This is a genomic window from Paenibacillus pectinilyticus (assembly GCF_001700435.1).
GTDB lineage: Bacteria > Bacillota > Bacilli > Paenibacillales > NBRC-103111 > Paenibacillus_E > Paenibacillus_E pectinilyticus.
In genome coordinates, this window is record NZ_LYPC01000014.1 from 461,372 (window position 1) to 519,042 (window position 57,671).

Below are 57,671 nucleotides of genomic sequence, written 5' to 3' on the forward strand. Positions count from 1 at the left end.
GGTTTGGATGATTACATGATTTGGGGGGATTATTATTATTTGGAGGCGCTATTGCGGATAGAGCGTTCAATACCAGGTTATTGGTATGAGCGTACGGAGCAGGGTATTGGAAAGTTAATGAAACAATTCGTTTGATAATGGGGCTACAATTTGCGAGTTATTTGGACTTTGCCATAATGAAATGTACCATCAGTAAAGGTTGGACCTGGAATCTCCAGTGTTCAACCTTTTTTCGCGACTTGGCCATAGCATATACTTCTATCGGGTTGTGCGATTGCGGGATTTGAGAAATCTGCATGAAAATGAGATAGTGAATGACATGATTTGAAACGATTTTAAACTGGATTAAATATATATTATACATGTAGGACAACATATAAATTCGGAGGTGCAAGTTTATGCCAAAAGTAAATAATGCTCCATATAAAAATCCTGAACTAACCATCGATGAACGAATTGAGGACTTGATGTCGAGAATGACACTTGAACAGAAGATTGCTCAACTAGGTTGTGTGATGTCTGTCGCTGGAGTATTAGAGCATTTGGAAGTACAACTTGCTAATGGTATAGGAGAAGTGGCAGTACTTGTCGGCGGAAGAACGACGGCAGAAAACGCCGCTTTGGTAGAGAAAATTCAGAAATATTTAGTTGAAGAAACAGATTTAGGTATTCCAGCCCTCATCCATGCAGAAGCGTTATCGGGCGGTATATTCGCAGAAGCGACGAATTATCCGATCGCCATCGGACTAGGTGCGACCTGGGATCCGGAAAAAGTACAGCTTATGGGCGACGTTATTCGTAAGCAGATGACATCCATCGGAATTCGGCAAGCGCTTTCACCGGTAATGGATGTTGCACGTGACCTTCGTTGGGGTCGAATTGGGGAAACGTACGGGGAAGATCCAACCTTAATTTCCAGTTTAAGCGTCGCTTTTGTAAAGGGCATCCAAGGCGATGATCTAAAAGAAGGTGTTGCCGCAACGGCGAAGCATTTCCTTGGTTATAGTATGTCCGAAGGCGCCCTCAACATGGCGAGTCAGCATTTGACGCGTAGAGAAATTCGTGAAGTGCATGCCAAACCATTTGAAGCTACGATTCGTATGGCTGATCTTGCATCTGTGATGAACTCCTATGGTTCACTTGATGGGGAGCCCATTATTTCTTCCAAAGAGATTTTAACAGATTTATTACGAGGCGAAATGGGCTTTAAAGGGGTCACCGTTTCAGACTATATGGCGATCGAAAGATTGACCGAATCTTTTCATACTGCTGAGGATATCACGGATGCAGGCGTACAAGCGTTGCAAGCGGGGATGGATATTGAACTTCCTATGGTTAAGTACTATGGCGCTTCTCTGCGTGAGGCTGTCAAGCAAGATCGCTTGCCCATTTCAGATGTCGATCAATCGGTACGTAGATTGCTGGCATTGAAGTTCCGCCTAGGTTTATTTGAGAAACCTTATCCTGACTATGAAGCAATCCAAGCAAGCTACCACCAACCTGAAGATAATGAGTTATCGGCAAAGCTTGCGAATGAATCTATCGTTCTATTAAAAAATGAGAATCAGATGCTGCCACTTTCCAAAGAAATTAAAAAAGTAGCAGTCATCGGGCCGAACGGTAATTTGTTCCGGAGTAATTATGGCGCATATACCTTTCCTGCAATGGTAGAAATGGGAATGAGAATGATGGCGAATAATGATACTAGCGGTATGGCTGGTGTCGATATTGCTGAGATGAATATAAATGGTGGTTCATTGGATATGCCAATGTTAGAACCGATGCTGCAAGGCATGTACCCGATGTCCGCAACTGTGAAGCAAGCGATTGAAGCGAAGATTCCTGCTGCTCATGTCACCTATACCCAAGGTTGTGGCATCATGGACGCAGATCGTTCAGGCTTTGAGGCAGCCATTGAGCAAGCTTTGGAGGCGGAACTTGTCATCATGGTGATGGGGGCTAAAAGTGGATGGGGACTCGGTTGTTCGATTGGTGAGGGAATTGATAGCTCAGATATTGGCCTTCCTGGGGTGCAAGAAGAGCTGATTAAAGCGGTTCATGCAACCCAAACGCCAATGATTGTTGTTCATATGAGTCCGCGGCCACTGTGCAGTGCATGGGTTACGGAAAACATTCCAGCAATCATTGAAGCTTGGCATCCAGGACAGAGCGGTTCACAAGCTATTGCAAACGTTCTATTTGGTGATTATAATCCAGGTGGAAAGCTCCCGTTTACGAGTATTCGCAGCGCAGGTCAAGGTTCATCCTACTATAGCTATGCAAAAGGCAGCGGTTATGCTAGCCGAGGCTTTGAGATGATGAACAACAAAGATGGATATGTCAATGAAACAGGAAAACCATTATATAATTTTGGACATGGCTTGTCGTATACGGATTTCAGTTATTCGGAGTTTACAACTTCTTCTGAACAAGTAGCAGGTAACGGAAACGTTGAAATCTCTTGCAAGGTTACCAATGTCGGTAATCGCGAGGGTGACGAGGTCGTACAGCTCTATTTCACAGACAAGCTTGCTTCTATGGTGCGTCCTAACAAGGAGCTTGCGGGCTTCAAGCGAATTACGCTGCAGCCTGGGGAAAGCAAGAACGTTACTTTCAATGTACAAATGAGCCAATTAGCATTTCTTAATAAGAAGATGAATTGGATCGTTGAAGCAGGAGATATTGAAGTCATGATCGGTTCAGCTTCCGATGATATTCGTTTACATGGTCAATTCACGATTGTAGACGGGGTTACATTAGCAACTAGCAATCGGGCATTTTTCGCCGAGGCTGTAGTTATGTAAAACTTTAAAGGCTGGATGATGAAAGGAGGGCGGTTTTACCCATGGAAAGCAAATACTCGTATGAAATGATTGAGCATATCAAAGAAGCGCCAATGAAGTGCTTTATCGCTGGGATCGAACATTCCAGTCCGCATTGGCATAATGAATTTGAAGTGCTATTTCTGTTAAAAGGAACACTTGCGGTTACTTCCGATAATAAAAAATATACGATGAAAACGGGAGATATGATTCTTTTTAACAGTAATTCAATTCATTCTATTCATTGCTTGGAGCAGGATAATTACGCGTTAGTTCTGCAAATCAATCCGGCTATTTATCAGTCTGACTATGGGAAAACCGCTTACTTCCGTTTCCATTTAAATTCAGCTGAAACTGAACAATCTCATATAAAAGATTACACACAACTCCAATCTTTACTTGCTCAAATCGGCATGGAAGTGTTCTTGAAAAAGGATGGCTTTCAATATTATATCAAGTCCTTGTTATATCAGCTCGTTGGATACTTGTTCCGACTACGCGCTACGAGCCTGCTCATAAAGCAGAATCGGAGAAGAGCAATCACGATCTTGATCAATTAAGTATGATTATTGCCTATATCAATAATAATCATCAGTTGAAAGTGACATTGGATCATGCCGCGCACAGTCTAAATATGAGTATTTCGTCCCTTTGTCGTTTTTTTCGAGATAAAATGGGGATTTCTTTCGCAGAGTATTTGCACAGCGTTCGTATCAGCCATGCCAAGGAACTGCTTACGGGGACCAAGCAAACGGTTCTGGATATATCGGAGGAATGCGGTTTCATGAGCTTAGCATCCTTCTATCGTTCTTTCCGTAAAGCGACAGGGACGACACCGACAGATTATAGGGAGATGGGAGAAGCAGCATCAAAGCGTAGCCAGTTTCAGATACAAGGCTATTCCATTGTAAATCCTATAATGGGCTATGAACTACTAGCCAACTATATTCCTAAAAGCCATTCAAACGGGAATTGAATAATTAGGTTACAGTGTCGTGAAGCGAACAAGCTTCTTTTTACAAAATTGATAACGCTTTCAATCGGGAGGGTATTATTATGGGAACGAATAATGGGAAAATCAAGCTAGGTGAAAAATTTGCTTATGGGCTTGGAGATGGTGCAAACAGCGTAGTGTGGGCTTCTGTCGGCGCATTCATGTTGTTCTTCTTTACAGATATCGCTCATTTAACAGCAGCTGTGGCGGGTACAATTCTTCTTTGGGCGAGGGTAATCGACGGTTTTATTGACATTCTTGTTGGTACATTAGTAGATCGTACAAAAACACGTTTTGGGAAAGCGCGACCATGGATTTTGTGGATGGCTGTGCCTTTCGGACTTTTCACAATAGCGCTATTTAGTGTACCAGACTTTAGCATGACAGGAAAAATCGTTTACTATTCTATTGCTTATTTTGCAGTAAATATTATTTATTCTTGCATTAACATTCCTTACGGAACCTTGAATTCACTTATTACGCAAGACCAACAAGAAAGACAAGTTCTTAATATTTTCAGAATGTTAACGGCGTTATTAGTGTCTGTCGTTGTTATGGTTGGAACAACAGGTTTTGTTAAAGCTTTTGGAGATGACGGAGGAGCTTGGCAAAAAACATTTATTATTTATTCAGTGATTGCGGTTATCATGTATTTCATTACCTTCTTTGGAACAAAGGAAAGAGTACAAATCGTCACAAAAACGGAGACAGGCATACAGGCTACGACAAAAATGAAAATCGTATCTATGCTTAAAAACAAAAATATGTGGATTGTTTTTGCCTTGTCGATCACACTTTTCCTTACTAACGGTATGAGCGGAATAAACATCTACTACTGTAAATATATTTTTGGCGATGAAACAAAAATGAGTCTCTTGACGCTCGGATCTTTCGCACCTATGTTACTGGTTCTTCTTGTAAGCGCACCAATTATTAAAAAAGTGGGTAAGCGTAACTTTGCATTAGTTGGTTGCTGTATATCCATTGTTGGCTTTGTCATCATGCTGATGGCACCAGAGAACTTCAACGTCGTCCTCATTGGCAGTTTGATTAAAGGGTTAGGTATGGGGACACTAATGGCCACTGCATTCCCAATGGTATTTGACACCATCGAATACGGGGAGTGGAAAACGGGTATTCGGGCAGAAGCTTTAACCTATAGTATGTCTAGCGTTGCTTCAAAGATCGGAACAGCAGGCGGTGTGGCTATTGTTGCTGCATTACTATCTGCTGGGGGTTACGTTGCTGATGCAGCTACGCAAACAGATTCAGCCATTTTCGCTTTCAAAGCAAGTTTTATTTATGTTCAATTTGCGTTATTAATTATCACTACAGCTCTTCTGCTTATTTATAAGCTAGACAAAATTTATCCTACGATGATGAAAGAGTTAGAAGAAAGAAGAAGCGCATAGTTGGACCCGCTCTGGGGTATTCAGAGAACTTAAGGGTAAATGTAAATGATACACCGGTAGTCTAAGACTTTTAAATCAAGTCTTGGTTCGTCGCTGTTTCATTTAGGAGCGGTATATAGAAATGTCCTTATAAACAACTTTTAATACTGGAGGAGCTATCTAGGTCAGATCAAACAAGAAGAGGAGCAAATGGAACCACCATTATTCATTCCACCAGGGTATGGTGATAAGAACATATATTCAATAGATGCCGCGCGGTTGCGGCATTTTTTTTTAACGATATAAGTTCCTGTCTAAAGCCAGTGACAAGAACTTATATCGTTTAATCCGTTTGAGATACGGATTAGCGTATCACTCTAAATGTGAAAGCAAGGAGCCTGTAGAAATGCAGGTTCTTTGTTTTGAGTTCGATATTTAAGACGACAATATCCTTCCTTCCGTGTCCCCTGTGCAGGTTCATACAGACGACTTTAACGGCTTTATAACTATCTAGTGATGGGGAGGGGGGGTTCATTTGAAACACAATTTCACACTCAAAACTTCCTTACGCAGACTCTAATACAAAACTTGCCCTAAATGTTATATCTCCAAAATACAAAGAAATTCAGAAATGCTTATCCCTATTCATAAACATTTGATTGTATACCTTCTATATCGCTTATGACAACTGATTAATTACATACCAGGATACCGTCCACCAAATGCGATTGGACTAACAGCGTCAATACGGTCTAATTCATCCGATGTGAGTTGAATATTTACTGCCCCTACGTTTTCTTCAAGATACTTGCGGCGTTTCGTTCCCGGAATCGGCAACGCTCCTTTTGCTACTGTCCAAGCTATTGCCAGTTGAGCAACCGAGCAGTTCTTCTCTTTTGCGATTTCTGCGAGCTTGTCCACAATATCAACGTTCTTTTGGAAGTTATCTCCTTGGAAACGCGGCAAGCGTTTGCGCATGTCATCGGGTTGGAAATCTTCCGGTTTACGAAGTTCACCAGTAATAAAGCCTCTACTTAGAGGGCTGTAAGCTACAAATGTAATTCCGAGCTCATTGACGACAGGAATAATTTCTTCTTCAACGTCACGGCTCCAAAGGGAGTATTCCGTTTGAAGAGCTGTGATTGGATGTACAGTATGCGCTCGACGAATATTCGATGCATCAGCTTCCGAAAGCCCAAGATAATTCACCTTTCCAGCCTTGACTAGGTCAGCCATCGCGCCGACTGTTTCTTCAATCGGTACATTTGGGTCAACGCGGTGCTGATAGTATAAATCGATATATTCAAGATTAAGACGACGTAGACTCTCGTCGATTGCTTTCTTTACGTAATCAGGATGACCACCGATGAACTGCCAATTCGGTCCAAAAGTGAACTTGGTTGCAACAATCGCTTGCTCTCTCCGTCCCTTGAGCGCTTTACCAAGGAGTTCTTCATTGTGTCCGTTCCCGTACGTATCGGCAGTATCCAACAGTGTTACACCAAGTTCCATCGCTCGATGAATGGTTTTGATGGATTCTTCATCATCAATTACACCATACATTCCCGGCGACATACCCATTAAGCCTAATCCAATCGAAGAAACGTCAATTCCAGTATTACCAAGCTTCCTTGTTTTCATTTGGACTACCTCACTTGAATATAAATTAACCTTCGATGTACATCATATCACACAACAATTACAAGATATACAAAAAATGATTAAACTGTCTATTTTGTAATTTATGTATGACGCTTTGCGAATAACAGGTATAATGGATGCAAGGGGGTATTGATTTGAACTCAGGCAAAAGACACGAGACCCAAGCTAAGCTTGTCATGAAGCTGTTTCCCTACTTGCGAAAGAATGGACTTCAATCCGTTCGCATGGAGGAAATTGCCAAAGTAATGGAGGTTAGCAGGGCGACATTATACAAGTATTTCTCAACGAAAGAAGAAATAATCGGATTCATCGTATCTGGTTTTATTGAATATATGAACGAAATGAGCAACGCCCACTTAGATTCGGAACAAAGCTTCGGCATACGATTTCAGCAAATATTCGAGCAGTCTGTTTCGCTTGTTGAATATTTCACAGAAGTCTTCTTAAATGAACTCGAAATCAGTTTTCCCGATTGGTATGACCGATTTAGAGAAGCCATGAAGCAACGAGAACAGAAGTTATTGGCTTTCTACGAAGAAGGAGTTCATAAAGGAATTTTCAACGAGGTCAATGGCAGACTACTTATCGCACAGGATGAAATTCTTCGCGGCATGTTCAATGTGAAGTACCTTATGATGAATCAATTGACTGTTCAGCAGATTTTGACTGATTATTATTATCTAAAGAAACTTCAGTTGTTTAAGCCAGAAAAGCTTCCGATAATTGACGATGCTGTCATGATACCAAGAATTGAGCATTTGACTCAAAAAATCACTAAGAACCTATATTGATTTGGCGGCTCACCTATGTGTTAGCCTTTTTGTTCCTTCGTTATATTGCCCACTAGCGAGACGTGAAAGTCCAACAGTAAACGTCAATATTACCACTTGAAAAGTATTTAACACAGACTCCTTGATGAGAGCCGAGAGAAGTGAATGAGATGGAGTTGCATATTAGCTATCCATAAATGGACATAGCAACGCTTACCCTGTTTAGGGTAAGCGACAAATCTCAACTCCCGTCGGAGTGACCTCGATTGTTCGTTTCGCTTTCTTCACTTATCATCTATAGGATGGGCGTCATCAGGTCTGCCTTTACGCGCCGGGGAATCACACCCCTTTTGTTGCACATCTCAATTACGACTATTTTGTTTCTCCACGGTTTTCAGTGGCAAAAGAGCCGCATCGCAGGACGGTCGCTGGATAATTATTCCTGGAAAGTTCCCATTGGCAGGCTTCCTACGCTGTCCTAATAATCATAACTGACTTATATAATGGTCACAACATGAAAGCCAATTACTCGAAGAGGTGAGACCATGCAATTCCATTTCGAAGCCATCGAGCAGAGCGGGCAAATTCCGGTCAAGATTTTCACACAGTCTCTCGAACTGTTCCCATACCATTGGCATGAGGAAACTGAGATCTTGTTTATCCTCAAGGGATCGATCGAAATCTTGATCGACAAGCAAGGAACGCTACTGAACGTCGGGGATATCTTTCTTGTAAACCGGAACGAAATTCATTTCGTTCGTTCAATGGACAAGCAGGAACAGGCGCAGTTGCTTATTCTTCAATTCAGCCACGAGCAATTTCAAAAATACGGCGTTGACCAATATGGAATGAACTTTAAGCTTGACTCAAGCACCTCGAAAGGAAAGAAAACGAAGGAATATAATCGGATCCGTTCACTGCTTGCTTCAATGATGAAGATAGTCATCAACCGTGAAGAGCCGCAAAATTTGCTGATCGAACGGCATATGCTCGATCTATACATTATATTGAAGAACCATTTCAGCATGTCGGTAGAGCCTCTTAGCGCGCAAATGAGAGAGGGCGACGAACGCCTTCTCGAAATCCTCAAATATATCAATGCCAATTATAACAATTCGCGCCTGGGCCTCAATAAAATCGCGGAACAGTTCTTTTTGACACCGCAATATTTATCTAAATACTTCAAAACCAACATGGGCGTTTCGCTCAAGAAGTTTATCGAAAACATCCGCTTGAACAAATCATTAAAACCGCTTAGGATGTCGGAAAACAACATTCTTGATGTCGCGCTGCGGCACGGTTTTCCTGATGCGAAGTCGTATTACCGTGTGTTTCGGGAAGTACTGGGCATGACCCCGACGGAGTTCCGCGAGCTTCAGAAGGTCGATGCGAACCCCGAAAAGCCGAAAGATTACTTCAGCATCAGCAGCAAAAACACGTTGGCAGAACTATTCCAATATATCGACTGGAATGAGAAAGAACCGGTGTCTTCAGGACGTAGAAAAGAGAGGTCCGTCACGTGTACCGTTGACGCGGGGGCCTCGAAAGGGAAGCTAAGACAAAGCTGGAAACGCCTTATGACGTTCGGCTATGCGCCGCATGGACTTCGAAAAGATTTCCGCAGACAACTCAGGACGCTGCAACAAGACATCGGATTTGAATACGTCCGGTTTCATGGCATTTTTGCTGATGAGTTACTCGTCTATAACGAAGCTACTTCTGGTAAGCCGTATTATAATTTCAATCACGTCGATACGCTGCTGGACGGTTTGCTTGAGGAAGACGTTAGACCGTTTCTGGAGCTTGGCTTCATGCCTTCGTTGCTTGCTTCCGCGGAAGGGGATATTTTCTGGTGGAAAGCGAATGTAACGCCACCGAAAAGCATGGATCGGTGGCTCGACATGGTCGAAGCTTTCGTTCGACATATAATAAACCGATACGGCATGGCAGAAGTGTCGCGATGGTACTTCGAATTTTGGAACGAGCCGGATGTTGAAGGCGCTTTCTGGAAAGGCACGCGAGAAGAATTTTTCGAACTATTCAAAGCGACTTTTTCGCGCATCAAATCGATTAGTCCGATGCTTAAAGTCGGCGGCTTCGGCAACCTTTGCCTGTTCAGCGGCGATTCCTGGTTGCGGTCGTTTGTTTCATATGCCCGGGAACACGGGATCGAGCTCGATTTCTTTTCTTTTCATGCATATCAATTGGCGATTGCTCCACACGACATAGAGGACGAAAAATTGCAATTAAATGCGATGCAGACCCTTAACTTTCAAGAAGATTTAAGCGAATTGATTTCGGCTAACCCGTACGCTCGTTTGGGCGATGAGGATGTGATCGAGCGGGCCGTAAAACAGACGATTGAATGGGCGGCTGAGCTGCCGATGAAGGAACGAGAGTATTGGATTACTGAATGGAACGGTAACATTGACTGCCGAGATTTGATCCACGACACGTGTTATATGGCCGCTTTTATCGTGAAAACAGCGTTGCAATGCGGATATTTGGTCGAAGGAATGGGCTTTTGGACAGCGACGGACCTGCATGAGGAGTTTCAATTACCGCAGCCGTTGTTTCACGGAGGCTTCGGTTTGCTGACGTATAACGGCATCAAAAAGTCGGGTTTCCACGCGTTCGCATTCCTCGCGAGGCTAGGGGATGAAATCGTGATGCAGCGAGAGGGCATCATCGTGACGCGCCGCGGGGAAGATTATCAAATTCTTTTGTACAATTATTGCCACTACAACGAGTTGTACAATCAATTTGATTATTCGCAGGTTACTTCGAAGAACCGTTATGGTATCTTCAACGATGCGGCTCCGAACCGATTCGGCTTGCGGCTTGAAGAACTTAATGGACATTACCGAATGGAACAAATGCGGGTCAACAGGAAGCATGGCTCGTCCTTTGATGCATGGGTGGAGATGGGCGCGCCGGATGAGTTGACAGTTGAAGGCAGAGCGTATCTCGATCGGATGGCGCAACCGCAATATCGGACCTGGCAAGAGAAGACGCAAGAGGTCATCGAGCTAGATGTCGAGCTTGAATCGCACGAGATCCAGCTGATTCTGGCGACGAAACAGTATTGAAGAAAAGGAACACGCACCCGATGCGTTGTTCCTTTTTTTAATCTATTTTTGCCGTTAGATTTTCTCGAAAACTGAAAAAAGATCACAATTGGAATCTCCAAAGCCTTACATTGGAATGAATGTGAAGCGCTTTCAATGTAAAATTCGAATTGAGAAGTGGAATAGGAAGTTTGTAATGGAGGTAATCACATGGAAACGAATAATGAGAAAATCAAGTTAAGGGAAAAACTTGCTTATGGTTTAGGAGATGGTGCAAACAACATAGTGTGGTCTTCGGTTGGAGCATTCATGTTGTTCTTCTTTACAGATATTGCTGGTTTAACAGCAGTAGCCGCTGGTGCAATTCTACTTTGGGCAAGGGTGCTTGATGGTTTTGTTGATATTTTTGTTGGTACTTTAGTGGATCGTACAAAATCACGTTTTGGGAAAACTCGCCCATGGATTTTGTGGATGGCTGTACCTTTTGGTCTTTTTACAGTCATGCTATACAGTGTACCTGACTTTAGCATGACTGGAAAAATCGTTTACTACTCTATCGCTTATTTTGCCGTAAATATTATTTATTCATGCATTAACATTCCTTATGGAACTCTGAATTCACTCATTACGAAAGACCAACAACAAAGACAAGTACTTAATATTTTCAGAATGTTATCGGCTATGGTATTTGCGGTAGTTGTTATGGTTGGAACAACAGGTTTTGTTAAAGCTTTAGGAGATGACGGCGGGGCTTGGCAAAAAACTTTCATTATCTATGCAATAATTGCAGTTGTTATGTATCTTATTACCTTTTTTGGAACAAAGGAAAGAGTGAAAATCGTACCAAAAACGGAAGTAGGCAAACCAGCTACCACAAAAATGAGAATTGTTTCTATGCTTAAAAACCAATATATGTGGATTGTTTTTGTATTATCTATCACAATGTTCCTTAGTCAAGGTATGAGTGGAATAAACATCTACTACTGCAAATACATTTTTGGCGATGAAACAAAAATGAGTGTACTGACGTTGGCATCTTTCGCACCCATATTACTGGTTCTACTGGTAAGCGCACCATTAGTTAAAAAACTTGGTAAGCGTAACTTTGCATTAGTTGGTTGCTTTATATCCATTGTTGGCTTTGCCATCATGGCGATGGCACCAGAAAACTTTAATTTGATTCTCATTGCAAGTTTGATTAAAGGGTTAGGTATGGGTACTCTAACGGCAACTATATTCCCAATGGTATTTGACACGATTGAATACGGAGAATGGAAAACGGATATTCGTGCAGAAGGCTTAACCTACAGTATGTCAAGTGTTGCTTCAAAACTTGGAACAGCAGGCGGTGCGGCTATTGTTGCTGCATTACTATCTGTTGGGGGTTACGTTGCTGATGCACAAACGCAATCAGACTCAGCCATTTTCGCTTTCAAAGCAAGTTTTATCTACGTTCAATTTGCATTATTAATTTTAACGACAGTTCTTCTGTTTTTTTATAAGCTAGACAAAATTTATCCAACTGTGATGAAAGAGTTAGAAGAAAGAAGAAACGCATAGTTGGACCCGCCACCTCCCCTAGCCAAGAATGAAGTAACAAACTTCAGGAAAAGTGGTGAGGGGAGTTTTAGTTGCAAAGTTTGGATATAAAGCTTAGTGGACTCAAATATATAGAAGAGAAAAACAGGAGGTTTAGATGATGGAAGTGAACTATGGGCCAGATCGATTTTCCATTAACCCATTTTTACCCTGCAATGAGTATATTCCAGACGGAGAACCCTATGTCTTCGGTGATAGAGTCTATGTATACGGCTCACACGATCTCTTTGGAAGTGGGGCGTTCTGCGGCGGTGATTACGTGACGTGGTCAGCACCAGTCGATAATTTAACGGACTGGAGATACGAAGGCGTTATCTACAAGAAAATGCAGGATCCTTATGTGAATAAAATGGTCAATTCGGGTAAAAAGGGTATGATGAAAACCCATATGTTTGCCCCAGATATTGTAGAAATAGAAGGGAAATATTATTTGTACTATGGTATCGGACTTTCTAAGTCTGGTTTCGGTGTTGCGGTTTCGGATTCGCCAGTTGGACCATTCGAATATATCGGACGTGTGCGTTATCCAGAATCAGAAAAGCCAAAAAACTGGAAAGATGGAAGAGACGGAATTGAAGACGGTGATTTCGTTTTTGGTAAAGGTAAAGGCCCGCTTTTGAATATGGCTAACTATCTATATGATCCATCTGTTATTTATGATAATGGAAGATTATACTTGTACTTTGGACTATGTTTCTGCCACGTGGTAGAGTTGGATCCAAACGATATGAGAACGGTCATAAAGAATGAACAAACTGGTCGTTATAGCAGTGAATCTCTTATACCCTCCATGTTCACGCAACGTTCAAAGAGGAAAGATTTTGATCGTATGGGAATGCTCAACGGACCATCAATTAGAAAAATAAATGATGTTTTCTACTTAGTTTATTATGGGACTGGACCCAATAAATGCAATGCCATGTGCTATGCGACTTCCAAGAGTCCATTCGGTCCATTTGAGTATGGAGGCATTCTTGTTTCTTTAGGAAATGCAAGATATAAAGGTCAGAATGCTCCTACTGAATATGTAGGAAATACCCATGGCGGATTGGTGAATCTACATGGTACTTGGTATATCATTTACCACAGGCATACGGGCAACCAAATGGGAGGCAGACAGGCTATGGTAGCTGCGCTTACTATGCGACCTGATGGAAGCTTTGAACACGCAGAGCATCATTCTATGGGCTTTAGCAAATCTGCCTTACCTGCCTATCATCAGTGGCCAGCATTTATGGCGTGCTATCTAACGGATGCACAAGGAAAAGCAAAAGCAAAAACGAACTCTCCGTATATTGTGCAAAGGGAGTTAGCGTTTGGATTCGTAGACGACCATTCAGGCAAAAAGGTTTTCCAAGTCGTTACAAATACGACAAGTGAAAGTGTTGTTGGATATAAATACTTTGACTTCGGTCATGAAGCCCATGAAAATACGAAAGTTATTTTATCCATATTTGCAGAAAGCAATGGCTATGTTGATATTTTCATAGACAGTCCACTTAGCGGTGAGTTAATTGCTCAAGTTCAAGTGTATAGGTCAAGCGAGTATACTGATTTTCTTTCGCCACTAAAGGCAATCACTGGTGTGCACGCCGTTTATTTTGTATTCCATCCAGAAGGCAAGACGTTAGGCGATTTTTCGCACTTTGCATTTGTGTAAAACGGAACATAAACCAAGAAATGAATAGTTGAGGATTCGAGCACTCCACCGCGGGGTGCTTTTTTTATTGATTTAGAGATATTAACATGTTGAACTTCACTAAAAATTGGAATATAAAAAGCTGCATAGGGGAAAAATAACCGAAACATGCCATTCCATGAAGAGAGGGAGCTCAAATGAAAGTCGATCCATCTCTAGACGTAACCGAAAAGTCGCTGCAAAATATGCTTTTCAGTAGCTCTGACTTTAAATCGAGTACATTTCAATCCGGTAACCGCAGTTATCGGCTGTTTTATTTAGATACAATGATTGAACTTGCTGTGGTACAGGAGCACGTCATTCGACCTTTGCTTCAGCAAACGGAAGACCTCAATCTTCGTGAAATTGTGTCTGTATTGGAATGTTCGGAGACGGAGCTGCTGAGCGATGCGGTGAATGCACTTGTGCAAGGTAAAACGGTGCTTCAAATCGATGGAAAAATGAAGCTTTATTTACTTGGAACAGAAGTGAAGAAAGAACGTTCTGTTAACCTGCCCGTGAATGAACGAGTACTGCGCGGATCTAATGAGGCGTTGATTGAAAATGTGCATACCAACATTAATTTGCTGCGCAAAATGATCGTCACACCAGACCTCGTTGTTAAATACTATCTCGTTGGCAGACGATCAAATACGAAAGTCGCCTTACTGTACTTGCAAGAGCTTGCTAACGAAGAAGTTATCCAAGAGTTTGAGCGTAGAATTAGCCTTATCGACATCGATTATGTTGAAGCACCAGGCTTTATTCAAGAACTTATTGAGGATCGGAAATTCTCCTTATTTCCACAATTGATGATTACGGAGAGGCCAGATCGCGTTAGATCCTACTTGATGAATGGAAAAATGGGGATCTTAACCAATGGTTCGCCGGATTGCATTATTCTTCCCGTCTCCTTCTGGGCATTCTTGCAATCCCCTGATGATTATCAAGTAGGTTGGTTACTCGGAAGTGCTTTCAGGTTTCTTCGCATAATAAGCTTTGTAGTTGCAATAAGCTTGCCTGGCGCGTATGTTGCGTTAGTCACATTTGATCCGCGTATGCTTCCGTTTGAAATTGCATTAACACTTCAAAGCTCCATGCAATACGTTGCCATGCCTCCAGTGCTCGAAGCGATATTCATGTTGGTCACGCTCGAAGTATTAAGGGAAGCGACGGTAAGGTTAGCAAGCCCAATTGGGCAAACGATCGGTGTTGTAGGCGGTATCGTCATCGGAACTGTTGTTGTTCAGTCCAATCTGGTTTCCACTATGATGGTCATTATCGTTGCCTTTACGGCTGTCGCGTCCTTCAGTATTCCGTCTTATGAAATGAGCAGTGCTGTGCGATTATTATCATTTCCGTTCATTTTAATGGCTGCAACTTTTGGATTAATTGGCTTGGAATTGTCATACCTGATCGTGTTTACGCACTTAGCGCGTTTAAACACGATGGGGATACCCTACTTTTACAGTGGACTCAACAAAAATACGATTATGGATACCTTATTTCGAGGACCTATTAGAAGCCTAAAAGAACGTACAAAAGAAAGCTTGTCCAAAGATAATTCGAGAATTCGAATTCGAAGGGGTAAACATGAATGATTCACTTAAAGAAGCTTTCTTTAACACAGCTTTTTAATCTCATTATTTTAACGCAAGTGGGTGTATCTATCTTATCAATTCCCTTTGAAGAGTCTAAGCACTCAGGTTATGACTCATGGCTATCTATATGCCTTGGAGGGGTGATTTCACAAGGGATTATTATGATTATGTATTGCCTTAGTACAAGGTATGCAGATCGGGCGTTGCCTCAGTATATGACTAGCATAGTTGGAAAGATAATGGGATCTATTCTGAATATACTCATAGGATTATATTGTGCCGAGTCCAGTCTGATGGTCTTCGTTTCTTATTCTGATGTGTTGAGTAGATGGGTATTGATCAGAACTCCCTGGTTTGTATTAGTTGGAATATCAATCGGAATTGCTGCGTATATTGCGTCTTCTTCACTCCGGTCCATTGCTGTAATTACGCAGTCCATCATGGTTATGTTTTTTATTGCTACGTTCATCATATTTATCAGTGGGTTAGGGAAGGGAGATGTACGTCATTTTTTCCCAATAGGCAGTCATGGGATAGGAGCCATCATGAGGGATGCGCTTCCAGCCTTTTGGGCTTATGCTGGTTATGAGCTCCTTCTGGTTGTCTTTCCAACCTTAAGTTACCGAAAAAAGAAAGACGTCTTTCTTGTAATGACTGCCGCTAATGGATTCACTACCCTTTTTTATATGTTAATCACCTTGATTGTAACGTTTAATTTCAGTGAAAATCAGCTTAAAGTAATTTCTGAGCCTATGGTCTTCATACTACGCCAATTTAAATGGCCTGTCGTGCAAAGTTTAGATATCGTATTCATGACAATTTGGCTATCGGTCACGACTGTAACAGCCTATGTGTATTTGTTTTTAGCAGCTCGATACCTTTCTTTTTCTTTTGGAAAAGAGAGGGGGAACCATGCGGTTATCGTCTGGATATTAGCGATTCTTTGTTTCGGATTAGGTGTATTTGGATCAGACCGCCAAGTTCTCTTTCAATTTTCCAGCTATCATAATTTTGCTACAATTGCCGTTATCGCCATCATACCGTTACTCCTTTTGTTAATTTCGATAACTCGGGGGAAGGTGGGAGCAAGATGAAGAGGGTTGTAGGAAGTATGATGATCTTGTTACTTCTCACTGGCTGCTGGGACCGATTGCCGCTGCGCAATCTCAAAATCGTTGATATAACAGGGATCGACTATGATGAGAAGAGTAGCAAAGTATCGCTGAACTTTGTTGTTACCAAATTAAGTAAAGCCGGGCAAGGGAGCGGTGTGTCTGTTTCGGATGCAACAGAGATTTCAGATTCAAGTGTAATTGAAGCGGTTGGTCAGGGGCTATATAAAGACCAAGGTCCCTTTATTGGGATTAATACAAGACTATTTTTAATGAGCGAAAGTTTTATAATGCATCAACCCGTTCGTGAGCTTGCTTTTTTGCTCGATACGCCATTTACGACAATAAATTCGCCAGTAGTCATTCTGGACGATCAAGACGCATCATTTTTTAAACAGTTTAATGGAACAATGACGGATAAAACGAAAGAACTGAATGAGTTTGTGAAATCTTTAGAAACATATGGTCTCGTTCCCAACGTTACGATGATGGATTTTCTTTTATCGAAGGAAGAGCCATTAAATGATTTCGCATTACCTGTCATTAAACATGTCAATTCTCGGATGGAATTAATTGGCGCTTTATTATTTCGTCAGAGCGATAGCACAGGTATTAAGCTCAATAATGAACAAATTCAAACCTTAATGATGCTCGTAGGGAACGGCAATGTTAGGCAGAAATTAAAGGGGTTTTCAACAAAATTCAATTATGGGCGGGTTGCAAAGACGGGACACATGGATGACAAGGATTACGCTTTTTTTATCAAGAAAATAAACAGCAAAATCACCGCACGTCAACAGTTGAGTGAACTTCCGACTATTACGATTAAGGTAAGAATGAATATAATTGCAACTGAACTTGGTGAAGAGGTTACTGGTCTTAAAACTGCATATGTAAATGAAATGGAAAAAGCACTAAGTAATCATTTAAACGAAAAGGCAGCCAAGACGATTAAAAAATTACAAGAGGCGAATTCGGATGTTCTAGGTATCGGAAAAGAGTTAAAAGCATTTCATCCAGCCCTATGGAAAACGTTGGAGTGGCGAAAGGATTATCCTCGATTGGTGATCGAGCCACAATTTGAAGTTAGGATTTTGAATACTGAGATTGAGAGATAAATTAGCTAGCCCAACGATCGTATATGAACTAAAAGCTACAGTATTGCAAAGTACAAACAAAAGGACGCGTGCTCCTATCGGAGTTCGCGTCCTTTTACTTAGTACAAAGGGTATTTTACACGGAGATCCTCACGTAACAGGACATTGGAATCCTCCCGAATATAGTGACATACATAAGAGCGGCGCCATCGGTCCTTACTGCGGTTCTTGGTGGAGGAGTGAATCAGCAGCTCGCTGAAAAATAAAATGTCGCCCTTTTCCATGATAACTGGAATCTGAGTGCTCGTATCGATACCCTCGGTTTCCTCGGTCCATTGTTCGTGTTCTTCGAGATTTTTGACGGCGCCATGCGGCAACAGGCCAAGTTTATGCGTACCTGGCATTACCCATAAGCAGCCATTCTCTATGTCCACTTGCTCTTCCATTGCCGTCCATGCTGCAATCATGGTCATGGGGTCATTCTTAATATAATAGTAGTCCTGATGCGACGCTTGTCCAGGCGATCCTGGTTCTTTATAAAAGTACATGCTTTGAACGCATACTGCTTCCTTCCCCATCAGTTGGGCTAATACGCCTCGGACCATTGTGTGTTTCATTAATTGACGTGAAAAGCTGTCGTGTTTATGAGGATTGAACAAGCGAACCGAGAACTTTTTGCTTTCGTCACAGGCGGCCCATGGGGGAATGGATTCCTGGTGGCGGATGTCAAAAATGTGTCCGTTAAAGGCATCTACCAAATCTTCACTCATTCCTTTTTTGAACAAGAAGTAGCCATTTTGTTTGAAAAAGTCGATTTGATCTTGTGTAAGCGGTGTTAAAGGTAATGAAATAGTCTTATTCATCAGGTAGACCTCCTGTGATTTAATTGCCTTCTCTCACTATTAGCATACGATGAACAGGATTTATCGACAATGGCTGTGATTTGCATAAATGTATCTGAAATTGATAATTAGTTCAATTGTGTGTAAACTATTTGGCAAAGGGGGAGGATTCTTATAGAAGCGGGAAGCAAGATCGTTTTATTAGATACAATAAAGTCTGTAACAGCAGGATCCATTGTATATCCACCGGGAGGCCGATTTGGTCCCCGCATCCAGCAGGATATTCAGCTTGTTATGCTATATTCTGGAGAAATGGATGTAACCATCGGTGATCGTAAACTACATGTGAAGCCTGGAAATGTCATTATGTTAATGCCTGGGCATGAGGAGTATTTTACATTTTCTAAAAAAGAGGATACGTGGCATCGATGGATCGGTGTTCATGTGCCAATGTTGGAGAGAGAAATCTTTGAGCAGCTTTCCTTACTGCCTGAGTGTCTCCCCTTGAGTGAGAATATGAATCGACTATTGGATCTAATGCTGCGGATTCAGCAGTATACAAGTGTTACCGACCCTTTACTGATCAGCTTGGCTCATGCAGCTCTGCAGCTGTATCCATCAGAATCCAAACAATTGATGCAGAAGCAAGAAAAGCATCCAGCTGTTTATGCAGCAATCGCCTGGATATCTGGGCATTTCGCAAATGAGTTTACACTGAATGACTTGGCAGCGGTGGTAGGTGTATCTACAGAGCACTTAGTTCGTTTGTTCAGACAACACGAGAATACGACTCCCATGCAGTACGTATGGCGTTATCGCGTGAGTCAAGCCGTGGGGCTGCTGACCAATACGGGGCTCAGCATCACCGAGATTGCAAATCGCTGCGGATTCAAAACATCGAATCACTTTGCACGATTAGTCAAAAAGACGACCGGGCACACAGCGTCGGAGCTTAGGCAACTTTCGTGGGACGGACTTCGAGACAAGTTATGAGAATATGAATAAGCGGGAGAAATGACACTCAGACGGTGTTGTTTCTCTTTTTTTAAATTTTGGATAGTTTTCTTTAAATCGTATAGTCGTTAATACAAGAAAATGGAATTGAATAGTAGTGTGATGGGGTGCAAGGCGAGATAATCAATTTGCGCAGCCTATATGTACTGTACATTTTTGTGGAGTGAACGGAAACTGGGATCAGTTATCCTAGGGGAAATCATATATGCATGAGGTGGAAGCTATGTCATTTGAAATTTTTCCTAAATGGGATGAAATGTTGAGTCATTGCGACTTAATTTGGAATCAACTGCCCAAGTCGTGGGGAGAAGGAGCTCTCACAGGAAACGGTCTGCTCGGAGCTAATATCTATTCGCGGTCGGGTAGGGGGATTTCCTGGCATATCGGGAGAACGGATGTCTATCAAAAGGTCGAAGATCGGGGGACGAACGGTAAGTATCGCTTGCCTATCGGCAGACTTGATCTTAAGACCAAAGGGAAAATCAAGGACTGTTCAATGAGACTGAATCTCTATGATGCAGAGGTCACATGTAAGCTTACGACGGAGTGCGGTGAAATTGAATGGAGAACCTTTACGCATGCGGAGCAGATGGTTCAAGTGATTGAATGGCGTGCCAGCGAAGAGGAGCAGGAACTACAGTGGGAGTGGGTGCCCGATGAAGCCATTAATCCTCGCATCCTCTTCCATTCAACGCCTGAAGGGGGTTACTACCCTTGTCCTGAACCCGTCATTAATCCACATATACAGTATGAACAAAACCAGCGTGGCATTGATGTATGGTTTCAAGCTCTTGCTGAGGGGGGCGGTTATGCCACAGGCATCCGAAATGTGAGTGATATTGGGGCAGGAACGATATATGTGAGCGTTGGGCTATCAGATTCGAAAGACACAGCCATTCTGGAAACTGTAGATGCGATTCACGCTTCGGAGAAGCAAGGTATGCAGCTTTTGCTGGAATCGCATCAAGATTGGTGGCATCGTTATTATCCAGCAAGCTATCTTAAAGTGCCTGATCAACGCATAAACGCTTTTTATTGGATGCAAATGTATGTATTAGCTTCGGCTACGCGCGCTGATAGGCCCGCCCTTGATCTAATGGGCCCGTGGTTTGAAGTGACACCTTGGCCGGCTATTTGGTGGAATTTGAATATCCAGTTAAGCTATTCGCCAATTTATACGGCTAATCGATTGGAGCTAGGCGAATCTTTATGCCGGTTATTGGATCATGCCCAGGAGGCGTTGATCAATAACGTGCCGGCTTCCTATCGGTATGACGCCGCTGCAATTGGCCGTGTTAGCAGCTTTGACTGTGTTAGTCCTGTAACAGACGAGCACGGAAATTTACTTTGGACTGTTTTTTATTACTGGGAGCAATACCGTTATTCGATGGACGACGAAATGCTTCGTGAGCACGTTTATCCGTTGCTTAGACGTTCAGTGCAATACTACATACATCTGCTGACCGAAGGAGAAGATGGACGATACCATCTGCCGGTCTCGGTGTCGCCTGAGTATGCCATACCAGCAGCAAACACAAATTATGATTTATCCCTGCTTCGCTGGGGGTGCGAGACGCTGCTGGCTTCCTGTAAGAGACTTGACATCCAAGATGAAGGGATAGAACGTTGGCGCGATGTGTTGAACCGTCTTGTCGACTACCCCGTCGACGAGACAGGGTATATGATCGGTACGGATGTCCCTCTACTTGAATCGCACCGGCATTACTCCCATTTAATGATGATATATCCGCTTAGTTTGGTTCATTATGAGCAGGAAGAGAACAGAGCTTTAATTGAGCATTCCCTAGAACATTGGTTGAGTCTTCCAGAGTTATTCGCTGGCTTTTCGTGGACGGGAGCGGCTTCGCTTTATGCGGCAATAGGCAAGGGTAATCGGAGCTTGCACTACCTAAGGCAGTTATTAGATCGTGAATTACAGTTTAATACACTGTATAAAGAGAAGGGGCCTTGCCTAGAGACGCCATTATCAGGGGCTGCTTCCTTGCAGGAGATGCTCTTACAGAGTTGGGGAGACACGATTCGCGTCTTTCCTGCTGTGCCGGACGAGTGGCCAGATATCGTTTTCCATCAAATGCGAGCGGAAGGTGCGTTTCTTGTCAGCGCAGTACGTGAGCAAGGTGCTACACGCTTCATTCGCATTCGCAGTCTGGCTGGAGAACCATGTAATCTGCTTACAGATATGAAGCTGCCATTGCAAGCTGCTCTTCTTGATGAAAATGCCAACTTAGAGCCGAAAAATGATCGAATTATTAGCCTTTTAGAAACTGAAGGAAACTATACACGGATAGAACTTGATATTAAGAAAGGGGAAGAACTCGTCATATGGTGACACAATTGGAACGTTTTGAATGGTGTGAACATTGGTGGGAACAAGCTGATAACCAAGATCTGAAGAGAGTTTTAGTAATAGGAGATTCGATTACTAAGGGGTATCGGCCTTATGTGAATGAGCTTCTCCACAACCAAGCATATGTTGACATGGTGGCCACTTCAAAAGCCATGGATAATCCGTCTTTACTGAAAGAGATTGACTATATGATTCAACATCGGGAAGACTTTCATTACGACGTTATCCATATGAATAATGGCTTACATGGGTGGCATTTATCCACTAGCCAATATGAAGAAAATTATAACAAATTGATTCGTCATGTCCTCGAGACCGCGCAATCCTCAAAAATCATTATTGTGAATTCGACTCCAATGACAGTAGTAGGAAACCCAACAGGGATTGATCCGCAATTAAATGGGAAGGTCGAGGACAGAAATAAGGCTGTTAAGCGAATTGCCGAACAATATAACCTTTCTCTAAACGATTTATATACACCGATGTACGGAAGAAGTGAATACCGTGTGGCAGATGGGTACCATTACAACGAGGAGGGGAGGAGGGCCCAAGCTGAGATTGTAGCAAAAGCAATAAAAGATTGTTTATCGTAATCCGACTTTGCTGGAGAAATAACACTTAGAACGTGTTATTTCTCTTTTTTTGCGATTAGGGGAAAGTATTCTTTAAAACGCATCTTGTTCAGTCTACGAATAACTAACTAGTTAGTTATGGCAGAAAACTATAAAATATGACTATGAGCTCTGACACTTACTTCTTGTTGAATTTATCTATAAATCTTCTGGGGGCTATTTCCATAATCTCAGAGAAGACTCTCGTAAAATAATGAACGTTTTCAAAACCTGTTTCCTCCGAGATTTGTTTAATCGATTTTTTCGTCGAAGTAAGCAAGATGGAAGCTTGTCTTATTCGTTCCTTTCGAACATAACTCGTAAACGATTGTCCTAGTTCTTCTTTAAATATACGTGAAAAATGGCGTCCTGATAGATGCAAAAAATGGGCCACTTCAACTAACGATAAGCTTGGGTTTCCAAGGTTATCCCGTATATATAATTTGGATTGGGAAATGACCATTCCAGCTCCAAGCCTTTCTCTCTTTCGTTTCTTTGAATCTTGTTGTTCGATGTTGTCAGAGAAAATGTGAGCAAACGAGGCTAACAATGCACATGAAAGTGCTAGTACACTCTCTTGAACAAGTGCGCCTTCTTGAAAGGATTGCTGCAGCAGCGCTTCCCAAATGCGGATGGCAGGTAAGTTAGAGCCATCAGGAATGTAGAAGTTATGTGTTTTTTCCAGTCTACTGAACATCTCCACTGTCGCGGAGGATGACGCATTGGCTACGATTTCAAATGCGACAAAAATAAAAAATAATGAGCTTGCGGTATGTATGTTGTGTTTTATATAAGGCCTAGTTAAAAACATACTGTTCTTTTGTAGCGGATAGTCGACGCCAGATTCCGTATAAATCGCATGGCCATCAAGTACATAACAAATTTCAAAGAACGAATGTTGATGCATGGGTGGATGGACATGATCGCGTGTCCCTCCCCAGTAATGGACGCGAAATACGGCGTCTTTACTATGTAATGTATGAGCAATCAAATTTAAATTTACTGTTCCGTCGACGTAAATAGACTGAGGTATTGTCATCTTTCACAAATCATCCTAATCAAGTTATGTCCTTAAATTATAAAAAAATAGACAGCATATTGCAAATACATTTGGTGTTCTGAAACTTAAGATTATAAATATGAAAGCGATGTCTATCAAATTGGAATTTGAGAACATAACAAGTCATTGGAGGAGAAGAAAATGTCAAAAATCAAAGAAATTCTCGTATATCACCACAGTCACTTGGATATCGGCTATACCCATACACAGCCTATGCTTATGGAGCTGCAAAACACATATATCGATCAGGTTCTTGATCTTTGTGAGCAAACCCAGCACGATGCAGAAGAAAATAGATTCTACTGGACTTGCGAAGCTACCTTGCCAGTAATGAAATGGTTGGAAACAGCGAGCAGCGGCCAAGTGGAACGATTCAGCAAGTTCCTTAACAATGGTCAAATTTGTATCGCTGCATTAAGCATGCACACAAGTCCGTTATGTAACGCGGAGCAATTGGCGCGATTGCTTTATCCAATTAAGGAGCTGCGAGACAAATTTCATGTGCCGATCCGTACGGCGATTAATCATGATATTAACGGTCAGCCTTGGACGATTGCACAGGCCATGCTGGATGCAGGAGTCGAACTGTATACAACAGGAATTAACATCCATTTAGGCGGTCTTCCTTTAGAGAGGCCAAGAGCATTCAAGTGGGTTGCGCCTGACGGCCGAGAATTACTTACATTTAATGGCGAGCATTACTCACTGTTTACGCAATGGTGTCAATTGGAAGAGGAAAGCACCGAGCTTATGAAAAAGGGACTTGATCGATACATGGATCGGATTGAACGCGATGGTTACCCTTATGATTTCATCTATTTATCGGCAACGAATGTACCGCATTACGATAATACGCCTCCGGACCAAATATTGCTCGCCATGATTCGCAAATGGAATGCGGAAGGGCATGAGCAGCGAATGAGAATGGTGACGCCTGAAATGCTGCTGCAAAAGCTAAAAGAGCAGCCGTCAGAAACGATTCAAACTTATCGGGGTGATTGGACGGATTTCTGGAATTTCGGAGCCGCAAGTTCCGCTGAGGAAACCAGATTAAATCGTCGAAGCAAAGTTAGCTTGAAGAATGCTGAGTTCCTTTCGGCTGTGCAAAATAACAACTTCTCAGGCAATCGTCATCTTTTTCAAGAGGCATGGGATCAAGCGCAACTGTATGATGAGCATACCTGGGGAGCTAACATTTCCACTACACATCCTGACGAAATGTTTACGAAAATTCAATGGATGCACAAGGCGCATTTTGCTTATAAGGCAAATAGTTTGTCAGGTTACGTGCTAAATCAGCAGTTGGAGGAGCTTGCAGGCAATCCGCTCCAGTCTGGACCGCCTCAGGGAGTCATGTTAGTGAATCCGACACACGTCGAGCAGCTATGCGACCTGCATATTCCAGATTATTATCTTCATGGAGGAAGACATACTTCAGCCGCAAGATTCTCTTATATCCAGAATAATTACGATATCAATTGGAAGACGCCTTCGTATGGTTTGATTAAGATGCCTCCATTCAGTTATAAGGTGCTTCCGTTGACCACACCCATTGCTGTGGAGGAGGCTGCAAGCCATATCGATATAACGGATAGCTCCATTGATACACCGTATTATCGCATTACTTTTGATAAAGAAATCGGCAGAATCCACGAGTTGATAAATAAGTCAACCGGCTGGCAAATGATCGATCAGAGCAGCGAATGGACATTGTTCCAATTCGTTCATGAGTCTCCTGATCCTTTGAGAAATAAGCTGGATCGAACAACCATTCACGATCGCGTGCTGGATGATTGCAATAACAATATTAGCTGTTGGAATAATGAATGGAAAGCGATGCGAAGAGGAGCCGATCAATTAATTTCTTTCCAGGTTGATAGGCATTCCTCCGGCGTTACCTTGACTATGGTGTGGACAGCTCCTGGAGTTAAGCGTTTAGAGCAAAGGATGACCTTCTTTGTGGGCCGTCCGGATATTGAATTGTCCGCTGCGATTGATAAGCTGGATATCCGTGAGCCTGAATCCATCTATTTTGCGTTCCCTCTTCAATTAAAGGAGAACTGGAAATCGGTATTTGACAGTGCGGGCACCTTCGCAGCCTTAGACGAAGATCAGCTTCCAACGGTTTGTAAAGAGTGGGTCACCGTTGATCAAACCGTTTCCTTATATGATGACAAGCACGGCATCACGTTGGCTTGTCCGGATGCGCCATTAGTGCAGATTGGTGATTTCCATTTCGGTAAAGAACAAAAATCGATCCAGCGGAATGAGAATCCAATTCTTTTAGCATGGCCTCTCAACAATTACTGGGATACCAACTTTAGAGCGAGTCAGCCTGGTCTCATCGAAGTGAGATACGTGTTATCGACATTCCATACATTTGAAGCTGAAGAAGCGATGAAGAAAGGGGTAGAGGCGTCCCAACCGGTGCAAATTTTCCCAGTCATGCATGGCTCGGCTGAAAAAGAAGGTCAACTTTTAGAAGTAACGGGTAGCGGCGTTGTACCAACTTATATTAAACCGGCAATGGATGATGACGGATTCATCATTCGTTTGAGAAACTTGAAAGACGCTCCAACCGAAGCTACAGTGAAAATTCCGGGATTTGAGATTTCTCGGGCGTTTAAGACTAATATTTTGGAAGAAAATGAACAAGAGCTTGCAATTACTAACGGTGGATTGGATGTAATGATCGGTGCGAGGCAGTGGTTCCACATTCGTGTTATTAAGGTCTTTGAGTGATAGAAATCATGAACAAACAGGAGAAATGACACGTAGACGGTGTTATTTCTCTTTTTTGCTGAAAAATCGCGGATTAGATGTGGTCATTAATTTCACATACAATTGTGTAAAAATGAAGCCAACGTCTAAACTTTATAACATATAGACTCTAATGAATATTATATGGTTTGAAAAGCATTATTCATAATGATTTAGCTAGTTTACAATTGTACCTGAAGTTTAGTAGATTGCGTAATTAATCATCATCCCTATAAAATTGTTGAAGTTAGTCTCAATTGTCACAAAAATTTTATCTTTATTTACTAAAATGGACATGGTAGTGTAGAAAATGATTAAGGAATGAATAATGAAACTCAACAATTCTGCCTTGCATGCTGGCGGATTAGTACATGATGGGTTAAGGGGAGAATTCATGACATGTTCAAGTGGAGTATCAGCCGGACGTTCGTTAACATCGTAGTATTGCTTTCACTGCTGCTCCTAGTCGTGCTTGGGGGGTTCTCAATTACTGCATTCAAAAGTTTTGAAGGCATCGTTACACAGCGGACCTATGAAGAGAACAGCAAGGAGCTGCGCATTATCAGTAATACCATCAAACGAATGAATGAAGATGTGAAGGCGTTTACATTCCGCCAGCTAGACGATCCTGCTCTTGCACCATTATTTGAGAAGAAAAAACTTGATTATTTCGAAATGTTTGGGTATATGGATTTAATCAGCAAATCCTTTGAAATCAATCCTATCTTTCACTCGGATACGCTCTACAGCGGAACCACCGGAAATTACTATTCAACGCTTAGTTCAATGGTACAAAAGGATTCTTTCTTTGTGAACGCGATTCAAAACTTCAGGAACACGCCAGTCTTGAAACCGATACCCAGAGTGCTTCCTCAGGAGGCTTATAACACTAGCGCCACCGTGTTTACGTATTTTTATTTTCAAACCGATAGTGACAACAAATTATCCAAAGCACTCGGCGTAAATATTGACGCAGCTTGGTTATGCGACACCTTAAGCAAGTTTAAGGGTCAGAATAATAAAGCTTACATTATTGATAAAACGAGCCGAACACTCATTGATGATTCCAAGCAGATTCACAATCTGGATGTGCTCAACCCCGAGCTTGTTCACAAAATTATGGAGACGAATCAAGAAGCAGGCAGCTTTGAGACCGGCGCGAACAAAGATCAAAAAATCATTACCTATCTCTGGATGCCCGAAACCAACTGGGTGCTTGTGGTGGAAGAATCCAATGAGTTTCTGTACCAATCCCTGCATTTCGTACGCAAAGTCGTGCTGCAGATTACGCTGGGGATAGCGCTTTTTGCCCTTGCCGCAGCAGGGTTCATCGCGTATCGCATCTACCTCCCCTTCGGCCGAGTTTTTCGAGAAGTTATCGGGCCTAGGGGTAAAGATCAGAACAAGGGGCCGCTCGTCGACGAGGTTAAGCTTCTTTCGGACGTATTTCAAAAAAATAAAGGATTGCTGAGCGACTATAACAGCTATAAACAGTCAGCGGACACGATTCTGTTGGAAAACTACATTAAAGCGGTGTTGATGGAGAATAACTCCATTGCTAATCAATTGACCGGCGAATTTTCTTCCGTGTTCGGCAATATGCTCGATCGCGAAATGATGCTGATTCTGCTGAAGATTGATCGGCGGGAGCAGTTCGATACGATGGATGCCGATCGGAAAAAGGCTTATCGGTTCATTATGATGAATGTAGCCGAGGAGGTTCTTGATTCGGGCCAAACGGCAAAGGCCATCTATATCGGGGAAGGGCAGTTTATTTTGCTTGTCTTCCTTCCAGATGGAAAGCACGATATCGAGTGGGACGAGAAAATTAAATTGCTGCAAAACACAGTGAAAGAGTTTACAGGCATTACCCTATCCGCCTTCCTCGGCGGGTATGTGCAAGGTGTCGAAGCGCTCATTCACTCGTACCGTACGGCGTCACTTTTGCTGAAATACAGCGTAATCTATAGCCGCGAAGCGATTCTTCATCCTGCTGTTTTGGATCTTCATGAGCAAATGACGGTTACCTATGACGAGAAGCTGGAAGAACGAATCCTGGAGTCGATTCGCGCAGGAGACGGGGATGAAGCCAAATCACTGTTCGATCAGTTCATTGAAGTGTCGTCCAAAGGAGACATCGAAAGCTTTATGCTGTCCATGACCCGCTTTTCCTTGGCGCTGGGCAAGGCGTTTGACATTTTGAACAAAACAAGAATTGAGAAAATTCCAATCTCCATGAAGGATTTCTACATGCGGATGGCTGCCTTTGAATCCATTGATGATCTCAAGAGCAAATTTTATGAGGATATTATGAAAATTGCGGATCAAAAGCCGCTTGTGGAGACGCGTCACGATGCTTTGGTTGAATCGATTAAACGCTATGTTCAGGATCATTTTACGGAAGATTTGAGCTTGAAAGGCATCGCGGTAGAATTCAAGCTTTCCCAAGGATATCTGGGCACGATCTTTAAGGAATCGGTCGGTTGGTCTGTTATGGACTTTATTCATAATGTTCGGCTGGACAAATCAGCCGAACTGCTCCTTGCGACAGAGCTCAGTATCACCGAGATTATGGAGAGAACCGGATTCAACAATGAAAGCAGCTTCTATAAACTGTTTAAACGAAGGTTCGGCACCACGCCTAAAGCCTATCGCGTAGACATAGAAATCATGAACAAACTGGAGAAATGACACTCAAAAGGTGTTGTTTTTCTTTTTTTTGTGGAAATGGACAGTTTTCTTGAAATCGTACAGTCTTAAAAATAACAATATGGAATTGAACAGTAGTAGGATTGAGCACCAGACGAGATAATCAATTTGCAGAACTACAGCATAGAAGACGAGGAGGAGGTGTAACAAATGAAAACAACCGCAATATCCAAAGCGGTGCCGAACGTGAGAAAGGTGTCTCGCAAAAGTGTCCTTCGAAAAAACGTAGACTTTACGTTGTTGGCGCTTCCGGCATTGGTAATTCTACTTGTATTTAATTTTGTACCGATGCCTGGCGCTGTACTCGCTTTCAAAAACTACAATTTTATCGATGGTATCTTTGGCAGCCCCTGGGTAGGACTTAAAAACTTTACGTTTATTTTTTCAACGTCTGATGCCTTGCTAGCACTCAAAAACACGCTTGTCTACAACGCCGTTTTTATTATTACGGGAATTGGCGGAAGTGTCCTGCTGGCGATTCTGTTAAATGAAGTAGTTAGCAGGAAATTATTGAAACTGTATCAAACCGCCATATTTTTGCCGTATTTTCTTTCTTGGACGATTGTTACTTATATTGTGGTTGCCCTGCTGGATAACAGCAAAGGGCTAGTGAACATCATTTTGCATAAGTTGGGATTTGCCGGTGTGGAATGGTATTTCGAACCGCAATACTGGTTCTGGATTCATACTATTTTACACTTTTGGAAAACGATGGGATATGCAGTGCTGCTGAATTACGCTTACATCTTATCTATAGATCCCGCGTATTATGAAGCGGCGTCCATCGACGGAGCGAGCAGGTTTCAGATGGCGATGAAAATTACAGTTCCTGCTTTGCGGCCCATTATTCTGATCAATTTCCTAGGTGCGTTGGGTCGAATTTTCAATGCGGATTTCGGGCAGTTCTTCCTGGTACCATTGGAATCGCCGTCGCTGCTGAATGTCTCGTCAGTTCTGGATACCTATGTATACAGTGCGTTGCGCGGGGCGGCAGATTTAGGAATGGGCGCTGCAGCAGGTTTATTTCAATCGATAGCCGGATTCGCACTTGTATTAGGCGCCAACTTTTTCATCCGGTACAGATATGGCCGGGATAGGGCCATGTTCTAGAAGGGGGAAAGCATCATGATAGCTGCAAAAAAGCGGGGACTACGCCTGAATAACTGGATTACACACATCGTATTTACACTACTGGCGTTAAGCTGTATTATACCGATGCTGCTGGTGGTGATAATTTCCATCAGTGATTCGAAAAGTATCGTGGAGCACGGGTATAGTCTGTTCCCAAGCTTATGGAGTTCAGCCGCGTTTCGATTTATTTTCCAATCTCCTAAGCTTATTCTTACCTCCTATGGCACGACGTTGTTCGTTACGGTTGTCGGAACTGTTGTAGGATTGCTGTTAACGGCGATGATCGCTTATGCACTTTCCCGTAAGGAGTATAAATTCGCTGGCGTAATCGGCTTTCTGGTATTCTTCTCGATGCTGTTCAATGCGGGATTGATTCCAAGCTATATTGTTTATACTAAATATTATTTTCTTAAGGACACCTACTGGATTCTCATTCTTCCGGGTCTCATCTCCGCATGGAATATCATCCTGTTGCGTACATTTTTCTTCGATTTGCCGCAAGAGGTGCTAGAGTCGGCGAGTATCGACGGATGCAGTGAAATGCGCATTTTCTGGCAAATCGTTCTCCCGATGTCCAAGCCGGCGCTTGCAACAATTGGCCTGATGATGACGCTTGGCTACTGGAACGAGTGGACACGTTCGATGATCTACATTGATACGGAGAGCAAATTTATGCTGCAGTTTTTGCTGTATAAAATTTTGCAAAATGCCGACATCATGATGAAAGACGCACAAAATGGGTTAAGCCTCGGGGCTCAAGATTTCCCTTCCGACAGCGCGAAAATGGCGATGGCCGTCATTGCAGCGGGTCCGATGATGTTCGTATTTCCTTTTTTTCAAAAATATTTTGTCAGAGGCATAACAGCTGGAGCAGTCAAAGGGTAATATCAACGTTTGGATCTCGAAACTCAAAATCATATAAAACAGGGGAGTTGTTCAGAGTGAAAATGTTTAAAACACTGACGATGATGACAGTAGTAATGGTAGCGGCAACAAGCTTGGTGGGTTGTGCAAAGGATAGTACGAGTGAAGCGACGACTAAGCCGTCTTCGTCTACTAAAGTCGCAGCGACGCCGACAGCAGCAACGCTAGCGCCAGTTAAGCTCAAATGGGTGCTCCGCATTCCGGTGCAAAAAGAAGGCGAAGCGGTGTTGACTGAGGTTAACAAGATTTTGAAAGAAAAGATCAATGCTACGCTTGATATTCAATTTATTGAGGCTGCAGCTTATGCAGAGAAGACGAAGTTGATGATTGCTGCGGGCGAGGATTTCGATATCATGTTCACTGCCGCAGGCTACAATTTTTATGATAACGTTGCCAAAGGTGCCTTCGTTCCGATGGACGAATTGCTGACGAAATATGCGCCGAAAGCCTATGCCCAAATTCCACCTAGCTTCTGGAACGCGATGAAAGTCAACAATAAAGTGTACGGATTCCCTAACTATCAAATCGCAGCTCGTCAGTCCGCCTTTAATTTTAGAAAAGATATCGTTGATAAATATAGCATCGACGTCAACGCGATGAAGAAAATGGAAGATCTGGAGCCAGCTTTCGCCAAAATGAAGGCCGGAGAAAGCGCAGATAAGTTCATTTTTAACCCAGGCAATGCTCTCGCCACTCTTGATGTCATGAATTATATGAAATTGGAAACGTTAGGCTCAGACGGATCACCAGGAGCGATTGAAGCAGTTGGCTCCGATTATAAAGTCATCAATCAATTCGAACATCCGGCGTTCGTGAACTTCGTGAAATTGATGAAAAACTGGTCAGAGAAAGGCTATATCAATAAAGATTTGGCTTTGGTGAAAGACCCAACTGAGCTTTTGAAAAGCGGCAAAATTCTTTCTTCCGGTCTGGGTACGTATAAACCTGGCGTAGAAGCTGAAACGAAAGCTCGCTACAATTACGACGCTGCATTTGGGACTATGACGGATCCTTTAGTTACCACGGGCTCCGTAACTGGCACGATGCAGGCGATCAGCCGCACGTCCAAAAATCCGGAGCGGGCTATGATGTTCCTGGAGTTAATGAACACTGACAAGCAACTGTACAACATGGTCCTTTATGGACTTGAAGGCAAGAACTACAAGAAAACAGGAGATAATTCAATCGAATTGATTCCGGATTCCGGATACGCGACGAACGTTGCCTGGATGCTTGGGGACCAGTTGAACGCTTACTTGCTGCCAGGTGTTGCTACGGATATTCCACAGAAGACAGATCAACTAAACAAAAGCGCGAAGGCTTCCCGAATTATGGGCTTCTCCTTCGATGCGGAGCCAGTCAAAGCAGAGCTTGCACAGGCTAAAACCGTTACGGATAAATATCTTCTTGGCTTGGCTTACGGCATGATGGATGTAGACAGTACACTGGCTACGATGAATAAAGAGTTGAAAGCGGCAGGTATGGATAAAATCATCGCTGAGAAGCAGAAGCAATTGGATGCTTGGGTAGCGGCAAATAAGAAGTAAGCGAACAGTTTAATTTATAAAAACAAGTAAGCGGCCTTTGTCCTGAATTCCATTTGGACGGAGGCCGTTTACAAAATGACTTCGATTCCCTTTGTTTTGTTCGAATCGATTGTTTACCATTCATTTTCGGACTTTTGAAAAACGAATATGACGCCATTACTTTGAGAGCAACGCTAAAGTAGGATTGATATAAAACCGGAGTCAGACTACCATTCAACACGTGAATCACATGATTTTCGACCTATCTTGTAATCGTTTACATTTTTTGGTTTATTAATTTTATGTATGAGGAGATATGAGTATGGTATTTAATGGCAGAAAGACTCGGAATAATGTTGTTACAAAATGCCTAGCACTTGTGGTAGCATTTTGCCTTGCTGTTATGGGTGTTCCGGCAGGGAATGTTTTATTAAAGACTGTCAACGCTGCGACAATGGCTTCAATCTACGTTTCGACAAATGGTAATGATGCTAATCCTGGCACAGTTTCACAACCACTTAAAACGATTGAAGCTGCACGTAATATGGTGGCAACAATGAACTCAAACATGACTGGTGATATTAATGTATTTATAGCATCTGGTACATATTATCAGTCACAAACTTTAAATTTTACACAAACTGATTCTGCTACAAATGGCTTCAAGATTATTTACAAATCGTATGATGGCCCTGTTGAGATTACTGGCGCAAAACAATTAACAGGCTGGTCGTTATACGACACATCAAAAAATATCTACTCTGCACCATACGGTAGCACAATAGATACTCGTGAATTGTACATAAACGATAAGCCTGGCGTTCGCGCTCGCACGGCTGCTACTCCTGCAGTAGGTGGACCTTTCCCTGAACTTGGTGGTTTAAGCTTTGGCGGTTATGCAACCACAAATTCGCCAACTGACCTGACTACAGTTGGGCTTACTGTAGCTAATAACAATACAATAGCAACATGGAAAAACATTAGCGATGTTGAGTTAGTAGCTCACAGTTCTTGGACTATGCCACGTGCAGGCATACAAAGCGTATCCATTTCTGGTAGCACTACAAATATTAAGATGAAACAGCCAAACTGGTATGTTGTAACTGCCTTGAGAGGTGCTGCTACTAAAATAGCCAATGTCAATCAGATTGAATGGATTGAAAACGCATACGAATTGCTTGACACACCTGGAGAGTGGTATTTAGATAAGACAGGCGCTATCAACGGAACGCCTAACACCTTCTACTACATCCCAAGAGCAGGCGAGGATATGGCAACTGCCAAAGTTGAAGTGCCGACTATTGAAAAATTAATGACAATTAAGGGTAATATTCCGAATACTGCTGATTTTACATCTGCTGTAAACGCAGTAACGGGTTTAACTTTCGAAGGTCTTAATTTTAGCGGAGCTACATGGTTGTTCCCAAATACAAACGGCGGGTGGAGTGATACACAAAACAACAATAACCGTAGCGGAACAAATTATACAAACAACGATAGTACACCGGACGGTGCTATTACACTCTTTGAAACAAATAACATTAATTTCATTAAAAACAAATTCTACAAGTTTGGTGGCACTGCTCTATACTTAGAAAGTGCAAACTCATACGTTAATATCATCGGTAACCTATTCTGTGACATTGCGTCGCAGGCTATTAACATCGGCGATGTTACTTATGGTAATGCAAATGCCTTCGTACTTCCAAACGCAGGCTCTGTTGGTTCAGTTCCAGGCAATCCTGGCTATTCTGATGAGTCTAATTGGGATATGAGATTTCTTCAACATGACATTAAAGTTCAGAACAATACAATTCATGATATTGCCTTTGGATACCTTGCATCTGCTGCTATTGGTGCTGGTACGATAACAAATAGTGACTTCTCTCATAACGAAATATATAATATTCCATATTCTGGATTTCACATCGGGTATGGTTTATATGCCATGGTACCTCAGACTTCGGTTAATGGTAACAACACTTTCCAATATAACTACTTACATCAAGTAGTAACTAAGTTGGAAGATGGCGGTGCGATTTATTTCTCTGGCTCAATAGGACCAGTAAACGGATCTGAGGGTTTTAAAGTTAAAACAACAGTAAGCAATAACTATATTTACGACCAACCTCTTTTATATGGCTCGCTTTATTTTGATGAAGGTGTTAGTAATATTGATTGCTATAACAATGTTGTAAGCAAATCAAAGCAAGTTATTATAACTAAAAATATAACGAATAAAATTCATAACAACTACTATGATAACTACTATAACAACACTACTAACTTCATAAGCTTAACAAACCCAGGGACAATAGGTAGTCCTACTCAAGATATAGGAATTACAGCTGGCACTCCAACTAATATCGAAGGAACACTTGTTCCGGGATTTAATGGAACAGCCGTTTTCCCTCAAGTGGCTTTGGCAATCCAAAATATGTCAGGTGTTCAAGCAGACTATAGATGGGCTGATACAACAGTTATGAATCCAACTGTTATTACTGATAAGAGCACACTTAACGCAAAAATATTAACGGCAAGTTCAAAAGTTCAATCAGATTACACAGCTGCAACGTGGACAACATTCTCACAAGCGCTTGCAACCGCAAAAAGCACAGCATCAAACACGAATGCAACGCAAGCTGATATTGACTTAGCTACTTCTAACTTAGACAATGCGATAACTGCGCTTGTGGTATTTTCTGGACCAGCGGATAAAACTGCGCTTAAATCGCAAATAGCAACAGCCAAAGCGTTTATTTCAACTCACTGGGCTGGTGACTACACCGCATCTTCTTGGGCAAGCCTTACAACTGCGCTTAAAGTAGCAAATATTGTAGACAATAGCGCAACCTCAGTACAAGCAGATGTTATAAACGCGACAAAAAGCCTTACAGATGCTCAAGCAGGGCTTGTAGTTTCTTCTGCATACCCTGTATATCAAACAACCTTTAATGACGCTTCATGGACTAAAAATACGGCATTTACTGTAGGTCAAACTGGTCTGCCAGATGGTGCAATTATTACTGCTAAGGATGCAAATGACACTATTAAAGTCATTCAAGACCCAGTTTTGGGTGGAAGCAATTATTGCCTGCAACTACTTAAAGGCTCAACATTAACCAATGGTAGCCACGATACATTACAGTTTGTATTTCCAAATGGCACTGTTACAGGAAGCTCAATTACAATAAGTTATTCGGTAATGGCAAAAGATTTGGGTGCGACATTTAACATGGGCATGGCTGCGTTCTTTAACACAACTCAGTTGATTAATAGTAACCTATTGAATGTGTCGCCTTTTTCAAGTCAATATGCTTATTATGCAAATAACGCTAGCACTCAAACTAACACAAACTTTGCATATAGCAAATCTGCAACTGCTTGGGACAATGTTAAGCTTGTTATGCGCACTGCAGGTAATGGTACTTTTGATACATATATTAATGGCACGAAAGTTGTCGATAATGTAGCTTATTACACAAATTCAACTGCAGGCTCTGTTGATAGAATACAGTTCTTATTAAATAAGGCAACTAATAAGCAGAACTCTGCCATATACTTTAAAGATTTGGTAGTTTCAACATCTAATGTACCAACAGCAGATATTGCAGCATTTACAAGCACAATTAACACATACGCAAGTAAATATGTTTCAGCTGACTATTCTGCAACTTCTTGGGCAGCATACCAAAACGCTCTAGACAATGCTAATACTGATAAAGGCGTTGCTGGACTAAAACAAGACCAAGCAAATATTGACATACAAAATATTCAAGCTGCAGAGGCGTTGCTTGTTCCAAAGGCAACTTCAACAGTTGTTACTAATTATTTAACAGATTCAGCAAGTTACCCTTCAGCTAATTATTCGCCTGTAAGCTACGCACCATTGCAGGCGGCAATAGACCAGTTGAATGCTGTAAATACAACTTATGACCAAACAGCAGCAGACACAGCAGTAGCGGCATATGTTGCGGCAAAGCAAAACCTATTTGCATCACCTAATCTGACAAATCTCAATACGGCGATTAACAATGCAAATGCTTTGTCAGCTGCTACATATACTGCGGCAACATGGCAAAATCTACAAAACGCTGTTGCTGCTGGTACTGCTGTGAAAAATAGCGCAGTAGCAACTCAAGCTTTAATTGATACTGCAACAAGTAACATTACAAATGCTCAAGCAGCACTTATTACTGCTGCAGCTTCATTAGGTGATGCGATTGCATCAGCTGCAGTAATTGTGAACACTAACTACACACCATATAGCTGGAGCGAATTCCAAAATGCTTTGACAATAGCCAGAGTAGCTAATGCAGATACAAATGCATCGACCATAACTACCAATTTTGCTGCTGCAGAGCTCGCAAGAACACAAAATGCTCTTGTGACAAATCCTGCTGGTAAAACGTGGAATGTAACGTACATCATAAATAACAGTACAATAGATGCTCAAGGTTATATTTATGCATATCCAAACATTCTAACAAAAGTTGTAGATAATACAGTAATAGGAACATTGCCAACTATGGCAGGTCCTTATAATGGAACTTTTGCAGGCTGGAACACCAAGTTAGACGGTTCTGGAGCAACTGTAGATGCTAGCACTGTTGTTACGGGTGACATGTACGTATATGCACGGTGGACTAATTTTACAATAAAGCTAGACCCAAATGCCGGTACGCTTAATGGTTCTACATCGGTACAAAGTTTCACAGTTGCTGAATCAGGTAAGCCATGGGCAATGTCTATTCCAACAAAGGCAAGTAACGTATTCGTGGGTTGGAATCCAATAGTAAGCAATTCAAATCCTACTATTGTATCACGTGTATTTGACCAAACTGTTCCTGTGCTTCCAACAGTGCAATCGTATAAAGCGCAATGGAAAGCAGGAATAACTTATAATGCCAATGGAGGTACCCTTGACCCAATTACACCAAAATCAAATGTTGCCGTAGGCACAGCGATTGGTCTAATTTGGTTCCCTCTTAACCCAACGTCTCCTGCAGGTCAAGTATTCACTGGCTGGAACACAGCGGCTGGCGGAACTGGAACACAATTCTATTTCGGTACAGCCAGCACAACGTACAACATGAATCTATATGCTCAATATGCACCAGCTAGCGCTGTTACATTTGATCCTAATGGCGGTGCACTCACTGGAATAGACACAACTGCCAACAGACTTGGCAAAACATCTATTTTAGGAATAACTACGCCATACCAAATCAAAACTAAAACAGGTGTAGGCTTAATGGGTGCTTTCGGCTCAGCAGGTATGTATTCAAGTATGCTTACAAACCCAATAAGACCTGGGTATGAATTCGCAAAATGGACTACAGACTTCGACGGTACAATTCCGTTTGACCCGACAATTGCTATTAATGCCGACACAACTGTCTACGCACAGTGGAATAAATTGAATGTTGTTACGGTTAACGCAAACGGTGGAACATATACTGGACGTAATAAAATTGCGATAGCTAATAACACTTCATTTGGAACTTCACTACCACCAATCCCAATTAAAGATGGAAGCACCTTCCTTAGTTGGAACACACAAGCAAATGGCAGCGGCACAACAGTAACAGCTTCAACGCCAATTACAGCAGATACAACGTTAAATGCAATATGGTCAAGCCAAACATTTAATACTTTAACAGCAGATGGTTTAGCTAATACTACAGATACGACAACATTAACAATAGGACTAAGTGTAGATGTTGACTTAACTGCAAATGATGTTACTGTAACAGGTGCTACGAAAGGCACTCTAACAGACAACAATGACGGAACGTACACATTAGCAATATCTAACATAACTGTTCCAGAAGGTGGAAATGTAAATGTATCACTTTCAAAACCTGGCTATGCATTTACACCAGCAAGCAAAGATGTAGTCGTACACAGAGCGTCAACTGTTTATACGATCACGTCTAGTGCTGGAAACAACGGTTCGATCAGCCCAAGCGACAGCGTCGCGGTGAACGAAGGAACAGATAAGACGTTCACGATCACGCCGAACAACGGTTATATGATCGACACGTTCAAGGTAGACGGAACGGATTCGACGGTAACGAACAATACGTACACGTTCACCAACGTAACAAGCGATCACACGATCAATGTCACGTTTAAGCAAGTACCGCCGACCATTTACACGATTACAGCAACAGCAGGCAGCAACGGTTCGATTAGTCCGAGCGGCAGCTTTGTTATGGCAGAAGGAACAGGTAAGACATTCACGATCACGCCGAACAACGGTTATATGATCGACACGTTCAAGGTAGACGGAACGGATTCGACGGTAACGAACAATACGTACACGTTCACCAACGTAACAAGCGATCACACGATCAATGTCACGTTTAAGCAAGTACAGCAGACTATTCACACAATTACAGCAACAGCAGGCAGCAACGGCTCGATTAGTCCAAGCAGCAGCGTTACTGTAATAGAAGGAGCGGATCAGACGTTCACGATTACGGTGGACAGTGGATATATAGTCGACACATTCACGGTTGACGGTACAGATGCGACGTTAACGAATAATACGTACACGTTCTCTAACGTAACAAGCAATCATACCATTCAAGTTACATTCAAGCCGTTGCCTCCAAACGTTTACTCAGTCACAACAACATCAAGTGATGGCGGTACAATTAGCGGCAACACAGCTGTGACACAAGGCTCTGATGCAATCTTTACATTCACACCAGACAGCGGTTACTTGTTTAACAACTTAACTGTAGACGGTGTAAGTGAAACGGTAACAGATAATACGTATACGTTCACTAATGTAACCAGCAATCACACGATTCATGTAACGTTCTCGCCAGTACCGCCGACGGTCTACACGATTATGGCAACAGCAGGCAGCAATGGTTCGATTAGCCCAAGTGGCAGCGTAACTGTGACAGAAAGAACGGCTAAGTCGTTTACGATTACTGCGAACAGCGGATATATGGTTGACACGTTCACGGTAGACGGTGCGGATGCGACGTTAACGAACAATACGTACACGTTCTCTAGCGTAACGAGCGCTCACACGATCAATGTTACGTTTAAACAAATCCCGATTGTTCCGGCACCACCAGTAGAGCAGAAACAAGATGAACCTAAAAAAGAAGATCCTAAGAAAGTTATCGTATCTAAAGACGAATTGAAGAAATCCCCGGATGCTGACAAAGTCGTCATTGAAGTTTCTAAAGATGTGAAGGAAATTGTACTTCCATCTAATACGGCTGAATTGCTGGGTCAGAATCAATTGTCGATTTCTTCAGATCAACTTACGATGAATGTTCCGTCTGATCTCCTCAAGCAGCTGGCTGATAAGGCTGCGGATCAGAAGGATAGTAAAATTGTTGTCAAAGTAGAACCATTGAATGAGGTTGAAGCTCAAGATTTACTTGCGAAGGGCAAGATTTCCAAGCAAGATCTAGTGAAAACTGGCGGTCAAGTGTTTGATTTGAAATTGTTGCTTGTCTCACAAGACGGGGCTGAAACGAACTTAACCAAATTCAATAAACCAATTACGATTCGCTTGAAAGTAAGCCCTACAGCTAAACCGAATTTAAGTGGAATTTACTACATTGGCGATAACGGCGAACTTGAATTTATTGGAGGAAAGTATGAAAATGGCGAGTTTGTTGCTGAGATTCATCATTTCAGTAAATACGCGGTACTCGAGTTCACGAAATCGTTCACTGACGTTGCTTCCACGCATTGGGCTTACGGTGCGATTCAAGAAATGGCGTCCAAACATGTTGTAAACGGCACATCGGAAACAACATTCGAACCAGGCCGTGAAATTACACGTGCGGAGTTCACAACGATGCTCGTTAATGCATTGAACCTGAAGGATGCAAGCGTGATGACGTTTGCTGATGTATCAAGCCAAGCTTGGTATGCAGATGCTGTCTCCAAAGCAGTACAAGCAGGTATTGTAGCTGGCAAAGATGCGCGTACCTTCGATCCGAACAGTTCGATCAGCCGTGAAGAAATGGTAACGATGATGATGCGAGCTTACGCTTTGCTGCATGCGGATAAAGTAGTTGCATCTGGAGCGCTACTATTCAAGGATGTAGATAAAGTTGCTTCATGGTCACTGGCATCTGTTCAAGCTGCAGCATCTCTGCAGTTAATCAACGGGCGTACAGCAGACGAGTTTGATCCGCAAGGCATCTCGACACGTGCAGAAGCAGTAACGGTTTTGAAGCGTTTGTTGCAATAATAAAAGAATACTAAGCAGTGTGGTAGACTTCGCAGTCTGCTACACTGCTTTTTTTATACTTGGGAATGTAGTTTCACTTTTTTTGTGAATATAGACACTTTTCTTTAAATCGTACAGTCATTAAAACAAGAAAATGGAATTGAACAGTGGTGAGATTGGGGACTAGACGAGATAATGAGTTTGCAGAGTTAAGCGGCCATTGTCCTGAAAATGTGGAATAGTAAGAGGATTTATAAACAGGAGAGGAGAGTCCTAAAGATGAACATCCTAACAGATCAGGTTTGGCGGGAAATGTGGGAGCAGTATGGCAGTAAGCTGAAAGTAGAAGACGGTCTAGTGAACACTGGTAAGCCGGGACATACGGCTGAAGCTTCCAAGGCACAAGAAGCGCATTGTGGAAGAACAACTGCAGCTTATTATGTTGTTGGTATAGCTTTAGGCGAGCTGGATGAGGAGCAAGGCTTGCACATCCTCGAGTCGCTTGCAGCCTTGCAGTTTACCGACAAGCAGGATCCGCAGTATGGAGGCTTTCGCTGGTATCGGGAAGAGACAAGGGTCAATGATTCCAATGCAGCGTTCTTTATTCTCATGCCGCTTGTCGTGCTAAGACTTTACTTGGAAGATCGTGTGCCTGCAGCTCATCGAGAGCTTCTAGATCAAATGATGGATCACGGTGCAGCTTGGTTCGAGCATGAGCTAAAGGAGCCGATCTTCTATTACACGAACAAAATCGTGAGCGACGGCGCGCTGTTGCTGGCGATTGCGCGAATTCGTCGCTTACCACATTGTGCTCAAGCAGGTATAGCTTTCTTCGAGCAATGGCTCGAGTACACGCAGCAAAGAGGCTGGGGCTGGGGAGAGAACATCAGCCTAATTTATATTCAGATCACTATGAATGCATTGCGCATTACAAGTGTTTCCTTGCAAGCTGATAATCCCGAATTGCAGGAGAGAATTCAATCCATAATGGAAGTCTTAGTGAATTATGTTCGTTTCCATGATGGCTTCGAATTTGTTCCTGCGATCCGCAGCTATAATACGCAAGGCGAACTGCATCCGAGCAGCCTGATGTGGAGGATCGCAGGGTTGGGAGTGCCATCCTCAGTGGAAGCGGAGACAGGTGGAAGTCTATGGAACGGTCTGTCTTATCTGTTGTTTGAGGAGGAACTGCAAAAGGAGAGCGAGGTCTCGAAGCTGCCAATCCCACGAAGCCATGCAGAACGAATCATGGATTCGAGTTGTGCAAACACCTGGATCGGTGTTACTGGGCGACTTGGTAGTATTGATCGGTTCCCGGTCATCGCCGGATCCTATCAATGGTCAACTTGGGGCCTAGCTTGGCAATCGTATCCGGTATCGCTGGCGGTGGAAGGTCACCAGGTTTCTTATCTGCGCTGGTATGCGCATGATGGTGAACGTGTAAGAACGCACCCAGCGTCTTACCAGAAAGCATATTTAGGTCCAGCGCTATTCAAGGAAACGTGGTACCCGGATACACAGCTCAGATCGGCTCAGCAGAACCACGCGGTATTAGTTGTGCGCAGTATGAGCCGAGTTCATAACGAAGCAAGCGAGCTTACCGATGAGTGGGTTGTGAATCGCTGGTCAGGGGAAGTGCGCACAGTTGCTGGAGCAGATGGACGCCAATGGACCATACTCCAATATCCGCATTCGGCCGTACTGATCACACCGCTGCAGGGCATTGCATTTGGTGAGGCTGCTCGCCAAGTACCTGTGATTCATCTCGTTTTGGACGGAGACACGCTCCGATTAAGGCAGATATTATATGCAGGTGAAACGAAACTGATACAGCAGGCAAGGTTGGAAGCTGGCTGGGCGATTTATTATGCAGAAGGCATCAGTAGTGTAAGTAAAGCAACGGCAGTTGCAGCGCGATTAAGCCTTGTAGAGGCTTCTTATAAAGATGGAGAAGTTCCACGAGAAAGTTACATGGAAATCAGAAGTGCTACGTTGTTTGAAGGAGACACGAAGCTGGCAGAGCTTGTAGTCGATCCCCATAAAATAGAAAGCGGTGAAGCGTAATGCATACAACTATCGATCTTAACAAAATGGAAACCCACGCAATCATTGAAAAAGTCATTGGGCAGCTCAAGCATTTGCAAGGCGGCGCTGTAGAAGAAACGTGCCCGATCGGTATTATTTCCATGGAGAACTGGGAGTGGCCGCAAGGTGTAGGTTTATTCTCCCTTTACTTATATTACCGCAAGACAGCTAGACAGGACATCAAGCAGTATTTGATCGACTGGTTTGATCGTAGAATTGCCGAGGGGCTTCCTTCCAAAAATGTAAATACCATGTGTCCGATGCTGACACTAAGCTTCCTCGCCGAAGAAACGGGCCGTGAAGATTACATGGCACTTTGCCGTGAATGGGCTGAATATGCGGTAAAGGAAATGCCAAGAACGGAAGAAGGCGGTATCCAGCACGTTGTTTCGGGACATTTAAATGAAGGCGAAGTGTGGGATGACACGTTATACATGACCGTGCTGTTCGTTTGCCGCATGGGTCTGATACTGAATGAGCAATCTTTTATCGACGAAAGTGTGTATCAATTCCTGATGCATCTCAAATATTTGACCGACCGCCGTACAGGACTGCTATTCCACGGCTGGACCTTTAACGGCCGTCATCACTTTGCCGAAGCGCTGTGGGCGCGCGGAAATTCCTGGTACACGGCAGGGCTCGTTGATTATTTGGAAATGATCGAGCTTCCAAAACCGGTTGAACGTCTGCTGCTCTCCGCGCTGGAGCAGCAAGCGGCGAAGCTTGCAGAGCTGCAAGCCGCAAACGGCATGTGGCATACGCTGCTGGACGATCCGAATTCCTATACGGAAACATCGGCCACGGCTGCTTTTGCTTATGGCATCCTTAAGGCGGTAAGAAAAGGTTACCTGCCTGAGTCTTACAGAGAAGTCGGCTCCAAAGCGTATGCCGCTGTCGTATCTCAGATTGATGCGGAAGGCGTTGTGAACGGCGTTTCCTACGGCACAGGAATGGGGCGCACGCTTCAGGAATATCGCGACATCCCGATTTGCCCGATGCCGTATGGTCAATCCATGACACTACTCATGCTGACTGAGGGATTGGAACACTAAAGTAGAAGATCATCGCACTTTCGGCTGTTGATGGATAAAGGAAGGTGTACACATGGAGAAGGTCTATTTTGACTTGCAAGGACAAAAGGAGAGAGCAGACCAGATTCTCGGCCTGCTCGTCCGCTACCACTTGCACGATTTCAATGCCGAAGGCCAGTATACGGGCATGGAGCCAATCGGTGGAATCAGGGAAAAATTATGGTTTGCGTACGCATTTCTGGCTGAGGGATCGGAGCGCGCTTGCCTGATCGGTAACGCCATTATTGCGTTAAGCCACTATCAACACTGTCATTTTTCTCCTAAGATCGCGATACAAATTATTATGAAATGCGATGAGATGCTAACCGACGCAGCAAGAAAAAGGCTGTACGCATATGTGGAGGAATCCATCGACGAATGCGCCTTGGAAGAGATGGACTTTGTTGGCGTCAATGACAATTTTCCTTGTATGAGTACCTTCACGACGTTGCTCGGCGGCAAGCTTCTCTCGCGACCTGATATGATCGAAATTGGTATCAAACGTTTGCATCAATTAAAACAAATGCTTACTCGCAGGGGCTTTGTCAGCGAATTTAACAGCCCTACCTATACGGTGATTCAGCTTGAAACATTGGCGGATATAGCAAATTTAGTGGACGATGCGGAGTTGAGAGAAATTGCCTTGCAATGCGAGGAACGCATTTGGGCGGATCAATTCGCCCGTTGGCATCCCGCTACGTCTCAAATAGCAGGACCCTATTCTCGTGCTTATACGGCCGATTCCACAGGACATACGCAGCAAGCAGCGATTTATACGGTACTTGGAGATCTAATGGCTGTCAATCCTTACAATACATTGTTTGCTTCCATAGATGGCGTGGAGGGATTCGAGATCCATCACAATATGGTGTTTCAACATATGGCTGTTGCGAGTTTTGTAAATACGATCTTCCATTGCCCGAAAGAGATTGTTGAGCATGCGTTGAACAAGACTTATCCATATGAAGTTACGGGCACAATGGAATTCTCTTCCTCTTCGGATGAGCACGCATGGGAATCTCCTCAGGATCCAGTATTAGCAGATGACATGGTCGAGTATCCAGCAGGTGTTGGCAGCAATACGACCTATATGACGGAAGACTACGCGCTGGGTACATCGACGCATGAGTTTCATAACGGGGTACAGACCGACTCTTTCCACTTACTGCTGCGCCGTAATCCGCATGCACAGCCTTCGTTGCGCAATGCCCGAGCAGTATACGCCAAGTTTACCGTAAATGAGAAAAAGCCCGGCCAGACGAATACGTATGAACGGATGACGTGCACTTCGCCGGAGTTTTCATTGTGGGATGAAGGAAGGAAGCTGGCTTTCCAGCACAAACAGACAGCTATGGTGCTATATAAGCCGAAGCGGTTTGGCCGATTGCAGGTGACGAGCCTAAAGCTGACCATCCTGATGCCATGCCCATACAGCGAGCCTGACGAAATTTGGCTGGGGGATCGGAAGCTGGAAGATTTGACGGGAGAAAGTCATGATCCTTGTCCGGTCTACGTCAAAGACGGAGCCGTTTATATGGCGTTTCATCCGCTGCTGCTTACCAATCATGGCAGACAGGCCGCTGTCCGAGTCGAAAGAGTGAATGGTTATCTGACGTTGTCCTTCTACAACTATGAAGGTGAGGCCCGGGATTTCGATCCGAAAACATTTGTATTAACAGGTAACGGTTTCGTCGTTCAGGTTTCGAGTGAAGATGAGTCTGAGGGCTTTGAAGCGTTTCGTGAGAGGGCAAGTCAAGTGCAGATTGAAGATAAAAACTTATCAAGCCCGCATTCCCGCCGTACCGTGCTGAGACGTACGCGGTTTCAGTCAGAAGGTGTAGCACTCGCTTGTGAATATAGCCCGATCAGCGAAGGAATTCGCTATATGGAGGTGAATGGGCAGGCGCTTACGAATGAGAAGCTTGCCATTACTGGGTATGATGTGAGCCGACTGCCTTTTATGTAACTGGTTGAAAAATTCATAGAACAAAGGAGTTTTGTTCATGCATGCTTTGAAGACGATTGCTAATCTTGAAGCTGGCAAAAGCCAATGTATCATTACTTATGGAACGAGCTTGACCGATGGAGCAGCTTGGGTGGAGGATATGAATACTCAGCTACAGGAGCGATATCCTGGACTTACTACCGTCATCAACAGCGCGAAAGCCGCCATGTGGTCACAGTGGGCGATTGACAACTTATCAGAAAAAGTACTCGCTCATAAGCCTGATTTGGTTTTTATCGAGTTTGCCATTAACGACGCTTATTTGCCGTATGAAACGACTATTGATCAATGCAGAAGTCGTTTGGTATCGATGATTGATCAGATTGTTGAATGTAATCCTGCTTGCGAGATCGTACTTATGACCATGAATCCTCCTGTAGGGGGTTCGCTAGAATTAAGACCTGCTTTTAATAATTATTACGATGTATACCGCTTGGTTGCCAAAGAAAGAGAGCTGCACTTAATCGATCATTTTGAACAATGGAATGCGATTTTACAGCACAATCTAGAGCAGTTTCGGCAGTGGGTACCGGATACCATTCATCCAATTCCTGAGGGTAGCCTTGCCGTGACGGCAAAAGGGGTCCGTGAATTGTTATTCAAGTAGTATTTTTTAGCGGAAAATACTTGAATTTATCTACGGGAGTGGTTATGATATAACTGAAATCTGAAATTTCAGATTGCCCTACTTATTGTGAAAGGGGGAGCGTATGTACGAATTAGAGCATACTGAACTTTCAGAGAAAGTATATCATTTACTTAAGAAAAAGATTTTAAACCGTGAGTTTGTTGGTGGGCAAAGATTAGATATGAACGACCTATCGCAAAAAATGAACATCAGTCGAACACCACTGAAGGATGCGGTCAATCGTCTGGTCCTTGAAGGTCTGATGGAAGTAAAGCCCCGGTCTGGGACATTTGTCGCGAGTTTAAACATATCGGATATTGAAGAGGTTTCTGATATTCGCTTAATGATTGAGATGTGGTGCGTGTCTCATCTTACGGAGTTGAAAGCGCAGAAACTTGCTGGAACACTTGAGGAAATCCTTGAAAGTTGTAAAGAGACATTGACTGTAGAGCCTTTTCCATTTGAAAATTTTCTTGAATTGGATGTTAGATTCCATCATGAAATTGTTCAGGCTGCGGACAATCAGCGAATGCTGGAGCAGTATAGGTCAATTAACAGTTTTCTGCATGCTGCAAGGATCTATTTCTTTCAGAGCTATGAACGTTCTTATTCGGGGCATGACGAACACATTGCGATTGTCCAAGCAATAAAGCGTTACGATTTACAAGATGCCTGTGCAAAGCTTGAAGAGCACATTCGAAATAGTAAGATCAATATGATTGATCACTTAAGTGAAAATGGAGGGGGCTTATAACGAGTTCCCTTTCTATTTTAACTAAAACTGAAATTTCACATTTCACATTTCAACTAAATTTAATGGAGGAGATAAAAACATGAACAATACTAAAGCGAATACCATTGCAGGATACGATTTCGATTTTTTGGAGCAAAAATTATACTCAGCGGTTATTGGCGACATTTTGGATGATTTAGGCTATCGCAATCAAACCTTCGGTGCAGGACTACGCTTGATTGATCCTAATCTGAAAATAAGCGGACGTTCTTTCACCGCACAAGCCACCAAAGTATTTAACATTCCAGCGGAGCCTTACAAATTGCAAATGGAAGCTATCGACGCTGTTTCACCGGGGGAAGTGTTTGTCGTTTCAACAGGGGCACCTGATGAGGCTGCTTTCTGGGGCGAATTAATCTCAACAGCATGCCGAGCACGCGGAGGCAGAGGGGCTATTATTGATGGTTTAAATCGTGATACGGCTAAAATTTTGGAGATGAAATTCCCTTTGGCGGCAAGAGGTCAGGTACCAACAGATTCGAAGGGGCGGGTTAATCTAATCCATTACCAAGAACCGATTGTGATCGACGGGGTACGCATTCATCCTGGGGATTATGTGTTTGCGGATATCGACGGTATTGTGTTTATTCCTCAAGCTATCGAGGAGGAAGTGATTGTGAAATCACTGGAAAAGGTCGAAGGTGAGAATTTGGTAAGGAAAGCCTTACAGGACGGCATGCTATGTACGGAAGCTTTTAAGACCTTTGGGATTCTTTAAAGGACTAATTTAATTCATTTTAAAAAGAGGGGCGTTCTCATGAAGCTAGGTCTTGGTTTATATCGCGATCGATTGACGAAAGATAATTTTCAATTTGCCAAGCAGGCTGGTTGTACGCATATCGTTGCTCATTTGGTGGATTACTACAATGGTGTTGAAGGTTTGCCATCTACGGATAAAGACCGTAACATGGGAATTGCAAGAACCAACGACGATGTATGGTCATACGAAAGCCTGATCGCCTTAAAGAAATCGATGAATGAAGAAGGATTGGAATTCGAGGCGATCGAAAATTTCAGTCCTGCGGATTGGTACGATATCCTTATGGATGGCCCGACGCGAAATGCTCAGATTGAAAACTTGAAGATGATCATTCGCAATGTAGGAAGAGCTGGCATTCCTATCATTGGTTACAATTTCAGTATCGCTGGTGTTTGGGGACATGTGAACCGTCCAGTGGCACGCGGGGGAGCCGTAACTGCAACTTTCAACCTCCAAGAAGGGCCAGAGGAAACGCCGATTCCGAACGGGCAGATTTGGAATATGACGTATGATTTTAACGCACCGAAAGGTTGCATACCTCCAATTTCCTCGGCTGAGCTTTGGGAGAGATTAGAGCGATTTCTTAAAGAGCTCATTCCCGTAGCAGAAGAAGCCGGCGTAAGATTGGCCGCTCATCCAGATGATCCTCCGATGCCGACGATCCGCGGATATGGTCGGTTGGTGAATCAGCCTCATTTGTATCAAAAGCTGCTTGATATCGCTCCAAGCCATAGCAATGCTCTGGAATTCTGTATGGGGACCATACAGGAAATGACTGATGGTAATGTCTATGAAGCGATCGACCAGTACAGCAAGCAAAATGCGATCGGATACGTGCATTTCCGCAATGTAATCGGCAAAGTGCCGAATTATCAGGAAGTGTTCGTGGATGAGGGCGATATCGATATGATCAAGGCGCTGCGTATTTTTAAGAGAAATAAGTTTGATGGTGTTTTCATTCCAGATCATACGCCGCAGATGACGTGTAAAGCACCATGGCATGCAGGTATGGCGTATGCATTAGGCTATATGAAGGCAGCCCTTTCTATCGTAAATAACGAATAATAGTTTGGAGGAAATCGCATGTTTACGGATCTGAGTGGAAAAGTAGCGGTGATAACGGGTGCTTCCAAAGGGATCGGACGCGGGATTGCAGTTCGCTTTGGACAAGAAAAGATGAAGGTTGTCGTTAACTATCATCACGATTCGGAGAAAGCCAAGGCCGTGGTGGAAGAAGTGAAGATGGCCGGTGGAGAGGGAATTGCTGTTCGTGCGGATGTAAGCAAAGAGGATGATATCAAACGACTCATTGACACGGCCGTAGAGACATTCGGAAGCCTTGACGTTCTAGTTAATAATGCAGGCATTCAAACGACTTGCCCATCCCACGAGTTAAGTTTGGAAGATTGGCACAAAGTCATGGATACCAACCTAACGGGCGCTTTCGTTGGGTGTCGTGAAGCGATCAAGTACATGCTGGCACATAACATTCAAGGGAATATCATTAATGTGTCGAGTGTTCATCAAAAGATTCCAAAGCCTTTCCACGTTCATTACGCTTCTAGCAAAGGTGGGTTAAGACTGTTGACCGAGACGCTTGCACTTGAATATGCCCCTCACGGCATTCGTGTCAATACGATCGCGCCAGGCGCCATTGCTACGCCTATGAATGAACATATTCTGTCCGACCCCGAGCAAAATGATGTTGTACGTTCACTCATTCCAATGAACCGTATTGGTGAACCGAAGCAAATTGCATCAGCTGCTGCGTGGTTAGCTTCAGAGGAAGCAAGTTATGTCACTGGCGTTACACTATTTGTCGATGGTGGCATGACGCTGTATCCATTTTTCTTGAAGGGGTAAGCGTAAGGGGGAAGCACGTTGCCTAGTTATAGATCTCAACGAAATTATGGATGTCGGGTTCATGATCAATACCGTTATTTCGACATGCGAACCGTTGTTTTGGAAAATGAATTGGTGAGGATATCCATTTTGGTGGATAAAGGCACGGAGATATTCGAGTTTCTATATAAGCCTAAGGATCTCGATTTTATGTGGCTAACCGAAAATGGTGTGCAAAATCCAAGTGCGTATTTGCCGACATCGCCTGATCCGATTTCTACCTTTATTGACTATTATCCAGGCGGATGGCAGGAGGTTTTTCCAAATGGAGGACCGACTAGCACGTATCTTGGCGCACAGTTTGGACAGCATGGGGAAGTGGCCCACATGCCGTGGGAATATAACATCATGGAAGATACGCCTGCGCGTATATCTGTTCAATTCTGCGTCAAGACCAAGAAGCTTCCTTGTCAGATAATCAAAACCCTAACTTTAGAGAGTGGATCTTCTTCTCTCCTAATTGAGGAGCAGCTAGAAAATTTCAGCGACGTTCCGTTGCGATACATGTGGGGGCAGCACATTGCTTTCGGCAAACCGTTCCTAGTACCAGGGTGCAGGATCAAGGTTCCAAACGATGTGAGAGTCATAACGGATTCACGAGGAGGAGCGACATATGAATGGCCGTATGTTGCAGCATCGTCGGGGGAGCGGATCGATATCTCCGAACTTCCAGCTAAAGGAACGCCTTCGGAGATGATGTACCTGACAGGCTTTGGAGAAAAAGCATGGTACAAGCTTGAGAACAATGATCTCGGCATGGGCATGCACGTCGAATGGGACGGAACTGAGATGCCGTACTTATGGTACTGGCAGGAGTATGGGGCAACCGAAGGGTATCCTTGGTTTGGACGGCATTACAATATTGGTTTGGAGCCGTTCTCTAGCTACCCGACGCTTGGGCTTGAAGAGGCCATCCGTAACGATAGTGCAGGATCGATTGGCCCTAGAGAAATGAAGACATTTCGATTGAAAGCATCACCTTATCAGATGGTAAAAATAGGTATGTAACTAACCCCCTTCACGTGAAGGGGGCTATTTCTTTTGTGTGTGATGTCCTGAAATTCCCAGGCGTAGTCCCCGTTATTCGCTTAAATGCATTTGAAAAATGAGGAACGTCAGTGAATCCACAAAAATGCGTAATATCCTCCATTGTGTAGTCCCCTTGCTTGAGCAGCTCTTGGGCATGCTGAATACGTAAATGTAAAAAATATTGATGCGGGGAAACACCGAATTTATTTTTGAATAGGGCGGAAAACCGGGAAGGAGAAAGACGAGCCCTTTTCGCCATATCTTGAAGTGATAACGGTTCGGAAAGATGAATCGAAAAGTACGATGTGATCCAGTTCAATGACTGGGGTCTTACCGACTTATCTTCTTGCTGAAGATCACTAAATTCTTTCAGCAGTCCAAGAATCATTTCCTCGAGCAAATGATTAGCTTCTAGTTGGCTGATGACATCTCCGTTTTGCCAAAGTCCAATCATTTTTAACAAGGATTCTTTATAGCTGGAATTGTGTTGGAATCGGAACTTAACAGGAATCGAGATATTCGCAAAGTCGTTCAGACGCGGTTGTACAAGATGCTGGTATTCAGTTAGATCAATCAGTCCTGGCTTCGTTGCAAAACTATGCTCCCGCTGCGCATGATAGAACAGATCGAAATGAGCGAAAGGTGTAATCGTACGAGTGATTCCTTTTAATGAACAGGGAAGATTAGGTTGAATGAGACAGAAATCGCCTTCCACACATGTATAAGTCACACCGTCTATTTCAAATTCGCAGGTACCTTCCTGAATATAAATCAGCAAATAATCTAGAAGTTTGCGGTTGGGAACCGTCCACCCAGGCTGCCTGATCGCATAGTCGGATTCTCGGATATAAGGGACGATCGGTTGATTTTTGATCACTTCAAGAAACGATTGATTCATGGAGAAGCTCCTTTTTTACCAGTGGATATAATAAGATTTTACAAGAAAACAGTAAGGTTTCACAATGCCTTTTTAAGATGATTCTTATATAGTTAAGTTAATTCTGAAAGACAAGAAATGGAGGATTAACGATGACTAGAGTCAATATTAACAATTTAGGTTTAATCCCGCTTGCAGGTGTTTGCAGTTATGAAGACGCTTGCAAAATCGGTTACGATATCGATCATAACGTGAATTTACTTAGGAGATACTTGTATTCCGAATCGCAGTTAACGAAAATTTTCGCAGCACATATCTCGAATACCCCCGAATGGGAAGTCAAGGGTGCTTTTGGATTGCACATTTGGTTAGACGCTGAGCATAGTGCCGCACTTCGGAAAAGGGTGACGGAGATGAGGGAACCGCCCTTGCATTTGGATAAAGTTCCTGATGCGCAGCTCGAGGCATTCTTTGGTGAAGTGATACGCGCAGAAACTACGTTGGAGCTATTGGTGGGCATTTATCGTGTTGCCAAACGGGAATTCGTCCGTTCTTTGAAAAAACATCTATTAGAAACCAATCCGCTAGTTGACCAGCCAACATGTCGTGCCTTGAAATTGATTTTAGTGGAAGAAGAAGAGATGATTTCATGGGGAGAAGCGGCTATTGAAGCCCTAATCCGAACAGAGGAAGATCAGCAAGCCGCCTTAGCATGGCAAAAACATCTCGAATCATTCCTTTATGCGGCAGGAGGTATTTCAGGGGACTTGGCTAAGCCAACAGAATGGCAATTAGCAGTTCCTCGTTCAGATGGGCAGCCATTTGAAATGAAGGTGGAGCCTCGTCGTGATGCGAGATTTTCAGATAGCTATAATTCAACAGCTAATTTCGACCACTATTATTTTGATGAAAATCGTCCTGCTGACGAAAGAACGTATGCACTCCTCTTTAAACGTCTCCGTGAGATGGATGTGCCTGAGTGGATGGGGCCCATTATTTATAAAACGACTGGAAAGCCATGGGATTACTATCAAGATTTGAGTAGGCAGTTATGGGACGAGGCTCGTCATTCGATGATGGGTGAAGTGGGTCTGTATCAGGATGCTGTTGCGTTTTACAAGTATCCCGTAGAATTTCTAACAACAATGGCATTGAATAAGACAGCAACGCCACTCGAGGCGCATCTTGTGCTTTGGTACATTGAGCAAGGGTTAATGCCGAAAGATACCGGGAAGCATTTTGAATGGGCTGTCGCCAAAGAATCGGATAACGAACTAGCCAAAACGTTCCAGGATTACGACTGGGCTGATGAAGTCTTGCATGCGCAAATCGGCAGGAAATGGTTAGTTTCTGAATTTAAGGATATGGGAGAACTTAAACAGCAAGCGGAAAGCGTCATGAATCGGAACTTAGCCGAGAAAGTCAGATTGAGCCAGAGATCCGAGCAGCAGGAATGGTGGCCAGATTTTCTAGCTGAAATTCGTGCAGGAAAAGAAAGAACACGTGGAGGAGTGACAGCATCATGAATTTAACGGATAAAGTATGTGTGGTTACAGGAGCTGCAAGAGGGATTGGCTACTCGTTAGCGAAACAACTTCTTGCTGCAGGCGCTAAAGTGATGCTTAGTGATGCCGACGAGAAGGCTTTAGAGGAAGCTGTGAAAAGCCTTGCTTCGGATCGTGTTATCGGAATTCGGACAGATGTTCGTTCTGAGGTGGATATTGCGGCATTAACAGCGGAGGCAGAATCTCGACTTGGACCGATTGCTGTTTGGATCAATAATGCAGGCGTTGCTAGGCATAAGCTGATTACTGAATATACGGAAGCGGATATCGATTGGATGATGGACGTAAATTATAAGGGCACCATTCTTGGCTGCAAGTATGCACTTCGTTCCATGCAAGAGCAGCGTGCAGGCCATATTATCAATATCATTTCAACAGCTGGCTTAACTGGAGTGCCTACGGAATCCGTCTATTGCGGTACGAAATTTGCTGTAAGAGGATTTACGCAAGCCCTTCAAGAGGAAGCAGCGCAATTCAATGTTCGTGTTTCTGGGATTTATCCAGGTGGAGTAAACACAGGGTTCTGGGATATCGCGCGCGAGCAAAAATCTCCTGTCGAGAAATATTTGACACCTGACGATGTGGCAAATGCTATTGTCTCCGTCATTCAAATGGACGATAACTGTGTGACGCATGAGATTGTGCTTCGCTCGATGAGAGACGCGAATTTTACGTTGCAGGAATTTGAACAATGAGACTAAGGCTGCATTCGGATATGATTCAATCTGAGGCGTTAGGTTCACGTCGCGTCTATCGTCTCTTACTGCCAGAACCGCGTCCAGTCGGTCGACTGCCCTTATTGATTTTGCTGCATGGCGTACACGGTTCTGAAATTGATTGGACGGAACAAGGTCAAGTCATGCAATCGATGCAGGCATTGCTGGATGAGCAGAAAATGGGTCCGATGGCGGTTCTTATGCCGTCGGATGGATTGACCGCCATCGGAACGGGGTATCTGAATTGGGATAGCGGTGGACCACATCTCTATGAAGATTATTTGTTGGAAGACTTGATTCCGCATATTGAAGAGAAGTGGAACGTAGGCGGAACAAAGGAAACACGTGCGATTAGTGGTTTATCTATGGGGGGATATGCTTCTATTCGGTTGGCGTTCGCGCACCCAGCGCGATTTGCTTCGGCCTCCAGCTTAAGCGGATTCTTCGATATCCAGGAGCTTGGTGAACTGATTGGTTCTGAAGATTTTTCTCGCATTTTTCAATCGGATGGGAATAGAACGGAGGAAGTATCACCCTTAACCATGTCCATTCCTCCCGGTAAGGACCTTCCTAAGCTTAAATGGGATTGCGGTGTAGAAGATCGTTATATTCAAATGAATCGTCAGTTGCATGAACGGTTGGAGGGGGATAGCGTTTCGCATTCCTATGAGGAATATCCAGGCGCACATACGTGGGATTATTGGCGTGAGCATATGAAAGAACATTTGATTTTTCATTTCAATATGATGAAAGAGTCCTCTTCTTGAGGTCTCTTTATTTGTTATATAATTGCGAAAACGCGCAAAATTAAAGTTTCGGGAGAACTCCATGGCAGCTAAATCGGATTACAAAAAGATGAGTCGTATCCTAAATGAAACCGCAGTTAATTTGCAGGGGGAAGATTTAGGCTTCAAGGTGCATTATTGGGGAGCCGTGCCGGAGCATTTTGATAATCCCTTACATCGGCATTCCTTCTTTGAAGTTTGCTATGTATTGGCGGGTGAGGGGTTCTACTTGGAGTCGGGCGAAACGTATCCGTTACAGGTAGGGACATTATTTTGTTCATTGCCTGGGAAATGGCATCAAATAAAAAGTGAGAAAGGCATCGAACTATACTATGTTGCATTCGAAGTAGACGATTCTTGTTCGACCGAAACAAGCTTACATCGCTATCTGCACATGATGAATGGTAATAAAATTATCGTGCCAATGGCTGACGATACCGTATCTGCGCAGACTTGGCGCATGCTATTCGCGATTTGTATGCAGGATCGTGCCATGACGAAAGAGCTGATTCGCTGTTATGCCTATGCGTTGCTTGTTTCTTTCTGCAGTGAATTTGTAGAGGGGAGTGTGACGGATGAAGCTCCAGAGCACCAACAAATTTCATCCTACTATTTACAAAGAGCAAAGCTATTTATCGATGATAATCTTTCTTCATCGCTAAGTATCCAGCAGTTGTCGGCTTATCTGAACATAACGGAGAGACACTTATCGCGCTTGTTTGCCAAGCAAATTGGGCAATCATTCTCCCATTATGTGCAAGAACGCAGGGTGAGGAAGTCCATGGAACTTCTGCGAGAAACGGACTGGACTTTAAGCCATATCGCGCAGGAAACAGGCTTTGAATCCGTGCACTATTATACAAGGGTTTTTAATCGAAAAATCGGCGTGCCCCCTGGCAAGTTTCGCAAATCCCAATTGTCGGAGCTACCAATCAGTTGATTGTGTTATTATGATATGAGGTAGTGAAGCACACGCCGTCTGTTACCGGTTCATAGAACCGTGCAGGCGGCTATTTTATTTCTAGGAGGCAGATGAAGATAGAGTCAATAAAGGAGCTGTTGAATTCGGACGAGTCATTCACGCATGCTTACACAAGGTTTATGGAAGAGCAAGTCAAGGGGAGCAAGGGAGAGAGGAGAAGAAGGCTGCTTAGTGAGAAGCGGTACGCGGAAACTCTGTTCTTAAAGGATGTATGGTGGCCAGCATTCGGTAACTTTCGACTTTTATTCGCTGAGTTTGAGCTTCGGGACTTTAAGGATGGCTGGCGGTTCTTGGATTTTGCATTCATCATCAACGTTACGCGCGTGTGCATCGAGATTGACCCGTATGGAACACATTTTCGCAACATTGATCGTAAGCAATACGATGACAATTTACATCGGCATAACGACCTCGTCTTGGACGATTGGAAAGTTTTACGGTTTTCGTTGGATGATATTAAGTACAATCCCCGCAAATGTCAACAGACGATCATGCAAGCAGCAGCGAAATGGGGTTTGGATGATACGAAACATCTACTCCAATTAATTCCTACCGAATATGCTGTTTGGAAATGGGTTGAAAACCAAGACGACCTGGTCACGCCAATATCAGTAGCTAAGGCGCTCCGAATTAACCGAGAAACATCCACTAAATATCTTAAATCACTTGTTCTCAAAGGATTAATTCTTCCTGCATCCAGAGAAGGAAAGAAGATTATGCGATATCGGGCAAAATCTTCGGGAAGAACCAACGGTTAGCTGGGTTAACCGCGGATATGGTGATTGACGCTGGATTTACCAGCATTGGAAAGAGATGTGTAACTAGACCGCCGTCTGACGCTGGATATTCCAGCGTCTGAATGTGTGGTGCAAGTAACGCACCTTCTAACGCTGGATATCCCAGCTTCTGTAAGTGTGGAGCAACAAACGCCCAATCTGACGCTGGATATCCCAGCGTCTGAATGTGTGGTGCAAGTAACGCCTCATCTGACGCTGGATATCCCAGCTTCAGTATGCGTGGTGCAACTAACGCACCATCTGACGCTGGGTAATCCAGCCTCTGTAAGTGTGGTGCTAGTAACGCACCATCTGACGCTGGATATCCCAGCGTCTGTAAGTGTGGCGCAACAAACGCACCATCTAACGCTGGATATACCAGCGTCTGAATGTGTGGTGCAAGTACCGCCCCATCTAACGCTGGATATTCCAGCGTCTGTAAGTGTGGAGCAACAAACGCCCCATCTGACGCTGGATATCCCAGCTTCTGAATGTATGGAGCAAGTAACGCCCCATCTGACGCTGGATATCCCAGCTTCTGAATGCGTGGTGCAAGTAACGCCCCATCTGAAGCTGGATATCCCAGCTTCAGTATATGTGGTGCAACAAACGCCCCATCTGACGCTGGATAAACCAGCTTCTGTAAGTGTGGTGCTAGTAACGCACCATCTGACGCTGGATATTCCAGCGTCTGTAAGTGTGGAGCAACAAACGCCCCATCTAACGCTGGATATCCCAGCTTCTGTA

40 protein-coding genes (2 of these 40 running past the window's edge) are annotated in these 57,671 nt (G+C 43.4%); 35 read left to right on the forward strand and 5 right to left on the reverse strand.

Annotated features, from left to right (window positions below; all coding sequences use genetic code 11):
• The 5 genes from A8709_RS09370 to A8709_RS09390 form a co-directional block, all read left to right on the forward strand.
• On the forward strand, nt 1-135 hold the 3' portion of the coding sequence (locus tag A8709_RS09370) for a glycoside hydrolase family 88 protein (RefSeq protein ID WP_065852095.1). Its footprint begins 1,029 nt before the window's first position; 135 of the gene's 1,164 nt are visible here — the last part of the coding sequence; its start codon lies off the left edge, out of view; the stop codon is at nt 133-135.
• 263 nt (nt 136-398) lie between these two features.
• On the forward strand, nt 399-2,804 hold the full coding sequence (locus A8709_RS09375; RefSeq protein WP_065852096.1) for a glycoside hydrolase family 3 N-terminal domain-containing protein: 2,406 nt from the start codon (nt 399-401) through the stop codon (nt 2,802-2,804).
• Between the two features lie 41 nt (nt 2,805-2,845).
• Nucleotides 2,846-3,382: a cupin domain-containing protein gene (locus A8709_RS09380; RefSeq protein WP_065852097.1), complete on the forward strand. Its 537-nt coding sequence runs from the start codon at nt 2,846-2,848 to the stop codon at nt 3,380-3,382.
• Nucleotides 3,383-3,384: 2 nt separating this feature from the next.
• Nucleotides 3,385-3,798, forward strand: coding sequence for a helix-turn-helix domain-containing protein (locus A8709_RS09385; protein WP_065852098.1), 414 nt, complete (start codon nt 3,385-3,387; stop codon nt 3,796-3,798).
• A gap of 80 nt (nt 3,799-3,878) precedes the next feature.
• Nucleotides 3,879-5,228 carry an MFS transporter gene (locus A8709_RS09390; protein WP_065852099.1) on the forward strand — a complete coding sequence of 450 codons (1,350 nt, stop codon included), beginning with the start codon at nt 3,879-3,881 and terminating at the stop codon, nt 5,226-5,228.
• Nucleotides 5,229-5,903: 675 nt separating this feature from the next.
• Here the strand turns inward: A8709_RS09390 and A8709_RS09395 are convergent.
• A complete protein-coding gene (locus A8709_RS09395; protein ID WP_065852100.1) occupies nt 5,904-6,848 on the reverse strand; it encodes an aldo/keto reductase in 945 nt (314 codons plus the stop codon).
• Nucleotides 6,849-7,003: 155 nt separating this feature from the next.
• Between A8709_RS09395 and A8709_RS09400 the strand changes: the two genes are divergently transcribed.
• The 7 genes from A8709_RS09400 to A8709_RS09430 all read left to right on the forward strand — a co-directional run bounded on the left by A8709_RS09400 (nt 7,004) and on the right by A8709_RS09430 (nt 17,815).
• Nucleotides 7,004-7,660 carry a TetR/AcrR family transcriptional regulator gene (locus A8709_RS09400; protein ID WP_244163139.1) on the forward strand — a complete coding sequence of 219 codons (657 nt, stop codon included), beginning with the start codon at nt 7,004-7,006 and terminating at the stop codon, nt 7,658-7,660.
• A 524-nt stretch (nt 7,661-8,184) separates the two neighbouring features.
• Nucleotides 8,185-10,728 (forward strand): GH39 family glycosyl hydrolase, encoded by a 2,544-nt coding sequence (locus A8709_RS09405; RefSeq protein WP_065852102.1) that lies wholly within the window; start codon nt 8,185-8,187, stop codon nt 10,726-10,728.
• A gap of 189 nt (nt 10,729-10,917) precedes the next feature.
• Complete coding sequence (locus tag A8709_RS09410) at nt 10,918-12,267, forward strand: MFS transporter (RefSeq protein WP_065852103.1); 1,350 nt, start codon at nt 10,918-10,920, stop codon at nt 12,265-12,267.
• A 139-nt stretch (nt 12,268-12,406) separates the two neighbouring features.
• Complete coding sequence (locus tag A8709_RS09415; protein WP_065852104.1) at nt 12,407-13,966, forward strand: family 43 glycosylhydrolase; 1,560 nt, start codon at nt 12,407-12,409, stop codon at nt 13,964-13,966.
• A gap of 176 nt (nt 13,967-14,142) precedes the next feature.
• Entirely contained in the window at nt 14,143-15,585 is a 1,443-nt protein-coding gene (locus A8709_RS09420) for a spore germination protein (protein ID WP_065852105.1), read from the forward strand.
• Nucleotides 15,582-16,679 (forward strand): GerAB/ArcD/ProY family transporter, encoded by a 1,098-nt coding sequence (locus tag A8709_RS09425; RefSeq protein ID WP_065852106.1) that lies wholly within the window; start codon nt 15,582-15,584, stop codon nt 16,677-16,679. The genes A8709_RS09420 and A8709_RS09425 overlap by 4 nt, the downstream gene beginning before the upstream one ends.
• A complete protein-coding gene (locus A8709_RS09430; RefSeq protein ID WP_065852107.1) occupies nt 16,676-17,815 on the forward strand; it encodes a Ger(x)C family spore germination C-terminal domain-containing protein in 1,140 nt (379 codons plus the stop codon). The genes A8709_RS09425 and A8709_RS09430 overlap by 4 nt, the downstream gene beginning before the upstream one ends.
• A gap of 98 nt (nt 17,816-17,913) precedes the next feature.
• On the opposite strand, the gene A8709_RS09435 is transcribed toward A8709_RS09430, so the two are convergent.
• Nucleotides 17,914-18,657 (reverse strand): phytanoyl-CoA dioxygenase family protein, encoded by a 744-nt coding sequence (locus tag A8709_RS09435; RefSeq protein WP_065852108.1) that lies wholly within the window; start codon nt 18,655-18,657, stop codon nt 17,914-17,916.
• A gap of 213 nt (nt 18,658-18,870) precedes the next feature.
• Between A8709_RS09435 and A8709_RS09440 the strand changes: the two genes are divergently transcribed.
• The 3 genes from A8709_RS09440 (at nt 18,871) to A8709_RS09450 (ending at nt 22,611) form a co-directional block, all read left to right on the forward strand.
• Complete coding sequence (locus A8709_RS09440; protein WP_279615857.1) at nt 18,871-19,629, forward strand: helix-turn-helix domain-containing protein; 759 nt, start codon at nt 18,871-18,873, stop codon at nt 19,627-19,629.
• Between the two features lie 244 nt (nt 19,630-19,873).
• Nucleotides 19,874-22,000: a glycosyl hydrolase family 95 catalytic domain-containing protein gene (locus A8709_RS09445; protein WP_141692473.1), complete on the forward strand. Its 2,127-nt coding sequence runs from the start codon at nt 19,874-19,876 to the stop codon at nt 21,998-22,000.
• A complete protein-coding gene (locus A8709_RS09450) occupies nt 21,994-22,611 on the forward strand; it encodes an SGNH/GDSL hydrolase family protein (RefSeq protein WP_065852111.1) in 618 nt (205 codons plus the stop codon). Before A8709_RS09445 ends, A8709_RS09450 begins: the two co-directional genes overlap by 7 nt.
• Nucleotides 22,612-22,768: 157 nt before the next feature.
• Here the strand turns inward: A8709_RS09450 and A8709_RS09455 are convergent, their stop codons facing one another.
• Entirely contained in the window at nt 22,769-23,668 is a 900-nt protein-coding gene (locus tag A8709_RS09455) for a helix-turn-helix transcriptional regulator (RefSeq protein WP_065852112.1), read from the reverse strand.
• 162 nt (nt 23,669-23,830) lie between these two features.
• Between A8709_RS09455 and A8709_RS09460 the strand changes: the two genes are divergently transcribed.
• The 15 genes from A8709_RS09460 (at nt 23,831) to A8709_RS09530 (ending at nt 51,202) form a co-directional block, all read left to right on the forward strand.
• The gene (locus tag A8709_RS09460; RefSeq protein WP_065852113.1) at nt 23,831-26,431 is read left to right on the forward strand and encodes a glycoside hydrolase family 38 N-terminal domain-containing protein; all 2,601 of its coding nucleotides are present in this window, start codon (nt 23,831-23,833) and stop codon (nt 26,429-26,431) included.
• Nucleotides 26,432-26,848: 417 nt separating this feature from the next.
• Nucleotides 26,849-29,140, forward strand: coding sequence for a helix-turn-helix domain-containing protein (locus A8709_RS09465; RefSeq protein ID WP_065852114.1), 2,292 nt, complete (start codon nt 26,849-26,851; stop codon nt 29,138-29,140).
• Nucleotides 29,141-29,308: 168 nt separating this feature from the next.
• Nucleotides 29,309-30,268 (forward strand): ABC transporter permease, encoded by a 960-nt coding sequence (locus A8709_RS09470; RefSeq protein WP_084224785.1) that lies wholly within the window; start codon nt 29,309-29,311, stop codon nt 30,266-30,268.
• A gap of 15 nt (nt 30,269-30,283) precedes the next feature.
• The gene (locus A8709_RS09475; protein ID WP_065852115.1) at nt 30,284-31,174 is read left to right on the forward strand and encodes a carbohydrate ABC transporter permease; all 891 of its coding nucleotides are present in this window, start codon (nt 30,284-30,286) and stop codon (nt 31,172-31,174) included.
• Between the two features lie 62 nt (nt 31,175-31,236).
• Nucleotides 31,237-32,760, forward strand: coding sequence for an ABC transporter substrate-binding protein (locus A8709_RS09480; RefSeq protein ID WP_244163163.1), 1,524 nt, complete (start codon nt 31,237-31,239; stop codon nt 32,758-32,760).
• Between the two features lie 301 nt (nt 32,761-33,061).
• Nucleotides 33,062-40,972 (forward strand): S-layer homology domain-containing protein, encoded by a 7,911-nt coding sequence (locus A8709_RS09485; RefSeq protein ID WP_065852117.1) that lies wholly within the window; start codon nt 33,062-33,064, stop codon nt 40,970-40,972.
• 258 nt (nt 40,973-41,230) lie between these two features.
• Nucleotides 41,231-43,015, forward strand: coding sequence for a hypothetical protein (locus A8709_RS09490; protein WP_065852118.1), 1,785 nt, complete (start codon nt 41,231-41,233; stop codon nt 43,013-43,015).
• Nucleotides 43,015-44,088 carry a beta-galactosidase BglB gene (gene bglB, locus A8709_RS09495; protein WP_244163141.1) on the forward strand — a complete coding sequence of 358 codons (1,074 nt, stop codon included), beginning with the start codon at nt 43,015-43,017 and terminating at the stop codon, nt 44,086-44,088. Before A8709_RS09490 ends, bglB begins: the two co-directional genes overlap by 1 nt.
• Before the next feature lie 52 nt (nt 44,089-44,140).
• Complete coding sequence (locus A8709_RS09500; RefSeq protein WP_065852119.1) at nt 44,141-46,072, forward strand: hypothetical protein; 1,932 nt, start codon at nt 44,141-44,143, stop codon at nt 46,070-46,072.
• A gap of 37 nt (nt 46,073-46,109) precedes the next feature.
• Nucleotides 46,110-46,718: an SGNH/GDSL hydrolase family protein gene (locus tag A8709_RS09505; RefSeq protein ID WP_065852120.1), complete on the forward strand. Its 609-nt coding sequence runs from the start codon at nt 46,110-46,112 to the stop codon at nt 46,716-46,718.
• 103 nt (nt 46,719-46,821) lie between these two features.
• Complete coding sequence (locus A8709_RS09510) at nt 46,822-47,493, forward strand: GntR family transcriptional regulator (RefSeq protein WP_065852121.1); 672 nt, start codon at nt 46,822-46,824, stop codon at nt 47,491-47,493.
• Between the two features lie 79 nt (nt 47,494-47,572).
• Complete coding sequence (locus A8709_RS09515; protein WP_065852122.1) at nt 47,573-48,250, forward strand: RraA family protein; 678 nt, start codon at nt 47,573-47,575, stop codon at nt 48,248-48,250.
• A 39-nt stretch (nt 48,251-48,289) separates the two neighbouring features.
• A complete protein-coding gene (locus A8709_RS09520) occupies nt 48,290-49,357 on the forward strand; it encodes a mannonate dehydratase (RefSeq protein WP_065852123.1) in 1,068 nt (355 codons plus the stop codon).
• Between the two features lie 18 nt (nt 49,358-49,375).
• Nucleotides 49,376-50,155 carry a glucose 1-dehydrogenase gene (locus tag A8709_RS09525; RefSeq protein ID WP_065852124.1) on the forward strand — a complete coding sequence of 260 codons (780 nt, stop codon included), beginning with the start codon at nt 49,376-49,378 and terminating at the stop codon, nt 50,153-50,155.
• 18 nt (nt 50,156-50,173) lie between these two features.
• A complete protein-coding gene (locus tag A8709_RS09530) occupies nt 50,174-51,202 on the forward strand; it encodes a DUF4432 family protein (protein ID WP_065852125.1) in 1,029 nt (342 codons plus the stop codon).
• Between the two features lie 10 nt (nt 51,203-51,212).
• Here the strand turns inward: A8709_RS09530 and A8709_RS09535 are convergent, their stop codons facing one another.
• The gene (locus A8709_RS09535; RefSeq protein WP_065852126.1) at nt 51,213-52,121 is read right to left on the reverse strand and encodes an AraC family transcriptional regulator; all 909 of its coding nucleotides are present in this window, start codon (nt 52,119-52,121) and stop codon (nt 51,213-51,215) included.
• Between the two features lie 131 nt (nt 52,122-52,252).
• Here A8709_RS09535 and A8709_RS09540 point away from each other — a divergent pair, with 131 nt between their 5' ends.
• The 5 genes from A8709_RS09540 to A8709_RS09560 all read left to right on the forward strand — a co-directional run bounded on the left by A8709_RS09540 (nt 52,253) and on the right by A8709_RS09560 (nt 56,906).
• Complete coding sequence (locus A8709_RS09540; protein WP_065852127.1) at nt 52,253-53,626, forward strand: hypothetical protein; 1,374 nt, start codon at nt 52,253-52,255, stop codon at nt 53,624-53,626.
• Nucleotides 53,623-54,360 carry an SDR family oxidoreductase gene (locus A8709_RS09545; RefSeq protein WP_065852128.1) on the forward strand — a complete coding sequence of 246 codons (738 nt, stop codon included), beginning with the start codon at nt 53,623-53,625 and terminating at the stop codon, nt 54,358-54,360. Before A8709_RS09540 ends, A8709_RS09545 begins: the two co-directional genes overlap by 4 nt.
• Nucleotides 54,357-55,148: an alpha/beta hydrolase gene (locus tag A8709_RS09550; protein ID WP_065852129.1), complete on the forward strand. Its 792-nt coding sequence runs from the start codon at nt 54,357-54,359 to the stop codon at nt 55,146-55,148. The genes A8709_RS09545 and A8709_RS09550 overlap by 4 nt, the downstream gene beginning before the upstream one ends.
• A gap of 61 nt (nt 55,149-55,209) precedes the next feature.
• Nucleotides 55,210-56,106: an AraC family transcriptional regulator gene (locus A8709_RS09555; RefSeq protein WP_065852130.1), complete on the forward strand. Its 897-nt coding sequence runs from the start codon at nt 55,210-55,212 to the stop codon at nt 56,104-56,106.
• Nucleotides 56,107-56,198: 92 nt separating this feature from the next.
• Nucleotides 56,199-56,906 carry a hypothetical protein gene (locus A8709_RS09560; RefSeq protein ID WP_084224788.1) on the forward strand — a complete coding sequence of 236 codons (708 nt, stop codon included), beginning with the start codon at nt 56,199-56,201 and terminating at the stop codon, nt 56,904-56,906.
• On the opposite strand, the gene A8709_RS34040 is transcribed toward A8709_RS09560, so the two are convergent.
• Nucleotides 56,863-57,671: the 3' portion of a hypothetical protein gene (locus A8709_RS34040; protein WP_141692474.1), read on the reverse strand. The gene runs 145 nt beyond the window's last position; the window shows 809 of its 954 coding nt (coding positions 146-954); its start codon lies off the right edge, out of view; its stop codon occupies nt 56,863-56,865. The genes A8709_RS09560 and A8709_RS34040 overlap by 44 nt on opposite strands.

Excerpts from the sequence above, each read along its gene's own strand:
- A8709_RS09395 (WP_065852100.1), bottom strand. The coding sequence starts at position 6,848 with ATGAAAACAAGGAAGCTTGGTAATACTGGAATTGACGTTTCTTCGATT.
- A8709_RS09405 (WP_065852102.1), top strand. The coding sequence starts at position 8,185 with ATGCAATTCCATTTCGAAGCCATCGAGCAGAGCGGGCAAATTCCGGTC.
- A8709_RS09430 (WP_065852107.1), top strand. The coding sequence starts at position 16,676 with ATGAAGAGGGTTGTAGGAAGTATGATGATCTTGTTACTTCTCACTGGC.
- A8709_RS09535 (WP_065852126.1), bottom strand. The coding sequence starts at position 52,121 with ATGAATCAATCGTTTCTTGAAGTGATCAAAAATCAACCGATCGTCCCT.
- A8709_RS09390 (WP_065852099.1), top strand. The coding sequence starts at position 3,879 with ATGGGAACGAATAATGGGAAAATCAAGCTAGGTGAAAAATTTGCTTAT.
- A8709_RS09520 (WP_065852123.1), top strand. The coding sequence starts at position 48,290 with ATGAAGCTAGGTCTTGGTTTATATCGCGATCGATTGACGAAAGATAAT.
- bglB (WP_244163141.1), top strand. The coding sequence starts at position 43,015 with ATGCATACAACTATCGATCTTAACAAAATGGAAACCCACGCAATCATT.
- A8709_RS09560 (WP_084224788.1), top strand. The coding sequence starts at position 56,199 with ATGAAGATAGAGTCAATAAAGGAGCTGTTGAATTCGGACGAGTCATTC.
- A8709_RS09415 (WP_065852104.1), top strand. The coding sequence starts at position 12,407 with ATGGAAGTGAACTATGGGCCAGATCGATTTTCCATTAACCCATTTTTA.
- A8709_RS09375 (WP_065852096.1), top strand. The coding sequence starts at position 399 with ATGCCAAAAGTAAATAATGCTCCATATAAAAATCCTGAACTAACCATC.
- A8709_RS09470 (WP_084224785.1), top strand. The coding sequence starts at position 29,309 with ATGAAAACAACCGCAATATCCAAAGCGGTGCCGAACGTGAGAAAGGTG.
- A8709_RS09380 (WP_065852097.1), top strand. The coding sequence starts at position 2,846 with ATGGAAAGCAAATACTCGTATGAAATGATTGAGCATATCAAAGAAGCG.
- A8709_RS09540 (WP_065852127.1), top strand. The coding sequence starts at position 52,253 with ATGACTAGAGTCAATATTAACAATTTAGGTTTAATCCCGCTTGCAGGT.
- A8709_RS09480 (WP_244163163.1), top strand. The coding sequence starts at position 31,237 with ATGTTTAAAACACTGACGATGATGACAGTAGTAATGGTAGCGGCAACA.
- A8709_RS09490 (WP_065852118.1), top strand. The coding sequence starts at position 41,231 with ATGAACATCCTAACAGATCAGGTTTGGCGGGAAATGTGGGAGCAGTAT.
- A8709_RS09545 (WP_065852128.1), top strand. The coding sequence starts at position 53,623 with ATGAATTTAACGGATAAAGTATGTGTGGTTACAGGAGCTGCAAGAGGG.
- A8709_RS09445 (WP_141692473.1), top strand. The coding sequence starts at position 19,874 with ATGTCATTTGAAATTTTTCCTAAATGGGATGAAATGTTGAGTCATTGC.
- A8709_RS09475 (WP_065852115.1), top strand. The coding sequence starts at position 30,284 with ATGATAGCTGCAAAAAAGCGGGGACTACGCCTGAATAACTGGATTACA.
- A8709_RS09425 (WP_065852106.1), top strand. The coding sequence starts at position 15,582 with ATGATTCACTTAAAGAAGCTTTCTTTAACACAGCTTTTTAATCTCATT.
- A8709_RS09435 (WP_065852108.1), bottom strand. The coding sequence starts at position 18,657 with ATGAATAAGACTATTTCATTACCTTTAACACCGCTTACACAAGATCAA.
- A8709_RS09485 (WP_065852117.1), top strand. The coding sequence starts at position 33,062 with ATGGTATTTAATGGCAGAAAGACTCGGAATAATGTTGTTACAAAATGC.
- A8709_RS09465 (WP_065852114.1), top strand. The coding sequence starts at position 26,849 with ATGTTCAAGTGGAGTATCAGCCGGACGTTCGTTAACATCGTAGTATTG.
- A8709_RS09450 (WP_065852111.1), top strand. The coding sequence starts at position 21,994 with ATGGTGACACAATTGGAACGTTTTGAATGGTGTGAACATTGGTGGGAA.
- A8709_RS09525 (WP_065852124.1), top strand. The coding sequence starts at position 49,376 with ATGTTTACGGATCTGAGTGGAAAAGTAGCGGTGATAACGGGTGCTTCC.
- A8709_RS09505 (WP_065852120.1), top strand. The coding sequence starts at position 46,110 with ATGCATGCTTTGAAGACGATTGCTAATCTTGAAGCTGGCAAAAGCCAA.
- A8709_RS09420 (WP_065852105.1), top strand. The coding sequence starts at position 14,143 with ATGAAAGTCGATCCATCTCTAGACGTAACCGAAAAGTCGCTGCAAAAT.
- A8709_RS09455 (WP_065852112.1), bottom strand. The coding sequence starts at position 23,668 with ATGACAATACCTCAGTCTATTTACGTCGACGGAACAGTAAATTTAAAT.
- A8709_RS09410 (WP_065852103.1), top strand. The coding sequence starts at position 10,918 with ATGGAAACGAATAATGAGAAAATCAAGTTAAGGGAAAAACTTGCTTAT.
- A8709_RS09510 (WP_065852121.1), top strand. The coding sequence starts at position 46,822 with ATGTACGAATTAGAGCATACTGAACTTTCAGAGAAAGTATATCATTTA.
- A8709_RS09460 (WP_065852113.1), top strand. The coding sequence starts at position 23,831 with ATGTCAAAAATCAAAGAAATTCTCGTATATCACCACAGTCACTTGGAT.
- A8709_RS09515 (WP_065852122.1), top strand. The coding sequence starts at position 47,573 with ATGAACAATACTAAAGCGAATACCATTGCAGGATACGATTTCGATTTT.
- A8709_RS09555 (WP_065852130.1), top strand. The coding sequence starts at position 55,210 with ATGGCAGCTAAATCGGATTACAAAAAGATGAGTCGTATCCTAAATGAA.
- A8709_RS09500 (WP_065852119.1), top strand. The coding sequence starts at position 44,141 with ATGGAGAAGGTCTATTTTGACTTGCAAGGACAAAAGGAGAGAGCAGAC.
- A8709_RS09550 (WP_065852129.1), top strand. The coding sequence starts at position 54,357 with ATGAGACTAAGGCTGCATTCGGATATGATTCAATCTGAGGCGTTAGGT.
- A8709_RS09385 (WP_065852098.1), top strand. The coding sequence starts at position 3,385 with ATGATTATTGCCTATATCAATAATAATCATCAGTTGAAAGTGACATTG.